This window comes from Marinilactibacillus sp. 15R (assembly GCF_001895285.1).
In the GTDB taxonomy this organism is placed as follows: domain Bacteria; phylum Bacillota; class Bacilli; order Lactobacillales; family Carnobacteriaceae_A; genus Marinilactibacillus; species Marinilactibacillus piezotolerans.
This window is the reverse complement of sequence record NZ_CP017761.1, coordinates 1,326,442-1,384,112: the sequence shown is the minus strand read 5'-3', so window position 1 is coordinate 1,384,112 and position 57,671 is coordinate 1,326,442. Positions and strand designations below refer to the sequence as shown.

Here is a 57,671-nt window from a genome sequence, read left to right as displayed (position 1 = left end):
TTCCTTTAACTGCTTGCCAGTTACTGTATATTTTAACACGCGCATAGGATGAGGCAAGGCTCTATGGAGATCATCATTTGTCACACTGCCTTCTATAATCGGTTGAAGGAATAAACCCGAATTTAAAATTGCAGCATCTGTTTCTGCATAATTGCATAATGCGTCAAGTCCGATATTCACAAAATTTGTACACTGTTTCCAATCTGCTTCAAGTGTATCGGGAATATCTGCAATTTTTTGTTCTTGTAATAGCTCATGTCCTAGCTGTGTGTATTGGTGTACAAGTATATTTTCATCTTTAACAGGCTTTATTGCTTTTTCTATATCGATCACTTCTGCAGAAGCCTTTACAATTTTTTGATTTTCAATTTCTATGTTGATCTGTCCAATATATTCTCCAAATTTTCCTGCCCCAGCTAAAAGTGAGCTATTTACGTATTCTCCTTCAGGCAACAAATGGTGAGTATGTGCTCCTATTATAACATTTAGTTCAGGGAATTTTTCTGCTATTTTTCTATCATAGTCAATTCCTAGATGGCTGAGTAATATCCAGTTATCTACGATCCCCTGATATTGTTCTAAAATTCTTTCGATTGTCTTAAAAGGGTCTTCTACATTCCAGCCCAAAGGATCATAACTTACAGTTAATGGAATTGTACAAGCAAATATGCCTAGTTTTGATCCAGAGCTCGTTTTATATATTTTAATAGGCACAGCCCAATTTGGTAATGCATTTGTATCTTTATCGGTTAAATTGGACAATATGATTTTAAAATCGGCATCATTATAGAGTTGATTTAACTGATATTTAGTACTACCAATTCCTTCATTATTTCCAATTGTAACAGCATCATAATGAGCATCGTTCAAAAGCCTGATAATGGCTTGACCATTAGTTGCTTCTGTGAGCGGATGAACTCTATCACAGGCATCTCCAATATCGAAAATCAATACTTCTTCTTTTTGATTTTCATGAAAAGAACGCACATCTCGTAAAAACTTTGCAGTTCGTGGCCAGTTCATCAAATGTGAATGTATATCATTTGTATGGTATATCGAAATTTTTTCCAAACCATAACCCTCCGCTTGTTTGCTTTGAACCATGTATTTACTAGATATTTCTTATTATAATATATCATTTATCTTAACATTACTCTATCATAGTACAGTATGCAATTCGAGAGTGTAAAATATCTTGTGTAAATAGAAAAAAGGAAGTCCCTTCTGTAGAATAGAGTTACCACACTACATTCACAGAAAAGAGGACTTCCCTATGAACAATCTTACTACAGATATCTTACAGACTCTAGCCACAAAAGGTGATTTAAACGAATGTTTTCGTTCTCATCTAGAATTAGCCGTTAACACCCTCTTAAAAACAGAATTGACTGCCTTTTTGGATTATGAAAAATATGATCGGATCGGTTTCCATTCAGGAAACTCTCGGAATGGCACCTATGATCGTAAGGTCAAAACCGAATACGGCGAACTTCAGCTTCAGATTCCACGTGATCGGAATGGTGAATTTAAACAACAGACTTTCCCAGCCTATAAGCGAACCAATGAGACCTTGGAAGAAACGATTATCCATCTTTTTCGAAAGGGGATCACGATGTCCGAAATTGCCGATCTAATTGAGAAAATGTATGGCCATCATTATACGCCACAGACGATGTCCAATATGACGAAAGTCTTTTCTGAAGAAGTCGCTGCTTTTAAAAAGCGTTCACTAAATAAGCACTATGCCGCTATTTATCTGGACGCAACCTATATTCCTTTAAAACGTAAAACCGTCGATAAAGAAGCCATTCATATTGCCGTAGGCATCCGTCCAGACGGCGCTAAAGAAGTACTGGGTTATGCCATCGCACCGAATGAATCAACCATAACTTGGAAAGAGCTACTAGAAGACTTAGTAAGTCGAGGCGTTCAGTCCGCTCTCCTCTTTGTGACTGATGGGCTTAAAGGGATTAAAGATACCATTCATCAAGTATTTCCCAGTGCAGCGTATCAACACTGTTGTGTGCATGTTTCTCGCAATCTTGCCAGTAAAGTACGCGTAGCAGATCGAAGAGACATATGCGAAGACTTTAAAGCGGTTTACCAAGCGGACTCACGAGAAAAAGCAATCGAAGCTCGACTAGATTTCACAGAGAAGTGGCACACCCGCTACCCTAGAGTAACCAAATCTATTTTAGAGAACGATAGCTTACTGACCTTTTATGACTTTCCCGCTTCAATCCGAAGAAGCTTGTACTCCACTAATTTGATTGAGTCTTTTAACAAACAAATTAAAAAATACAGTCGGCGTAAAGAGCAATTTCAAAATGAAGAATCTATGGATCGCTTTTTAGTCTCAAATTTTGATCTGTACAATCAGAAATTTTTAACTCGAAGCCACCGCGGTTTCCAACAAGCTGAAGCAGAACTTTGGGAAATGTTTGGAGAACTAGAAGAAAGATAAGTTTTTTACAGAAGGAACTTTTTATTTACACAAACTTCTTGACGCTCTCTGCAATTCTTCTTTTAAACATAAACTTTATTATTACTTTTCCTAATTTCTTATTATGCTTTTTATAGTCTATAGAGTTTTACAAGCAGCTGCTTTTGGTATATTTATCATTTTGTCATTTGTCAAATTAAACTAGAAAATATTTATACTCCTTCATGTTCCCTTTATGAATAAATGCAAGTATAAGGAAAGTCATTTCTGTCGGTCGGCGTAAACGTTAAAACACGGCGTGTCAGTGACGGAAAGAGTGCTCTTCTCTTGTAGTCGCTGACTCGCTGTGTTAGATTACACAGCTGACGGACAAAATGTTCTTTCCGCCCATTTCTGGAGGGAGGCAAGAGAAATAGCTTGTCCCAAATTATTGTGAATTTCTTCTACGAATACTTGCATGGGTGTCTTGAACCCGAGAGACCGTCTTGGAATTCGATTCCTCTCATCAGACATGGATTGAATAAATGTTTCACTTACCTTGTTAAAATCCATTTCTTTGGGCAGTCCGTTCCTTCGAAGAATACCATTTGAATTTTCATTCAATGGCCGTTGTGAAGGAGTTCCAGGGTCACAAAAATAGATATCAATATCGTTCGCGTTAGAAATATCTTTCCAGTTTGAAAACTCTTTTCCACAATCAAAGGTGAGTGATTTAAAGAAATGTGCCGGTAAATGATTGAGCCAGTCAGTGATGACCCTTCCTACATCTTTGGCTTTGCGACTCGCCGGTTTGAATGTGAAAATCATCTTAGACAAGGGCTCTGCAAAAGTAACGACTGCACTTTTGTGCTTCAATCCAACGATCGTGTCGCCTTCAAGATGACCGAATTCTTTCTCTACATTAGGGTGGTCAATTTTTCGTTGAGCAATATTCCGAGTGAAGGCTTGTTTTCCGCGTTTCTCCTTGTGCCCATTAGGTTTGCGTTTTCCTTTCATTGGAAGAAGGTGTTTATCAAACATCCCTTCTCTTGCCCGGCGATAAAGAGTAGTAGCCCCCATAGAAAAAGCAAGAAAGGTACTATCTGCTTTATGGTGATTGGCGATCATATCAAGTGACCACTTTTGACGAAGCAGATGTTCGACATGACCTTCTTCTTCAACAGAAAGTTTTAAACGTTTACGACCACAACGCGATTGTTTTGTCTTTCTCTGTTCCCAGAATTCTTTTGAATTTTTCCCAGTCTTAAAGAAATTGATCACATCATAAACCGGCTGTTTTTTGCCCATGATCTCAATAATTCTAGAAGTCGTTACATCTGCCAAATAATATTTTTCTATGAGGATGATATCATCCATGGTAAACTGTTTGTGAGCCATACGTGTTCCTTCTTCCTTGTAGATTTGGTGGTACAAACTACTTTAAGGGAACACGTGTGGTTTTTCAAATATCTTTTTCTAGTTTAATTATAAAATTCGCGTTTTAAATAAATCTATTTTTATAATTTACATTAGCGGAGCGAACAACCTTAGAATCCTTTTAGAGAATGTTACGATAAGTGACTGAGAGAGGTCTTCAATCTTAATTTTCTCACTTTCTAATATAGTTTGATCAAAATCTTCTATCATATCTTTAATTGCTGGAACGCCATATAGGACCACAGCATTTTCAAAGTGTAGATAAAGGCTTCTATAATCAAAATTAATAGTTCCGATCACGGCAACTGCTTCATCAACTATGATCGATTTTGCATGCATAAACCCATTAGTATATTCATAAACCTCTACGCCTGCGTTAATTAAATCTTTATAATAAGAACGACTTGTCATATGAACTAGATATTTATCCCAGATCTTAGGCAATATTATTTTCACACTTATTCCACTTTGAGCTGCTAGTACAAGAGCTATTTCTAAATTTTCATCCAGAATTAAATAAGGTGTATTGATCAATATCGATTTTCTAGCTTCATAAATCATTTTAACAAAGACTTGTTCTCCCACGTTTTGTGTATCAGTAGGACTATCTGCGAACGGTTGAACATATCCAATTTCTTTTGGTTGGCTGGTAACTTTAAAATTTGGGACAAGAAGATTCATTTCACTCTCTAACAGGGCTTCGTCCATAGTCTGCCATAGTTCCAAGAAAATCAATGTTTGCCTCCAAGCTGCCGGACCTTTCATTTTAATCCCTGTATCTTTCCAATGTCCAAATCGTTCAATTTCATTGATATATTCATCTGCAATGTTGATCCCCCCTGTGAAAGCTACTTTTCCATCGATCGATAGCACTTTTCTGTGATCTCGATTGTTTTGTGAGGAAGTCAGCACTGGATGAAAAGGATTGTAAATACGACAGTCAATCCCATTTTCAACCAACTGTTTCTTTGTATCCTTAGGAATGGTTACAAAACTACCTATATCATCGTACATTACTCTAACATCCAACCCTAAAGCGGCTTTTTCTATTAGAATTTCCTGAATTTCTGTCCACATCTTTCCTTCGGAGACAATAAAAAATTCAAAAAATATATAGTGCTCTGCTTTGACTAGTTCTTCAAGCATTGCCTGATAGTATTCTTCTCCGATTGGATAATAGTTAACTTCCGTCTGGTTATATACCGGAAACCCCATTGTTTCTTGAAGATAGTACATCTGAGCTCCATATTCTGGATAGCACTTATTGGCTTCTAAAAATACAGATTGTTCATTGTATAAATATGACTGGTGAAAATCATATACATCTTCTAATTTTTTTTGTAATTTTTTTGTTTTAGTTTGTCGATTAAACATTAGATAAAACAAGGCCCCATAAACCGGGAAAATCAACACTTGTAATATCCAAGTAATTTTATAAGCTTCCTTTCCTTTCTTCCAAACTACATGCAATGCAATTGCAATGGAAAGAAAAGTAAATAAAGTCTTCAAAAAAATGGAATAAGTAATTGACTGATTGATCAAAACTGCAAAAATCCCAAATTGTATCAATATAAGTATTGCTAGTAAGACTCGACGCCTAAAAATCTGAAGCATCCATTTATGTATCATATCTATCATTCCTTTGTATCAGATTCTCCTATAAGTATGCCTGTTTTACTATCTATTGTCACGAATGATTTTAAGCAAATCATTCGTACTCGCTAAAACTCTGTGATAAATTATTAACATAAAGAATATTAGAAAATGAAAGGAGAATAATGAATATGAATAAATCAACTCATAATTTTCTGTTTAGTGGACTTCTTGGTATATCCATCGTTTTATTATTAGTGGGGCTATTCTTCTCTATAGTACCTCAATACCCTGAACGAAGTAGTTCAATGATTGCTGGTACCATTGTTTATATTGGCTTAGCATTGCTTGCATTTTCAGCAAAAAAACATTCTACTCTATCTTCAAAATTTCTAATTTTATCTGGTTTAGGTTTAGCAGGAATTCACATTTATACAGAAATTCAGTTACTAACCTCTATTGGATTGTTCGCAATTACTAATATGTTAGGATACACGGCTCTTATTTCTATAGGGTTAGCAATAGGTGTTAAAGTACTCAATAAAATCTCTAAAACCTCCCTTGGTTCTCTATCCTTAAATGGCTTTCTAACTGCCGGAGTAGCTTTTACTTATTGGCATGTAGCTTCTATCAACATCGTTAGAGAATCATTTTTGTTTTTTATTCCCTTTTCAATACTTTTCTTTTTAACGGTTGGTCAGTTTATCTATAAAGTCCTCAAAGAACGTAATCGCACTTACCTTAGCGTAAATTCTTAATTTATTATTTATTAAACTAAAGAGCCGGATTATCTTTTAGATTGTCAAAAGATGATCCGGCTCTTTAGTTTTAAAATTCAATAATTTTAGTCCCATGAAACTGATTAGCTGCAATGATTTTGGCCACTTGCGGTAGATTTTTATACGTAACACCACCGCCAGGCAAAATCTCGATTCTTCCTGTAGCATGTTCAATCAGTTTATTTATTTTTTCACCATTATCTTGAAGAGATCCATTTATGCCTCCGTGAGTTAATATACGGGTAATATTTTGTGATATTAGCCATTCAAGTTCCTCTAATTGGTATTCTATAGGAATTTGATCAAATGCCATATGAAAAGTCACTTCACATCCCTTACAAAGAGGGAGTAACGCCTTAATCTGTTCACGATTAATACGGTTTTCATATGTTAAACATCCAAATACAACCCCATCTATTTTAACCTCTTTAGCCATCTTAATATCCTGCTTCATTATTTCTATTTCAGCCAACGTGTAGTTAAAGTTGCCTCCCCTAGGACGAATCATTGTCATCACAGGGATAGAATGCTTGCTACAATATTCTAAAGTATGCTTCATTACACCAAAGGAAGGCGTTGTTCCTCCTACAGCAAGATTATCACATAACTCTATCCTATCTGCACCGGCTTGAATCGCTTTTGGAATATCTATGAAGTTTTCAGCACAAAATTCTTTTAACATTCTAAATTCCCCTATTTATCTAATTTGTTGAATTTTATCCTGTCATCTTTTTCTAATCAGCAAATAGTGTATTTACATGATCAACTAAATGAGCCAGTTTTTCCCATTGTTCTTCTTCAGTTAAAATGTTTCCTTCTTCAGTAGAAGCAAAGCCACATTGCGGGCTGATGCAAATCTGACTCTTCGGTACATACTTTGCGGCTTCGTTTATACGGGCTTTAAGCACTTCAACATCCTCTAACTCTGGAAATTTCGAAGTCATTAATCCTAAAACAATTTTACCTTTCCCCGTAAAATAATTTAGAGGACCAAAGTCTCCAGAACGATCATCATCATATTCTAAAAAGTACCCATCATATGAAATTTCTTCAAATAATTCTTTTGCGACTGGATAATACGGTCCCGCTGCTGCATAGGAAGAACGATAATTCCCTCTACAAACATGAGTTGTTAACGTTAAGTCTTCTGGTTTATTATAGATTATATCTTGGATATTTTCTTTAGCCATTTTTTTTAACAGTTCCCATTCTTCTTCTGGAATGAGTTCATCCTTAATTCCGTCCGCAGCTAGAAAACCCCAAAACACATCATCAATTTGAAGATAGCGACAACCTAAATCATAAAAATCTTGTATTGCTTCGTTATAGACTTTTCTTAAATCCTTACAGAATAACTCTATGGTTGGATAGTGTTCATTCCTTCTAATTCCTTCATGTAAGAACTGGTTTGGACTAGGAATCGAAAATTTCGATACAGCATCTTCTCCCACAAAATTTTGCAGGAATTTAAAATGATCTAAGAACTCATGATTTTTATTCCAACTAATTTTATCTATAGTACGAACATCCAATGGCTCACTCTCTATATCTCCTGCAAATTTATATCCATGCTCTTTTCGATACTTTTCCATCCCATTGATTCCCCACATAAAATCAAGGTGCCACCATCCCCGTCGGAATTCTCCATCAGTAATCGCTTTTAATCCAATTTCTTTTTGTTTTTCTATAATTCTTTTAATTTCTTGATCTTCAATATTTTTCAACTGAGACTTTGAAATCTCTCCCTTTTCAAAAGCACTTCTTGATGATTTCAATATTTCAGGTCTTAAAAGACTTCCTACGTGGTCTACTCTATATGGGGCCGTCTGTATAACTTTTGTCATTTGAAACATCCTCTCAATTAACTTATGCTTGTGCTATAATAGAAAATCCTTGGATAAGAATAAATCTTTCATCCAAGGATTTAACAGATGCACCATTAATACAATATTATTATTTCACTGATTCATTCATTAAGCTCATATGCTTTATTGATTTTTTATAGAAAGCTGTTCTTCATACCGAATCACTATACTAGTAACTCTTTAATTCAGTTTTGAGTAAAATTTTCTACCCGAACATCATTTCCAATGTTCTTTTATTACTTTTAAAAAAAAAGCTTTCAAAATCTTAAACTCTATGGATTCTCTCTTAAAGTAATGCCTCATTATAAGCTATCTCTAATGTACTTAATCATAAGTTCTTTGTCAATATATTCTAATGGCTTTTAAATTATATCCATATTAAGTATATTGACATTTACTTTATAGTTCCATAAAGTAATAAGTGCACAATCAACCGGAGGTAAGTATGGCTAAAAAATATTATGCAATCAAAAAAGGTAAAAATCCAGGTATTTATACTTCCTGGGCAGAAGCTCAACAACAAGTTTCTGGTTTTTCAGGAGCAGAATTTAAATCATTCTCATCAAAAAATGAAGCAGAAAACTACCTATCTCCTTCCAAACAGGCTATAGAGGTTTCTGATGAAGACACTGTAACTGCTTATGTAGATGGCTCATTTGATAAGTTGAATAATCGTTACAGCTATGGAGTGGTAATGTTGAAAAATAATACTGTACTTGCCACATTAAACAATGCAGATAATGATCCTAAATATGTAGAAAGCTTTCAAATTGCAGGAGAATGTTTTGGGAGCCTTAATGCAGTTAAATGGGCTAAAAATAATGGATATAAAAAAGTTGTCATTCATTATGATTACTTGGGTATTGAAATGTGGGCTACCGAAAAGTGGCGTACGAACAAGGCTGTATCAAAAGATTATGTTGCTTATTTCAAACAATTATCTCAAAATATTGAGGTAGAATTTAAGAAAGTGAAAGCTCATTCTGGAGTAGAATTCAATGAATTGGCTGATCAGCTTGCAAAGGATGCTTTAAAAGTTCGATAAAAATAAAATTTCCACTGTTTTAATACTTATCTATTAGATACTGTTGATCATTGGAAGTCAGTTATTTAATTATTGGTTAAGTAAAATCTGCCTTAGGTAGGTATTCAGTACATCCACCAGACCAAGTCACTGTATGGATAGTATGGAATTAACGATGAGATCAAACGTAATAAGTCTGAGTAAAAAATTCTTAGTATCCAAACGCACAACCTTTAGACAACCTTCATTACTTCTGCTCTCTTCGCTATATTCAAACAGCTCAATTACTCATTGAGCCAAATAAAGATAAGTTTATTTAGAAAAATTATAAATAGCAAGGCGATTCTCACTCTAAAAAGCGCTATGACCCTATTTATCAACAAAAAATACAAGAATACTTGGATTTTTACTAACTCAAGTATTCTTTTCATTTATCACTCTATTATCCTTCCGATTACTTCAATTACATTTATCCAGAATATCAAAAACTGATTGAATAATGATATCTGGTCTATCCATATGTATAGAGTGACTTGAGCTTTGTGCAAACACAATATTGCTATTGCTTGTAAGTTTTCCTTGTCTTATAATGAGTTCTTGCCATTTTTCTTCAAAGATTCTCAATTCTTCTTCTGGTAAGCCACTTTGAGCTTCCAACTTAATACAAAACTCATTATCTCGCCCTATGACAATAAGCGGTACATTGAGAGTTTTCCCTAAAGACTTAATTATTTTAGCATCTTGTTTCCAATTACTGATTTCAGAGTACATTGCTTTGTATAAAGAAGGGCTTACTTGAAAATCTAATAATCGTTTTTTAATTTCTTTAGGAACTAAATTCAGCTTTTTAGGAAGAATAGGATTTAGATTTTTTCTTAATTGTTCTGATCTCATTGAAGCATATGTTTTACATTTCTCTAACCAAATCCTATCCTCTTCATCCAATACAGGTAAATTTAACGTATCTAATTCCTCTAAATCTACAGAAGTTGAATCCACTAATACTATTCCCGCAACTTTTTTAGGATAAACTTTAATAAAATGTTGTACACACAATCCGCCATATGAATGCCCAACCAATATAATTGGCTCGGTTATTTCAAGAACTGATAATAAATCATTCAATTCTTTAACAACTGCCTCCGTATTACGGACTTCATTTCCAATTTCACTTTTACCGAGTCCAGGTCGATGAAACATAACTATTCTATTCGTTTCACCTAAAGTCTGTGTAATGTTGTACCACTCATCAAAGGAGCAGCCCATCCCTGTCAAAAAAACAATTGCTTTTCCTTTGTTACCTTTCCTAAATATCTCTAGCTTATTTTGATTTATCTGTAAAATTGAAATAATGCGTATTCCTCCTAAGCATCTTTCGTTCACTCTTCTGCCCATTAATTTAAGTACGTTTGTTCATATAACCTCTACTCCTATTTTACCATAAACTAACAAGTATCCTCTTAGTTTAAGTAGTCAGCATTCTAAATAACCTTCAAAGTCATATAGGCAATCATACCTATCCATTCCCTTATTAGAATTCTGATTTTGTATATTAAATTAATTATTAGGATCCAGTTATATTCATATAAAAAGAATCTAGGAGAAATGTCTCTATTGAGCAATAATTTGAAGTGTATAACATCAAAAAAACCGTCATATCAAAGATTGAGTTTCCTAGATTTGACGGGATTTTACATTCTATCTAGCTTGGTCGCAGTCTCGATATGCGATTTCTTATGCTCCTATACCGAAATAAAAACACCTCCTCTAAAATGAGGAAGTGCTCTAGTTATTATTTTAATTACTTACCGAATACTTTGAAACGATCTTCGTCATTCATATATTCTTTATCGCCCGCTGGAGCTTCTGGTGAACCAAATACCAATTGCCCTCTAAGTTTCCAGTTTGAAGGAGTTCCCCATTCTTGTGCAACTCTCTCATCGATTACTGGATTATAATGTTGTAAGTTAGCACCAATGTTTAGTTGCGCCAGTGCAGTCCAAACATTTACTTGAGCAATTCCACTAGCTTGGTCAGACCAGATAGGGAAGTTGTCAGCATATAACGCAAACTGTTTTTGAAGATTTTTCACTACATCTTGATCTTCAAAGAAAAGGATTGTTCCTTTACCATTAGCAAAACTTTGTAATTTAGCTTGAGTGTTTGGAAAAGCTTGTTCTGGAGTTAATGGTTTAAGTAACTCTTCAGTAAAATTCCATAATTTTTTGTGTTCGTCGTTGAACAAAATAACTGCTCTTGATGTTTGAGAGTTAAATGAAGTTGGTGATTCTCTCACTACTTCTTTTATTAAACTAACTAATTCTTCTTCTGATACTGCAACGTCACTTCCTAATGAATAAATAGAACGACGTGCTTTTAGTTCATCAACAAATTGCATATTTAAAAACTTCCCTTCTATATTAACCTTACTTTTCGTAACTAATTCCATTATAACTATTCTAAAAATAATTTCAATAATAAACTTCAGATTCGTAATAATTATTATCGTATGATTCCCCTCAACTTAGCTTGCTGATAGTTAGTTCAATTAAAAATGAGGAGAAGGAAATTGTTATAAATCTAGTTTGTTAAGCAAGTCTTTTAAGGAAGACAAGTCGTTTGCAGAAAAAGTCATCCCTTTTCCCATTTTAGAATGATCAGGGCTCCAATCTCTTATGTCAAACTTCGGTTCATTATTATTCCATCTTACAATATTCAGCTCTTTTTTCCAGCCACTTTTACTTTCGCTTATCACGCCGATTTCTTCCATAATTTCATATTCAATTCCAGCCATTTATTATTCCTCCCTTTCAATAAAGTGTCGCCCTACCTCTTCTGGTTTATGAGCATCTGAACCAGTCTCTAATTTCAGATCCAAATCAAGAGCTTCCGATATAATCTCTTCATTTGGATAAGTTTTCCCGTAGAAACTTTTATCCAAACCTGCAAAATTATAATCAAGCGTATAACTATTATTTTTTGTCATTTTTAACAACTTAGTCCAATTGATCGTATCTTGATGTTCATATGCTTTCTGAAATTTATGAATTAAATTGATATGTCCGATTTTTTTTGGTGTCATGGTTCCAAAAGGTACTGATAAAGCTTTTTCCATTGTTTTTTCATAAATCGAATATAGTGTTTGATATCCTAATTCTTCTCCTTTTTGTATAAAACTATCTTTACTATAGTCAATGCAAAAATATGTTTCATCCGGTAATTTTAAAAAGTGTACACTCAGGATAGAGTTTTTAATCGTCTCAGGATATTTTTCTAGAAATAAGCGTGTCTCCTGTTCAAAACCTTCAATATAATCTACTTCAAATCCTGCATTTATTTCGATTTTGCGACTATATTTCGCTTGCAATCCTTTTACTTCTTTTAAGTACTCATAGACATCTTTTTCGTCCATTGCACTATCTTTAGTGGGTACAGTATCTACGATTGGCAATGGCGCGTGCTCAGTAAATGTCATTTTTTTTATACCTAATTCTATCGCTCTTCTTACATAGTTCTCCATTTTATCATTTGATCCATGAGGGCAATAATTTGTATGAACATGTGTATCTATTTTCATCTTATACCTACTTTCAATTTCCTATATTTTATATATTATCTTATTATTTCAGTTCTGACTAATTTAATTATTAGCTACTTATTCTCTTTATTGCAGTATACATGACAAATTTCATTGAATCTATTCATATAAACCGAGCTTTATGTTACTATTTTTGTTATTAGTAAAACTTACTAATAACAAGTTTTGCTAACAATAATTATTAAACTACTATGAAAAGAGGAAGCTATATTATGCATTCAACAAGCCTGAACAAATCCATACTCCATCAAAAACGTCAAGAATTGGACTTCCTCCATCATTTCTATGGATTAGGCTATGACTTGATCGATCTCTCTGCAATTGAACAATTTGATTGGACAAAGTTATCTGAAGATGATCTTGGTCTAATGAACGAACGCCATAAATGGCAGCATGAAGGCTCTTTATTCGCACTTAGAAGTGACTGGACGAACGCGATTGTTCGATACAGACAAAAGTATCAGTTAGACTCTGAAAAAATTGCTTATTCCGGTCCAGTATATACTTTAACCAATGAAAAACATCAATATGGTCTTGAAACCTTTACTAACGATATTTCTAAACAAACTGCTGTAATGAAGCAAATGGTAGATTACATCAAAAATAAATTAAACATATCTTTATCTGTTGCAGTTATTAGTCATAACACATTACTAAAAAATTTACTCTCTAAAGAGGAATTAGCCGATGAATTAACATGCAAGTTTATAAAAGAACGCAATCGTGATGCTTTAAAAGTACAGCTTGGCAGTGAACATCCTATTTTGGAATTGATGTCTCACCCCGCTGCAGAGCAAGCCAGTTATGTAAAAGAACATATGCCTCATCTGAAACGTCATATCGAAGAAATGAATCTTTGGGAAAGTGTTTTGATTGAAGCAAACGTCTCTTACGTTTATGGAGATATGTTGGCTTTACCTTCTCAAACATATTATAAAGGTATTTCTATTCAATTATACTCAGAAGATAAAGTAGAACCGATTGCTTCTGGCGGACAGTACTCTAGTCCTACTAATGCCTTTGGAATTGGGCTGAACATTTAAAATTTTAAGATAACTGATGGAGGAATATCACTTATGATCACGATGGCTTTATCTAAAGGAAGACAGCTTAAAGACTTTATAAAATACCTTGATGAAAAAAACTTAACAACTTGGAGTACTGCATTAAAATCAGTATCACGTGAACTCGTTATAGAAACAGATTCTATTCGATTCATATTAGTGAAGGGTGAAGATGTCCCTGTTTATGTAGAAGAAGGCGTAGCGGATTTAGGCATTACAGGTAGCGATGTTCTCTTCGAACAAAATCGTCAAATTAATAATCTAATGGATTTACCTTTTGGTTATTGCCATTTTGCAATAGCGGCCAAGAAGCCTAAAGAGGTATATCCCGTAGTAGCAACTAAATATATCAATTTTACTCAAAACTATTTTGATTCAATCAAACAGCCTGTCAAGATTATTCAATTAAAAGGTTCTGTGGAACTAGCAGCAACAATTGATATGGCAGATGCTATTATGGATATTGTACAGACTGGAACAACTTTAAAAGAAAACGGATTGAGTGAACAAGTTCAATTAGATGAAATTAATGCTCGTTTGATCTCTAACAAACACGCTTATTTTGCAAAAAATGATGAGATTCAAACAGTTATCAATCAATTAAGGATGGGCTGATATGTATACAACTAATACCTTCAAAGAAATTTATGCAACTAAAAATGATATTGACTGGACTTTGTTAGATAGCGTTCAGTCTATTATCAAAGAAGTCCAGCAAAATGGAGACCAAGCTTTATTCGATTATTCTAAAAAGTTTGATTCGATTGAATTAGCTGAATTAGAAATTCCATCTTCTTCTTTAAAACACGCTTATCAATCAATCAATAATGACCTGAGAACCTCTCTGGTAACTGCTAAAACAAACATCGAAAAATATCAGAAATCTATTAAATGGAAACAAAGTGAAGCTTCTGAATTATATCAGAAAATCCATCCTTTGAATCGAGTTGGTATCTACGTACCTGGTGGAACTGCTCCACTGGTTTCAACTGTCTTGATGACTACTGTGCTCGCTAACGTAGCAGGCGTAAATGAAACTATTGTTGTAACCCCTCCACAAACTGATGGGGTCCAGCAGGCAATACTAGCTGCTTGTCATATTGTGAATGTTGATCATGTATATCAAATAGGTGGAGCTCAAGCCATTGCTGCCTTAGCTTACGGAACTGAGACAATACCTAAAGTTGATAAAATCGTTGGACCTGGAAATCAGTATGTTGCTTTAGCTAAAAAACTAGTCTATGGAGATGTCGGAATCGATTCTATCGCTGGTCCTAGTGAAATCGTTGTTGTCGTAGATGATGCTTCTAGAGCAGATTGGGTTGCTTACGATCTCCTGGCACAAGCAGAACATGATGTGCAAGCCAGAACATTTTTAATTAGCGAAAACAAAGATAAATTACATGAGATCATGGCTGAAGTAGATAAAAAAGTTGGATCACAGCCTAGATCTGCTATTATTTCAAAAAGTCTGAAAAGCCATCACTACTCTGTTCATACTGCTTCAAAAAAAGAAACCGTCGAAGTAGTTAATTTGATTGCCGGAGAACACATTTCTATTCAGACAAAAGATGCAGAGTCTTATGTTGATCTGATTACTACTGGCGGAGCATTGTTTATCGGTCCATACTCTCCAGAAGCAATCGGAGACTATGTTGCAGGACCAAGTCATGTTCTTCCCACTGGTGGAAATGCTCGTTTTTCAAATGGCTTATCTGTAAATGATTTTTTAAGAACAAATTCAGTAATTAATCTGAAACCTTCAACTTTCACTGAAATGGCCCCTTCCGGAATTCGTTTGGCAAAAGAAGAAGCGTTACAGGCGCATCACGACTCACTTTATTTCCGACTGGAGGATACTAAATAATGATTAGAATTGATAAAAATGAAAGTCCTTATAGAGCACTAACAGAAAAGGAAATTGCAAAAATCGCAATTGACACACAATTTAATCAATATGCAGAAAACGAATATCAAGACTTACAAGAAAGTTATGCGATTTTCAACCAGCTTGACCCAACCCTTGTTTCTTTTGCTAACGGCTCAGATGAATGGATCCAAAAATCTATTATTGTCTTAGGTAATGGTCCCATCCTTACATTCGATCCAGATTTCGTGATGTACGATGTCTATGCAAAACAATTTGGCAAAGACATCATCAAATTGTCATCGAACGAAGATTTTACGTTTGATTATGAAGAAGCCTATAAACAAATCAAAGCATTGCGCCCTTCTGTTTTTATATTCTCACAGCCTAATAATCCTTTTGGTATCTTACATCCTTCAGAGTTCATCTTCAAAGCAGCAGAACTGATGAAAGAAGTTAATGGATACTTTATCCTAGATGAAGCTTATGGTGAATTTGTTGATGAACTAACTGATTATCCTAAAGGCGATCATGTTATTCGCCTTCGCACTCTTTCTAAAGTATATGGACTAGCTGGACTTCGTATAGGAGTGGCGACCTCCACTCGCAAAACCATGGATTTACTGGACTCGATTGCTCATCCTTATCCACTAAATACTTTTTCATTAAATGTAGCTGTTCACTTACTGAACCAACCTGAAAGATTAAATAAATTTATTGAACTCAATCGTTCTCTTTCTAGACAATTGCATAGTATTTTTAAAGAAGAGGTCGGCGATATCATTCCTATGCTGGAAAGTCATACAAATTTCTTGTTTACCTATGGCGACGATGCTATTGATTTAGGAAATTATATTATTGAGAACGGATTTTTACCGAGAATGTATCCGGAAGAAGATTCTGCTGCCCTAAAAAAAGCTGTTCGATACTCTATCGCAAAAGAAGATGAGTTAGAAGAAATCAGAAAAATTATTCAAAGATGGAGAGATGAAAAATGGTCATCAAGAAAGAACGCATAACAAAGGAGACTTCGATTCGCCTATCTGTGGAGCGAGGACTTACAGCTTCAACAATCGATACTGGTGTTGGTTTTTTAAATCATATGTTGGATTTACTGGCTTTTCATGGTCACTTTATTTTTGACATTCAAGTTAATGGTGATACAGATGTTGATGATCACCACACAACTGAAGATGTAGGAATATTACTTGGTCAAGCCATTGCTGAACTCAATGTAGATAAGACAAAAATCCAGCGCTACGGAACTGCTTACGTTCCTATGGATGAAACACTTGCACGTTCAGTTATCGATATCAGCGGACGTCCTTTCTTGCATTTTGAAGCTAGATTTACTGCTCAAAAAGTTGGTACATTTGATGTAGAACTGGTAAAAGAGTTTTTCTACGCTATTGCAATCAATGCACGTATCACTGCTCACTTAGACTTAATCCGTGGTGGAAATACACATCATGAGATTGAAGCTTTGTTTAAAGCTTTTGCTCAAAGTCTTAGAATTGCTTTAAGCGATTCAGATATTGATAGAATTCCCTCTTCGAAAGGAGTCATTCAAGAATGATTGCAATTGTAGATTATGGATTAGGTAATATCGCTAATTTAACAAACGCTCTTGAATTTTTAGGATATGAAGTCATGGTTACAAATGATCAGAAGGAACTAGAAAAAGCCGATAAAATTATTTTACCCGGTGTGGGTCACTATAAAGATGCCATGAATAGAATTGAAGAACTAAAACTATTTCCTGTGCTAGAAGATCTTAAAGAAACAAAACCCTTTATTGGAATATGTTTAGGTATGCAACTGTTATTCGAACACAGTGAAGAAGGCAACGTTGATGGATTAGGTTATCTTCCTGGAACAGTCAAAAAAATCACTGGTAACGTAGCTGTACCCCATTTAGGATGGAACAAGCTACATTCTAGTTTTCCTTCTCTTGATGATGATGTGTACTTCATCCACTCTTTCAAAGTACACACTGATCAAAATGTTATAGCCACTGCCGAATACGAAGAAGATGTGGTTGCAATTGTTCAGAAAGGATCAATCGTAGGTATTCAGTTCCATCCAGAAAAAAGTGGAGAAAAAGGACTACAGATATTAGACCAGGCTCTTAAAGGCGGTTTTAAAGTATGATCGAATTATGGCCAGCAATCGATTTGATTGACCAGCAAAGTGTACGATTAACTGAAGGTAAGTACGAATCAAAAGAGGTAATGAGTAGAACAGCTGAAGAAGCTATTGCCTACTATAATCAGTTTAATCAAGTGACTCGAATCCACATTGTTGATTTGATGGGTGCTCTTCACCAAAAACCGGCAGAAAAAGAATTTATCACTAATCTTCTTCAACATAGTAAGGTTCCAATTGAAATCGGTGGAGGAATTCGCTCACGAGAAACCATCGACTATTATCTATCTAACGGTGCTTCATATGTAATTGTAGGAACTCGTGGTCTCCAAGACTTACCCTGGTTGAAAAAGATGACTGAACTTTATCCAAATAAGATTTACTTGGGTCTGGATGCTGTCAAAGAACACATAGCAGTCAATGGCTGGACGGAAACTGAAGAACGCACCATTTATGATATTGCTAAAGAAACAGCTTCATTTGATTTAGGTGGTATTATCTATACTGATATTTCAAAAGATGGAAAGATGTCAGGTCCGAATGTAGAATTAACTGGAAAGCTAGTTGCACTCTCTCCTCATCCCATTACAGCTTCGGGTGGCATCAGAAGCTTAAAAGATATGCATGAACTTGAAAAAGTCGGTGTTACAGCTGCAATCGTGGGTAAAGCTGCAAATAAGCCTGAATTCTGGGAGGGTATCAATTGATCAAAAAGAGAATTATTCCTTGTTTAGATGTTAAAGATGGTGTGGTTGTTAAAGGTATTCAATTTAAAGGTCTAAGAGAAATCGGAAAACCTGTTGATTTAGCAAAACGCTACAATGCTTTAGGTGCAGACGAATTGGTTTTTTTGGATATTTCAGCAACCGAAACTGGTCATGCTTTAATGATAGATGTAATCAGACAAACTGCCAAAGAACTATTTATTCCTATGACTATCGGTGGAGGAATCCAATCTGTTGAAGATATTTCTAAACTGCTTAAAGCAGGTGCCGATAAAGTAAGTTTGAATTCAGCTGCGCTAAGAAACCCAGAACTGATTAAAGAAGCAAGCGAAAAGTTCGGTTCCCAATGTATCTGTATTGCTTTAGATGCTAAATGGGATGCAAAACAGCAAGATTGGTTCTGTTATACTCACGGGGGGAAAAAGGCTACGACTATCAGAGCCTTGGACTGGGTCAAAAAAGCAGAAGCACTTGGAGCTGGTGAACTATTGGTTACCAGCATGGATTATGACGGCATGCAACAAGGCTTTGATCATAAATTGCTCAAGTTAATCCAAGAAACAGTGACTATTCCAGTCATTGCTTCAGGTGGCGCTGGTAACGCAGAACATTTTGTTAACCTTTTCCTTGAAACAGATGTATCAGCTGGATTGGCTGCTTCCATTTTCCACGATGAAGACGTATCAATCCAAGAAGTAAAAGATCTTTCCATACAAAAAGGAGTGCCAATGCGAATTGTCTAACTATGCAGACTTAAACCCTGATTTTTCAAAAGGATTATTAACAGTTATCTTACAACATTATACAAACAAAGAAGTACGTATGGTGGGATACATGAACGAAGAAGCATTCGAATTAACTAAGCAAGAAGAAGTCGCCTGGTTCTACTCTAGATCTAAAGAACGGCTTTGGAAAAAAGGCGAATCCAGCGGTAATGTTCAGTACGTTAAAGATATGTACTTGGATTGCGATCAAGATGCGCTTCTTATCCTAGTAGATCCAGCTGGTCCTACTTGTCACACGGGAACAAATAGTTGTTTTAATTTAGAATCTTCATTTACTTTAAAAGATATTGAAGCTACCATACGCGAGCGTGCAGAGTCTTCTGACGATAAATCATATACTAACTATCTTTTATCCAAAGGAACAGACAAAATTGCTAAAAAATTTGGAGAAGAAGCATTTGAAGTAGTTATAGGCGCTAAAAACAAAAATAAAGAAGAAGTTGCAAATGAAGCAGCAGATGTTTTGTACCATTTAGGGGTTCTCTTGCATGATTCCGGAGTATCTGTATCCGATGTCGAATCAGTCCTGTCTGCCCGTCATAACAAACAAAATAACTTTAAAGGCGAGCGCAAAGATATTCAAGAATGGTAAAGTATTTTAAATAATATTTCTAACACGTCAATTGGGATAACCTTATTGACGTGTTTTTTACTATCATTTTTCTCTTTTCGCTTTAGATTATAAAGTTTAAATGAGGTTTATCGCTTTCAACTGGACATCCTTTTTTATTATTTTACAGATTTTTAGATACCTTAATTTATTCCTTCCAGCGAGGTACAAAATCTAACAATCATCCGTAGTCTAATAATTAACTAAGTAATAATTAGGAGGGATTTTCCCTTAGAATATAATTTTTTACTCTTCCTAAAAAGATTTTCTTTTTTTGCAACAATCTAAAATAATCTTAAATTTATTCTCTTTATCATTGAAATCAAACAATTTAAACAGTACGATTGACACTATAATGTATAATTAAATAAATTGATGAAACACATAATAAAACCTATCTTTTAAAGATAGGTTTTATTATGTGTTTGACTTAGGAAATAAATGAGGGTTATATATGGAAAATCGCTATGAACGAATTCAATCTGCAGAACGAGGTGCAAGAATCAGCATCGTTGTGTACGTTCTATTGGCACTTATGAAATTAATTGTTGGATATGGATTTAATTCTACTTCATTAAGTGCAGATGGATTAAATAATTTAACAGATGTTATCTCTTCTGTAACCATATTGATTGGGTTGCGAGCTGCAAGAAAACCTGCAGATTCCAATCATCCATACGGACACTGGAAGGCTGAACCGATAGCAAGTCTGATTACTTCGTTCGCTATGCTGTTTGTCGGGTTTCAAGTTTTACAGTCCACTATTAATCGATTAATATCTGGAGATGTTGTCCCTCCTAACCGTTTAGCAGCTATTGCAGCGATAATTGGGGCTATCGTCATGCTATGTGTTTATCGCTACAATTTAAATTTATCAAAACGAGTTCAATCTAATGGACTTGCAGCTGTTGCAAAAGACAATCTTGCTGATGCTTTGACCAGTTTAGCAACTGCCATAGCGATATTTGCTTCTGCTCTTGGATGGGGTTGGATTGATGGTGTGATGGCCATAATCGTTTCACTAATCATACTAAAAACCGGAGTAGAAGTATTCAGAGAAAGCACTTTTTCATTATCAGATGGATTTCATGAAACTGAGCTGGAGGAATATCATGCCGCAGTAATTGAACTACCACAAGTCAGAGAAATCGCTTCGCTGAAAGCTAGAATGTATGGAACAAATATTTATGCTGATATTACTATATTAGTAGATTCCGAGATGACTGTGCAAGAAGGGCATGATATAACTGAAAAGATTGAAGAATTACTTTATGAGAATTTTGATGTCATGCATACCGATGTTCATGTAGAACCTTATCACCTTAAAAAAAACATATTTAAAAAGCTGAACAACTAGAAATACTGTACTTCTAGTTACTCAGCTTTTTATTGATTCATTTATACTTTACAGTTTATTTCACTACTTTAAAATTATGATTAACAGTTGCTTTTACTGTTCCAAATTCTTTAAAGTAATTTCCAATCAATTCGTTCATTGGAATCGTTACTTCACGTATGATTTTAGAAGCATCAAACATCGTGTAATCTCCTCCACCAACCGCTCGGTATTGGTTAATAACCACTTCTAAGATATCATCTGCTTGAACAGGCTTACCTTTATAATTAAATTCAATTACTCGCTCACCAAATGGTTTAGAGACATTTATTGTATACTCTACTCCTTCATACATATCATAATTATACATTTGTGGTTTTGGTTCAATGAAATCTGGATTGACATCAATTTCTCCCTGATCATTTAACACAAAATATTCTGCAGATTGTTCAATGGCTGCTTTCAGTTCTGCACCCGTTACTTTAAGAACAGCTAACGTATTCGGAAAAATATAATTAGTTACTACATCCCGCATTGTAACCTGAGGATTGAACCCGCTGCTTTCATTATTGAATAAAGCCGTTCCGGAAATATCACAGTCTGTGTAATACATCTGTACTTTTTGAATGAATTCAATATAAGGATGTTCAATGATTCTCGCTTGTTCAACATTCTTAATCGTCATATCTCCAGTTACTTTACCAATCGGTTGATCTAACCAGTCTTCAACTTCCTGATTCAATTCTTCGTATTTATCAGCAAGATTAATTTCCACAGGAGTTTTCTCAGATATCTGAATTAATGCCGGCTGTGCAGCTTTTATTATCCAGTTTTTGTTTTCCTGTTCAAGGTCCAAAGTAACTTTGCCTAAGTAAGATCCTTTATGACCAGGCATAACTGTGGGTATTCCGTTTTTCATCTGAGCGAGCTCTCTATGCTGATGGCCAGTAAGCAGAACATCTATCCCCTCTACTTCAGTTAGTAGTTTGTATCCTTCATTTTCTCCTGTCTGGATCTCTGTTTCTTCTCCAGTATCAATATCTTTCTCAAATCCGCCATGATAACTTACGATTACCACATCTGCTAATTCTTTGAGTTTTGGAACGTACACTTTTGCAGTTTCTAAAGCAGATTGGAAAAATAATCCAGCATAATTTTCCGGATGTTCCCAATGAGGAATATATTGTGTTGTTAATCCTAGAATGGCTATTTTGACTCCTTCTTTTTCAAGAAGAATATAAGGCTCACCGAATGCTGGTTTACCTTGTTCATTCAAAACGTTTGCAGAAAGAACAGGATATCTTGCTGAATTTACTGCAGAATTCAAATAATCTAATCCATAGTTAAATTCATGATTCCCAATAACACCTGCATCATAAGGTAAGTCATTTAATGCGTCAATCAAAGAGTTTGCTTGGCCTTTTTCTTTCAACACAAAAAAGCTTAAAGGAGATCCTTGGATGAAGTCGCCATTTTCGATTAAAATTGTCGGTCCCTTTATAGATTCCATTTCTTTTTTCAATGCATAAGCTAATTTAAATAGCCCGAATCCTAAGTTTAGACCTCGTTCTTGATAGTTCGTCGGAAAAAGGTATCCGTGAACATCGCTTGTTTCAAAAATAGTTAATTTCATTATCAGTATCCCCAATCTATGTAAAGACAAGCTAGAATCAGCTTGTCCTGTAAAATTTATACTTCATAGTCTTTATTATATTCTGGAATAAATGATCCTAAATCATTTGCTTTAATAGATTCATAAAATATTTCTGGGTTTAAAGTATGCCAAGGAATAGTATAGTCTGCATCTACTAACTTGGCTACTTTCAACAAGCTTTCCTGAGTTGCATGACCACTAGCTCCTAAAGAGATAAATTCAATATGCTGTTGCTCTAAATAATTTTTTAGCTCAGCATATCTAAAATCATACTCTCCTAAAGGCTCTCCATTGCTGTGCAAGTATACCCCTTGAGTAAATTCATTTAGATACTGAATATTCTTGAAACTATTCTGTAAGACAAATGCTCCAGGATCTTGTTTTAGCTGGTCAAGTGAAATTGTTTTTTCAACAAATTCTGGCAGGTTTTTCATATCGATCGTTTCTTCTAATACTGTCCAAGTCATTTCTGGATAAAAAGCATGCAGCATTTGTGCATAGTTTGCTTCCCACACCATGATTCTATTCTGATGTTTAACAACTTTGTCTACATCAAACATTCTATTAACATTACGGATATAAGGATTAAAGAAAAACAGTTTTTCCATATTCACCTTAATCAAGTCTGCTAATTCATCCAATAATGTGATTTCAGTCAACTGTTTTCGTTCTGCAAACTGACTTTCTTTTTTTTCATGATCTTCATTAAAGCTGAATGATGTCCCTTCAGTAAGAAAGACATCTATCTCCCATTCTCTAGCTTCATGGGCCCATTTCCACACATTCTCAGGATATTTGCCTGATAATCTAAAATCTCCTGAATGAATAATCTTAAGTGTTGGTGTTTCAATAAAGAATGCACTACATCCAACAGAATCATGATCACTAGGTTTGGGAGAGACTACTATATCCCTTATTGTGATCGATTCTGTATAGTCAAATAGTATCAATTGGCAATCAACAGCTTTATCTTCATTTATCGCTACCAGTTCATTATATAATTTATATGCTTCTTCTGAAAGATAAACTTTTACATTTTCTGAAAGATAACGAAGTCCGCCCATGTGATCCAGATGAAGATGAGAAATAAAAATTACCGTTTCCAATTCTGGTAATTGAGCTGAAAATGTTTTATCCAACTCTTTGAATGATTCAATTGGATATAATTCTTTGATTGCCGGCAGATTACCTGTCTGTATCAAATACTCAATTTCTGATAAACCTTCTGTATCTTCTGGGAGTTGTCCGGCAACAGATAAGCCAAAGTCACATAGGACTCTGGCTTTTTCTGTGCGAATTTCGACAATGTTTCCTCCAATGGTTTTTAAACCACTCCAAAAACGGTATGTTGTCATATATGAAATCCTCTCTATTATTCTTGCCTAATAGTATAGACAAGAATTGTTTACTGCTAATTAAGTCTTATTTATTAGATTCTATAATAGATTCTGTTTCAGTCTGTAAATTTTCCAAGACTGTCTGCGGTTCAGCATCGTTAACAGATACTTCTTCCATTGCACCTGTAAAAGCATTTCTGAATTCTCCGTATCCAGCAAAAACTGGACTAGATATTCCGTACTCTAACATTTGAGTCGGTGCTTCGTAACGAGGATTTTCTTCTAGGAAAGTCATATATTCTGGATCTTCCAAGGCAGATTTAACGATTGGCACATACCCAGTTGCCATTGCCCATTGCGAAGTATTTTCCGGTTGTAATAAGAAGTTGATATATTCAACGAATCCTGCTTGCTCTTCTTCAGAAGCTGAAGAGAATAATCCTAAATCATTACCTGCAAATAAAGTCAATTCATTATCATTGAATGTTGGTACGGGTGCAGTCCCCCAGTCTAATGCGTTTTCTTCTGCAACTGGTTCAACATGCGCTAATCCTGCTGAAGATCCAATATACATAGCTGATTCACCGCGGCCGAATGGTCCTGAGAAGTACCCATCTTCTCCAGCCGTACGAGCATACCCTTCTTCAAACATCATACTTAAGAATTCAAGAGCTTCGACACTTTCTTCAGAATCAATATCTGTTTCAAGTGTGTCTCCATTAATAAATTCAGCTCCGTTTTGACGTGCCATTGTTTCATATTCCATTTCAAAGCCGTTTTCAAGCCCCATTGCTACACGGTCATCTCCGGCTTCTACCATCATTTCTCCTAAAGATTGGATATCTTCCCAAGAAGTAGGCACTTCAACACCATATTCATCCAGGATTCCCTGATTAAAGAACGTCAAACGAGTTGATTTAGAAAACGGCATTGCATATCTTTCTCCAGCAAATTCTGAGCTTCCCTGGAAACCTTCATATATATCTGTCAATGTTTCTTCAGGAAATCCATTACTTGTTAAAAAGTCATCTGTTAGTGGGATTAACAATTCGTTCATCGCTAATTCAGGCACATCTGTTGTTGTCAGCTGAGACATTGTCGGTAATTCATTAGAAACGCCAGCTGCGGTAATGGCCTGGCTCAATTCTTCATATCCGCCTTGGTTTTGTTCTACAACTTCGTATTCATCTTGAGACTCATTGAATTCTGTCGTCAATTCCGTAATTGCTTCTTGGTGAGGGCCGTTCATTGCATGCCAGAATGTGATTTCAACTGGTCCTGAACTTGTAGTTTCTTCAGATGATGTATCAGTTGTCTCTCCACTTGCACTGTCATCAGTTGTTTCACCGTCTCCACAAGCTGCCAATAATAAAGATCCCGCTAGTATTCCTGTACTTAACTTCAACCATTTCATTCTGCTTTGCATGTTTAATCAAAACTCCCTTTTTTATGTTTTGGTTTTTACATTTTAAACCCTTTTATCATTTACCTATTGATTACTCAAGTTTTTCGCTTCACGGTAATCAATAAGTTGTCTAACCTTTCAAACCGCTTTTTGCCACACCCATAATGATATAGCGCTGCAAGAATAGATAGATAATAATCATTGGTGCAATTACAATTGTAGAAGCAGCCATTAGTAATTCATACTGGGTTCCAGCTTCTGTCGTAAATGCTTGTAATCCTACTGGCAGTGGACGTAATAGCCGTTCATTCGTTACAATCAGCGGCCACATAAAAGAATTCCAGCTGCCGATAATTTTGAGTATTGCTACGGCTACAATCGCTGACTTAGAAAGTGGGACCATAATCATCCATAAAAATTTAAAATCACTCGTTCCATCCACTTTTGCAGCATAATATAGCTCATTAGGCACTGACTCAAAATTTTGTTTCAGCATGAATACGGAAAAGACACTTGCTAGATAGGGAAGAATCATAGCTGAATACGTATTGATCAGATTTAATTTTGAGATCGTCAGATAATTTGGAATAATCAGCAATTCTCCAGGCACCATCATCGTTGCGATTAGAATCGTAAACAATAGATTTTTTCCATAAAACTTCATCTTTGCAAAGGCAAATGCGGCTAGGATCGTAGTTAGTAATTCTCCTAAAGTAGATATAGAAGTAATCAGTACACTATTCAGAAAGTATCTGCCAAAAGGGGCTACTTCGAACGCTCTTGCAAAGTTCTCTATACGAAAGATCTGAGGGATCCAGACCGGCGGCATTGCGACTGCTTCGGCCGGAGATTTCAGTGCTGTTGAAATCATCCATAAAAATGGAATCAACATAGTAAATGAGCCAATGGTTAAAAGGATGTAGACGGCGATTTTTGAAGCAGGATTGCTGTCTTTTACAGTTTCTGTTTCACTTTTTCTACGTGCTTTGAATAACTTAGTCATCAGCGGGGTTTCTTTGTGATTGACTTCTTCCATTTTCAATCTCTCCCTTCTTAGTAATGAACAAATTTCTTGTTGAACGCCATTTGAACCAGCGTAAAGACTAGAATAATCAAGAATAGAACAATCCCAGCTGCAGCAGCAATTCCATACTGGCTTTCCTGATAAAATTTCTGGAAAATATAATAAACGACTGTCATTGCTGAACCAGCCGGACCAGGTCTACTTTGGAATAAAGCAAAAACTTCATCAAAGACTTTAAAACTATTGATAACGCCCATTACAGAGACTAAAAACATGGTTGGCCCTAACAACGGCAACGTAATATTCGTGAACCTCTGCCATCCTTTAGCGCCGTCTATCTTGGCTGCAGAATAATAGTTTCCGTCAATATTATTTAATCCGACAAGGAATAAGATAATATTGAAGCCCAGCCCTTTCCAGATGGCCATAATGATCAGTGCCAGCATAGAGTAACTAGGATCAGTCAGAAATTCGATAGGGCTAAATCCTAACAGTCCCAATGCATAATTCAGTAGTCCAAATCGGCTATGATAAATCCAACCCCATACGATCGAGATAGCTACTGTACTGGTTACGAATGGCAGAAAATAGATCGATCTGAAAAATCCCGACAATACTTGTACTCGATTTAAAAGAATCGCAATACCAAGTGAAATGGCAATAGAAGCTGGTACGACGCCCAAAACAAATATGAATGTATTTCTAATCGCCAGTATAAATTCCGGATCTTTAAAAATATCGATAAAATTATTAATACCATAACTACTGACCTCTCCTGTGAAAATGTTATAGTCAGCGTAAAAACTCATCAAAAACGAGCGTACAATTGGATATAAATTAAATGTCCCGACAATCAACATCATCGGAGCAATGTAGAGTAAGGATTTAAGTGAACTCTTTAAAGTCGGCTTCTGTATCATTTCACAGCCTCCAGTTCAATGACCTTTCCATTAAAATTGAACAGATGAATTTCTTCTATGTCTGCAGTAATATGGATCATCGTTCCTTCTTCTGGAATAACACCTAGATTTGTTGCAACTAAGGAGTGTCCATTCACTTCTATATAAACCGTTGTATCTTTACCGACTCGGGATACATGATTGACGATTCCACTAAGTAAAGCTTCTGACTCAATCGTCGTTACTTTGATATTTTCAGCTCGAATTCCGATAGACTGTACTTCTGGTTTCATAATTTCAGATAAGCGAAGCCGATTTAACAATTCTGGATGGTCTGCCACTTTAATAGTATTGATTACAGGCGTACCCAGGAACTGAGCTACAAATCGATTTTTCGGTTTATGATATAGCGTAATCGGATCACTGTTCTGTTGAATCGCCCCTTCATTCAGTACCATCACTTCATCAGATATGCTTAGTGCTTCTTCTTGATCATGTGTAACAAATACCGTTGTTACGCCTGTTTCTTGTTGAATACGTCTGATTTCTTCTCTCATCTCTATACGTAGCCTTGCATCAAGGTTTGAGAGAGGTTCATCCATCAACAAAATGGAAGGTTCTTTAGCCAACGCTCGAGCAATCGCCACACGTTGTTGTTGCCCACCAGAAAGTTGTTTGGGCTTTTTATCTACTTGTTCTTCGATTTGAACAAGTCTCGCTAGTTCTAATGCCCGTTCTTTTCTTTTATTTTTTGGTATTTTTTCCATTTTCAGCGGAAACATGATATTTTCCAAAATAGTCAAATGCGGATACAATGCATAATTCTGAAAAACCATCCCTACTTTACGTTTAACTGCATCTTGTTTCGTTACCTCTTTATCTCCAAAATAGATCTGTCCATTAGAAGGATAGGTTAATCCTGAAATCAGCATAAGTGTTGTCGATTTTCCGCAACCACTTGGACCTAATATAGAAACCAGTTTCCCCTCAGGAATCGTGAAGTTGATTTTCTCTAGTACTTCTTTGTCTCCATAAGACATCGTGACATCTTTGAAATGAACTTGCACAGTATTCACTCCTTTAATATTGAACCAATCTGCTTAATAGGCAGTAGTAAAGCGTATCATTTTTATCTTCTTGCAGTCTATCATACCTATGTTAACAGCCTGTAAATAGAACGTATCTATAATGTCAACATTAAATCCTTATGTAAAACAAACGAAAATAACGTAAATTATCCAAACGTACATTGATTAAATCTAAGAAAGATTTCTTAGATTTAAAGAACTATCAAAAAAACGATGGAGTTTATATCGAGTCCGTAGAAATTAAAGTTGTTTCCTATAATCATAAACTAGTAAAAACCACTTCTAATGTATCCTGATTTAGATTAGCTAAAATCTGGAGCTGCAGTATTAGTGGAGAGCTTTTCGGGTACACACGGCTTCGATGTCTGATAAGAAATATCCCGTCAAGTATATGTGTTCACCACAAAGCGTAAACAAACTTTAATTTCAGGTAAGGATGAGTAGTTCACAATTTTGTATTTATCTTTTCTATTCACTATTGAATTCGAAGATAAAGACATTACTAAATATTTTGATAAACTTGCTTTTGGGATACTTTTATAAGACAATACAGGGTAAGTTTATAAGTATAAGGGGAGAAAAGAATGAATTTTTCTATTAAAAATAAAATCAGTACAATAGAAAAAGAAATGATTGCGTTTAGAAGAGATCTACATAAGCATCCCGAAATCGCCTTTGAAGAAATAGAAACAACAAATCGTATAGCTGCGGAATTGAATAAATTGGCTATTCCCTATAAAAGAATGCAACCAACTGGTATTCAAGCTGAAATAAAGGGTGAGCGTCCGGGAAAGACTATTCTGTTGAGAGCTGACATGGATGCTTTACCTGTAACTGAATTAAACAAAGAACTGTCGTATCAGTCAATGATTGCAGGTAAGATGCATGCATGTGGCCATGATGCGCATACTGCTATGCTTTTAAGTGCTGCTGCTGCTTTACTAGAAGTGAAAGAGAGTATTCAAGGAACTGTTCGCCTCTTATTCCAACCTGCTGAAGAAATCGCTGAAGGTGCACGTAAGATGATTGAACAAGGTGTAACCATGGATGTGGACAATGTCTTTGGAATTCATATCTGGTCAGAATTAGAATCCGGAAAAGTTTCTTGTCCCCCTGGTCCCTCGTTTGCGGCAGCAGATATGCTGACTGTTCGTTTCAAAGGAAAAGGTGGACACGCTGCAATGCCACATCAAACAGTAGATGCTGCAATTATGGCTTCTCAATTTGTATCAACTCTTCAAACAATCGTTTCAAGAGAAATCGATCCTTTACATCCTGCAGTTGTAACTATTGGAAAAATGGAAGTTGGCAGCCGGTTTAACGTAATCGCAGAGAATGCCTTACTAGAAGGAACAATTCGTACCTTCGATAATAAAACTAGAAACAAAATCGAAGAATCAATAAATAATTATGCAATTCACTTGGCAAAACTATATGGCGGAACAGTTGAAGTGGAATATGATAGAAAAACAGAACCTGTTGTCAATGAATCTAAGTCTGCTCAGTTAGTTCAAGCAGTCGCTGCTAAAGCATTTGGTAAAGATGTTCTAAGAGCAGAACCGCCAACAATGGGCGCTGAAGATTTTGGTTATTACATGGCAGAAGCAACCGGTGCATTTGCTTTAGTTGGTGCTGGTAATGCTGAAAAAGATACACTTTGGGCACACCATCACGGTCGTTTCAATGTAGATGAAGATGCTTTAATAATTGGTGCTGAATTATATGCTCAATACGCTCTTGCATATTTATCTCAATCAGAATTTTAAATACAAAAAAGCGTAGAGCAAGCTCTACGCTTTTATACATATTAATTAATATTACTAGTATTAATTTTCAAAAAAGTATAACAGTAATTGTTTTTATTTTACTTTTAATATTTGTTCTTTTGCATGAATAAATTTGGTGATTAGTTCATTAGTCGGTGCTTCAATTCCATACTCTACAGCTAATCGAGCGACAGCACCATTTATATAGTCGATTTCAGTCAAACGATGGTGTTGCACTAGATCCTGGTGCATTGAAGGATAATGATGACCCAATTCTTTAGCGCTTTTCACTATATACTCTACAGTATCATTAAAATCCAGCTGCACATCTTGTTTTGCAGCTACGTCAACAAATTCTTTAACGATTTTTTCTGTAATAGATATTGCCTGGTCTGTTTCGAACATTTCTCCTAACGTAGCATCCAATAAAGAGCAAGTTGCATTTAGTGCTCCATTCACACATGCTTTTCTCCAAATTGAGAATTTAACATTTTCACTATAAACCCCGTTCAACCCAGCTTCTTCAAGTACTTTAACAATCTCTTTGGCTTTTTCTTCTCCACCTGGAACAAAGTTTTGGATTTCAGTAGATCCCGTTCCTTCTAAGTCTATTTTCCCTGGACCAATTAATCCAGCTGTCCAGATCGTTACACCGATTAAAATGTTTTCTAATGAAACATATTTTTTCATTACCGTTTCATGACCAATTCCATTTAATAGACAGACCACCTGTGTGTCTTCTTTGATGATTGGTTGGATATCTTCCAGCATTTCCCCTAAAAACATTGCTTTTGTAAACATGAAAATTACATCAACTTTTCCTTTAACTTCATTAGGGCGATAAATTGGAATTTTTACTACTTTCTCTGTTCCATTATAGTTTACAGTTAATCCATTCTGACGGATCTCTTGAATGTGTGCATCCCATTTATCAATTAAAATTACATCGTTTCCTGCTTGATGCAACATAAATCCAAAACGACTACCCATTGCTCCGCTTCCAGCAATTGCAAATTTCATATTTCTCCACTCCTATTGTTTTCCTTAAAATCTCCTTATCTATTGTACCATATCTTAAGACACTATTAGAGATAGCTTAAGAATGTTAAGTTATTTCAGTTAACAACTTATCAATTACACTTATAAATTTTAAAATAACTTATTTTAATCGAGTAGGAGACAAGCCATTAATTGACTTGTCGACCTCTCACACCACCGTACGTACGGTTCCGTATACGGCGGTTCAATATCTTTTGTAAGCAGACTCCCCTAGGTGGCTTAGTGAAACTAAGCCCCACTGGTAGAGTCTTTCGTTTGTAAGTGCCCAATGAACTTCAGGCGTTTTGGATAGTCGCCAGTATTTCTTTCTTGAAAATCCAATCCGTTTTGCGCTATCCTCATCTAAACCGTACTCTAATAACTTCGTTATCTTTGTTTTCGGTCGTTTCCATCTTTTTAAGATAAGCTGTCTGAGTCTGTGATGTAACCATGGTTCTATCTCGTTTGATATGAATCTTTTGATAAATCCTAATCCAAAGTAGCCAATCCAACCTCTTGTGACTTGGTTGATTTCCTTTATAACAGTAATGAAGTTTCCTGGACGTTTACGACTCGTTAGCCGTTTTAATGTACGCTTAAACTTCTTCTTGGCTTCTTTTGTAGGAATAAAACGATAGGTTCCATTCACTTTCATCATCAGACAGCTCAAGAACTTTAAACGAGTGGGAGACCCCACTTTACTCTTTTCGTCATTAACGATAAGTTTGAGGTCTTTTTCAATAAAACGAGTCACACTTTTCATGACTCGTTCCCCTGCTCGTTTCGATTTCACATAAATGACAAAGTCATCTGCGTATCGAACGAATCGGTGTCCTCGTTTTTCAAGCTCTTTATCCAGTTCATGTAAGTATACATTGCTGAGAAGGGGTGACAATACACCACCTTGCGGTGCGCCTGTATGAGTTTCTACGAATTCGCCAGACAGGTCTGTTACACCACTCATCAAGAACTTACGGATAATCTTGAGTATCATCTTATCTTTGATGAACTGCTCAAGATGGTACATGAGTTTGTCGTGATTCAACGTGTCAAAGCATTGCTTTAAATCACAATCCACAACCACTTTATATCCTTCTTCATAGAACTTGGCACATTGTTTCAGCGCTGTATGTGTTCCTTTATTTGGTCGGAACCCATGACTTTGCGGAAGGAAATAGGGGTCGATATAGGGTTCAATGATTTGTTTGATTGCTTGTTGTACCACACGATCGCGTGCACACGGTATGCCAAGCTTGCGCTTCGCACCGTTTGCTTTCGGGATTTCAACCCGTTTAACAGGTTGAGGTTTGTATGTCCCATCAAGCAGCTTCTGCCTTAAGGGCAGATAATACTTCTCAATATGGCCTTCAACCTCAAAAACTGTCATGCCATCTACTCCAGCAGCGCCCTTATTTCGTCTAACGACTTGGGCTGCTTCGAGTAAATTTTCTTTTCTTACAACGAGCTCCATCAGTGATGGAGACTTACCATACATTTCTTTCATTTAACCTAGAAGAAAGCTCTACACATCTACATACTCTTTCGGTTCCACCTTATCCCTCCGCAGATTGCCATTGTTTTCTGTAGTCTTCGCTTCCTCTAACCTCCAGTCTTTACTTTGTATTTGATATTGTTCGGTCCTTCGGTACGTTTTCCCTACTATGACCTCTGTTCCTGCGATTACTCGTCACAAATAAATTGGCTGACTTCTGTCTATTCGTTGTTACTACGATACATCTGTATCGCTAGACAGATCTCCCCAGGCAAGGTGCGATAACCTTCCACTCATGTCACCGCCTCATTTACTGTAAGGGATTCGTGCAGTATTGGACTTTGTCTTGTTAGGCAGACTCATCCGTCCCTCTTCAGCCTTCATATAAGGTTTCTGTTCGTCAGTGCGAGTGTTTGCCTCCAGCTTCCTTTAGATTCCACCTCACGATGGACACCCTTGCTTTCAGCTAACAGTTCCTACTGCAAAGTCTGTAGTGGACTTTCACCAACAAGTTATCGCCCATGCCGGGCGCACCCAAAAAATAACGATAGGAACTGAAGGCACTATCGTTATTCATTGAACTATTTAATTTATTTGTTTAAACTGCAAAGTAATATTCTGTCCTTATCAAAGCAATAGAAATGCTGCCTGTTTAATGAGATTATTTTTATAAGACCAAACATAACAAAACAATATGTTGCTCTTCTTTATCAAAAGCGTGGTTAACAAAAATCTATTTTATTCAAACTGTAACTGGAAATAATCTGGTACAATCTCCGGAACTTTTCGGTCTAATAGATGTAAAACCAATTTTGAAACAAGAACTCCAGGTCCTAATGCTTGTCCTACACTTATTGTTGGTATACTACGATTTTCTATCCAGTTAGCTATCTTTTCATCTGTCGCGTAACTAGGAAGGTTTTTACTATACCCTGAGGGCGGAAAAGTTTGACCTCGTAATTCCTCAATCGCTATATCTTCTGGTATACCGGTATATTCTTCTAATTTTAATCCCGATGGAGAAAAGGTCAATACAGATGCTCCAAACCCAAGCGCCACTGCAGTAGTGATAAATAATTCTTTCTTTCGCGCAGCCCGATGAAGCGCAACTGATTCCGGAAAAGCAAAATAATCAATAGCATCAATTACGTAATCTACTCCATCTACAAATGAACTAGCATTTCTTTCATTAATGCCATCAAAGTAGCATACGATTTCAATTTGTGGATTGATCGTTAGCAAATGATTTTTAAGTGCTTCTGCTTTTTTCTGCCCTACGGTGAGATAAGTGGCTGCACATTGTCGATTGATATTAGAAACATCAAAAGTATCTGGATCTGCTAAAATTAATTTTCCGACACCCATTCGAGCAAGTAATTCTGCAGAAAAGCCTCCAATACAGCCACAACCTGCAATAGCAATCGTTGTCTCATGTAGCTTTTGCACTTCTTCTTCCGTCATAATTCCTAAGTTTCTTATAAATTGTTCTTCAACCATGATTATAATACCTCCATTTCTTTTTCTTCATCACTCATAAAATAATCATATAAAGCTCTTCGTTTTTCTTTTAACGTTTCAAGACATTCTGCTAGATTCAATACACAGGGAATAGTTTTTGATCCCAAGTAAACATTTGGCTCTCCTATTATTTCAAATGGAAATTTAAAAATACGATGCATATATCTATAAACTCTTTCATCAATACAACAGACCCAATGCGTTAGACCATTATTCAATGAATAACTCAATACTGTTTTTATCAATCCTAATCCTACATCATGTTTTGGCATTTTAGTAAATGCACTGATTTCTGCATACTTACTTCGTTCAATTCCAGCCAATTTTAATTTTTCAATTTCAAAAATATTGAAATGTTTCACCGTTGGCAATTCTTCCAAGGACATGAATATAAGCCTAGTTACACCTACAACTTTACTTCGATCAGGTGTTTGTACAATAAAATATGTTGAACTTTCTATGTACGGATCTTTCATATTTTGTTTAAAAAAACCTACTTCTTGGTAACGCTGGTGATGTAATGCAACTGCCTCTTCACACAACGTACCCTCTGCTATCCCGAAATAATATTCCTCTTCGTTATCCATTTTGACACACTCCTTGTTATTTTTTAATTACTTATGTCTATTAAAGGGTAAAATTTGACAAATTGGAAGCCTTATTTGATACTAATTTAAAATTCTATAGTCATTGAATCAAAAAAATGATAAACTTTTACGGAATAACTTTACTTCAAATAAAAGAAATAGGATGATAAACTGCATGAACAAAACCCTAAATAAAAAGGAACAATTACTGCAAAAACTAATTCACAATTATGATATGAATCTGAACAATCAAATTCTAAATGTCTGTATGATTTATATTGTGCTGAGTATTAGCTGGAACTTTATTTTTCAATGGTTTAATATTCCTTTTTCACGTGCAAATATTAGTGTGCTTTTACTTTGTTTCACTGTGTTATTGACATTATTCTTATTTTTTAGATTTACAAAGATCTCTTCAGAAATAAAGACTCATCTTGTTTTGTTATTTATTGTATTTGTAACAATCAGCTTATACTTTGGTTCAGGGTATTCAGAATCCTGGAGCTATTTTTTACTGGTTCCCATTATTTCTAGTCTTTATGGTAAACGCAGTTTGTCTATTTGTTATTCAATAATCGGATTGCTAAGCTTGTTTATTGTCAGTATTCATTATCCGATTAATCCTCAGTATGTTGCAGATGGTATTGATATTTCCAATCGCATACTACTATATTTAATCATTGCAACTTTCAGCTACCTATTATTGTCCAAACTTAATATGCTTTACAATAAACAGGTCAATACAGTTATTAATTCAATGGAAACAACACTTGAGCAAGTCGCTCAAAGCTTTATTATAGCAATGGAAGCAAAAGATCATTATACATTTGGACATAGTGAAAGAGTCAGTCAGTACGCTGTAGCATTAGGTAAACAAATCCCTGAATATCAAGATGAGCAGCAGCTGAAGCACTTGAGATTGAGTGGGCTTCTTCACGATATTGGGAAAATCAATATTTCTGAAGATATCTTGACAAAATCTACAACGCTAACTGATATAGAATATGAAATTATAAAAACCCATACCTCTTCTGGAACACAAATGATTGAGAAAATAGAAGGATTAGAAGAATTAAAAAGTGGCGTTTTATATCATCATGAAAGATGGGATGGAAAAGGATATCCAGCAGAATTAAAGGGAGCAGAAATCCCTCTAGATGCCAGAATACTGGCCATAGCTGATGCCTTTGATGCAATGACCTCTACAAGATCCTATCAGAATAAACACTTTATCGATGAAGCTTTTCAAGAATTAGAAAAAGGACTAAGAACACAGTTTGATCCCACTCTTTCTCCTGCCCTTGAAAAAGCAAAATCAGAGTTTTTAAAAATTTACTCTAAATATCATAATCCTTTAAATGAATTTGAAAAATTGACAGATTTTTTGTGAAAATTTAATCCTTTTCTTGTTCTATACATTTCTAAAAAACAGTTCATACTCTAGCACAACATCTGAATGCATATGTAACTCTATTAGTATTACTGATCTTTACATTAGCATCATTGGTTATATCGGACAAACATTGTTCAAAAGTTTCAATGAATTATATGTTCTGAGTGAACTCTTTCTATATTGGTCTGTTTATTGGTTTAGGAAGAGTTCTCTAAGTTAAAATCACCAAACTGTTTACAATTATAGTCAATGGTAATTCAAATAGGTAATTGTAATATGAGTTATCCCGAAAATAACTGTCATCACAACAGCAAGTAGATTATGAAGCCATATTTCAGCTATGATAAAATAAATAACTGGAATAACAGCCATTAACATAAGAATTGTAAAATTTGCATCAACTGTAAAATATATTAACCAGAGCACAAAGTAACTTAGTAAAAATAAAGATATGAAAATCATATATCCAGATAATATTGGAGCCTCTTTTTTACTTATAATAAATATCAGGAGTACTGCAAACAGTCCCTGACTGCCATGTTCAATAATATCAACCATAAGATGATTATTATTTATTACCATTTCGTTATTTGGATCCTTTAACGTAAAAAAAAGAAAATTAGGGAACATAGGTAATCCTGAATAATTCATAACTCTGTATTTTAAGTAAATCTCTTAAAAAAATCATTCTCGCTTTATTTATTTTGATAACTTTTGCCCAAAACAATCTTTTTAAAGACTCTTTTCATTTTTGTAAGTGCCCAAAAATTACTTTTGTATAATTTTGGGCACACTTATCCCTTGGAACTTTTCTCTTAAAAAAATAGTATCCGCTTAGTTTATACCCATGAATGGGACCGCCTCAGGCGGTCGAAGACAGCATAGAATTCTTTATGATAAACGTGATAACTAGACAGTTTAAGATAGACTTGCCTACCTGTTTGGACAAGTTTCCCGGCTACTTTAAGTAATTTCAGTCGTATGGATTGAACAGTCAGACCTTTATCTCGTTCATCAAACCCAATCGTCTTTAAAAAGTTGATGAGGTTATAAGCGAGTAAACTCATTAACATCCTTACATGATTTTCTAAGAAGCGTGGACTATCGGTTTTATCAAAATAAAATCCTGCTTTCGCTTCTTTGATAAAGTTTTCCATCGTTCCACGTTTGGCATAAAGAGAGAATATGACTTCAGGGGATACATTTTTTGATAGGTTTGTCACAATAAATGTATGCTGAAAAAGGAGTTCTCCTCCTTCTCGAACAGAACGAATGCAGAGACGACGAGGTTTTGACCATGACTTAGCTTGATAAGGTACTGAAAAGTACTGCACTTCTCTCTCTTCCCATTTCTGATTTTCACCATATAGAACTGATTTTTCAGCTAGTTGACTCACTTTTTTATTGTTCTTTAAGCGAATAACATAGTGGCTATTGTTGGCTTCACAAGCTTCATACACCTCTGGTGTTGCAAATCCACTATCTCCACGAACGAGTATGTCGGTATTCGGTAAGGAGTGATTATAATGCTGCAGTAAAGGTTCTATGAAAGCTTTTACACCTTTAGATGTGTATTGATTTCCTGAACGTAGTTCAGCTTTTAAGAAATCTCCAGTCAGTCCATCAAAGGCAACTAGAGGATGATATCCATAAGTTTGATAGTGGGCATTATAATCGGTTTGTTCTTGATTTCCAAAGGTATCTGAGTGTGTTGAATCAATATCAATGATCAACTCGGTATCATTACGAATCAGACGCGCTTTATCAATTAATGATTGATTTAATGACTGTAACTGATCTAAGTTCTCTTCTGAAAAACGGTCTAGAAATCGCGAAAGCGACGATTGCGAGGCTAACTGATTTCTACCTAGAATAACTTGAAATACTGGATCATGTCTTAATATATTAGCCGAAGAGTCTGTCGAATAACCAGCCGTTAGCTGCATAATAAGCTGCTCAAAAATTGCTAGATTATCATGTATGAAGTAAGCACGATTTTCTTTTAAGTGAAGTAGTCGTTTAGCTAAATCAGAGAAACCAAAGGTATTCATTAGTTCTTTAACTAAGACCAAACCGGAATCACTAGATAAGCGTCCACCTGTATGCGAAATGGTAATGTTAGAATTGAATTTAATCTGTTTTTTGTGTAAGCTAGTCATTAGAAGAACTCCTTTTCTTATGGTTGGTTTCGACACCTTTACCATATCAGAATGGAGTTCTTTTTTCATCACTTAACAGGTGAAACAATAAAAGTATCATAGTGCCTGCCATTAGGCAGTGTTTCCACGATTCAAGCAAAAGTATGAATTATCTAGGGTAATAAAAAAATTATTAAGCCCTTCCATGAAAACCCTATGCTGATCTGAAAAAAATTTAATATTTTATCCATAGTATATTTCTCTGCCAAAATATTCTCTGTAAGACAAATCCAGATAACCGATTGCTAGCTTAATTAAAGCAATTACGGCAATCCATACCCAAAGCCACATCGACATCTTCATCATTAGAAACAGTTTTATCAGACAGACGATAAAAAATACAAAAGCAGCTGCTTTATCCAATTTTGAACCAGATTCACTAACGGTATTTGTCCTCCTTGCAATTACTCCATCGATCATATCAGTTAATCCAGCCAACAAATAAAGAATATAAATGACTGGAGAAAGCGATAGACAGAGCAAGAGCCCTATGCAGTACATAATGCGACAAACTGTTATGATATTACCCATGCACTCACTTCCTTCTTTTGTTACTCCATTTTTTCAAATGCCACAGTCTGTTCCTTCATAGAAATTTTTCCAACCTTATAGCCATACTCCAGCAATTCCTTCTTATAGGTTAGAAAAGAGTGATCGATTGGCAAGCCTGCGATTTTCTCAATTTCAGCATAAGTCAGCTTAAAACTATTCGTACCATTTTCTTTTATGTAATTCCACAACGGATCGTACTTACTCATAATGGATGTTCCTTTCATTTTTATAAAAATTATATCACCAAAATGATATATGTCTATATCATTTCTATAGTATTTTCTTTTTATAATCAGCCACTTATTTTTGTCTGATTGAAGATATATGATATCCATAATTTGAAATTTCTTTACTGAAATCAATCAGGCACATTTTTCTTCCAGTGAAATTTTTAACGTCAATTGTAAACGCAACCAAAACATAACCAAAAAATTGCCAATCTATCTTATAAAATACTGCATATCATCAAATGCCGTTTCACAACCTACGACATCCAAACTACTGTCTATACATTAATTCAGGGTTTTTCATGGGAATATTTCAATATAAAAAAACGAGCTTTTCTAAGTATTGCCTATACCTGGAAAAGCTCGGAAGCATAATGCTTTCTTACATTTTTTATTTAACTAAAGATAACAGCACTACCGTCTCAACATGCGTTACCACATAACCTTTATATAAAATAGCAAATCGTACTGTAACCGGGGTAAATACTCATTTCCTATCCCCCCAAATTTACTTCTGAAAGTCTCAATGTGGGTGTTAGATTTAGTAATATTCTTTCGAATCTTGATCTGGTTCTTGTGCTTCTTTACCAGCCATCAAGTCCTTAATCCATATTGGTACATTTTGAAGTGGCCTTCTCTCTTTAAGGTGCTTGATCACATCTTCAATATCTTCATCTCGCCAGAACCTATCTCGAATGTAGCATCTGCGGCAACAGTAATTGCCACTCTTTGATTTGTGGTTCTATAATAAAGAAGCCCCTGAAAATACTGAAAATACGGCATTTCCAAGGGCTTATAAATTTATTTTCTTGTCAGCAGACAGACGGTCTCCACGTGTGTTTTGATAGAATGTTGATACTGCAACGCGTATATTTGATTTCACGTAAAGGTGTACCCCCTAAATTATTCAAGAATTATTCTACTTTAAATTGTCCCATCATACCTGCATCTTCATGTTCTAAAATATGACAGTGGTACATAAATATGCCGGAATATTTAAAGGTAGCAATAAGCCTAACTTTTTCATCAGGATAAACAAGGAGCGTATCTTTCCAACCAGATTCATTAGCGGGAGGACGTTTACCATTTCGATCAAGAACTTGAAATTGAACACCATGTGCATGAAATGGATGAGGCATACCTCCCATCATTCCTGTTGCTTTATTTGAAACTTCCCATATTTCCGTATCATTCAGCCTTAAATATTCATCTATTCGCTTCATATCCATTTGTTTACCATTAATATTCCAATTACTACCCATTCCTTGTAAAACAAATTCTCTAGTGTTGATCGCTTTAGAAGGATCAATTCTTTCAATACTCACTAGCTTATTTGGAATATTATAGGACTTGTTGATTTCATCATTTACAATAAACTTCATGAGTTCTGTACCTTGATCGGTTAGTTCGATTGTATCACCAGTTTTATAATTTGAAAAATCAACTATAATTTCAGCTCTTTCTCCAGGGCTAATTATAAGTTTTGTCATTTCTACAGGTGCTTCAAGTAAGCCACCATCACTTCCAATTTGATAAAAACTTTGCTTGTTACTTAAAAATAATTCATAAAATCTTGCATTTGAACCATTCAATATACGTAAACGTACCTTACCTTTTGGAATCCTTAAATACGGATTAATGGCACCATTGACTAATAACGTCCCACCTTGCATTCCCATCATGACGTCGTGCATGCCTAACTTATATTCAAACCTTCCATTTGCATCTAGTTTCTTATCTTGCAGTACTAGTGGAATATCATTAATGCCATATTCACTTGGAATATTAAGCCGGTCTGACTCATGATCATCAATGTAAAATAAACCCGCAAGTCCCTTATATACCTGCTCTCCGGTTTTATGAAGTAAATGAGGATGATACCAAAGTGTCGCTGCTGGTTGGTCAATTGTAAACTTTGGATTCCAGGTTTTTTTAGGACTAATAATAGAATGGGGACCACCATCATTTTCTCCATCTACTTCAAGTCCATGCCAATGGACAGTTGTGTCTTCATTGAGTTCATTTTTTACATTAATAGATACTTCTTGACCCTTCCTGACTCTTATTACTGGTCCTAGGTAGTCTCCGTTATATCCAAAAGTATTTGTCTACTTCCCCTTGATAAATTCTTTCTTAGACATTTTTGCCGTTAAATAAAATTCTGCTTTATTGGGGTCAGTACTCTTATTTTCTAATAGCGGGGTAATTGGTAATGCTATCCCCTCACTATTTTGGATATTAATTCCATCTATCTCATTATTGCTAAAAAATTTACTAAACCCTATTGGTATCATAGAGATAGCTATTAGTCCAGCTGTACCTTTTAAAGACTTAGAAAGAAAATCTCTTCTACTAAATTGGGTCATTTTAAGCATCCTCCATTAAAATCATTAAACTATCTGAAGGGTAGGGATTGATTCCTCTGAAAATAGTTGATAGGGTATAATATTGTAAAATAAAAATGTGCAAAATGTATCAAGAAATTAATATGGGTTGAAGTAACAAGTAATAACGATAAACTTAAAACAATGCAAACTACAAAATAATCCCCTTGTCAAAAATTTTTAACCTTTTAACAAAAGGATTAAACTATTTATCGATTACTGTCATGATACCTGAACGTACTTAGTTTATAAATTCTTTAAAATCTGCTCATATTCCGCTTTATCAATTTCTCCTTGTACATATCGGAGCTTTAACACTTCTATGGGATTGTTGTTACCTTTTGTCTCTTGCTTCTCTTTTTTAAAGCTAATAAGAAAGTCATTGAATAATTTTTTTCCACTTCTTATTAATTTTAATAGGTCTCCAGTCCTTACTAGATAATACATTATTATTGTTGATAGTATTAAGTTTAACACGACTTTTCCACCTCATTAAAACTTAATTGTCTTTAAAATTGATTGAAATTCTTCATGTGTTATTTCACCACGAGCGTAGCGTAATTTTGCAACTTCTTCAGCTTCAATAACTGTTGAATTTCCCATATTTGATGAAACTGAATTTTGTTGTTTCTTGTTTTTAAAAATGAGATATAGCGTAAAAGCAATAAGCCCAAATACAAGCATCGTCATCAAAGACCCATCTGCCATCATATCAAACGAATTAAATCCTTGCTGCATTCCATTGTATCCATAAAATCCACCATTTTCAAAGGAACCCATATGTCCTCCATTCATCATGTTGATTTCTCCCTTCTATAATCGAATTTTGTATTATAATAATGCTTTTAATTTGTTATATTCATCTGCAGAAATTTGACCGGATGCATATCTATAATCAATCACTTCTTTAAGTTCATTTGGATTATTATTTACTTTTGCTTGATTATTCCCAAACCACTTTTGCAATTCACCTGTTTTATACAGATAAAAACCAATAGCTAAAATAAGTAATAAAAACATAACTTCACTCCTCTATTCATACTATTTTCGAATTTTTATAGTAGCAGGCCAAAGTTAATTGACCTGCTCATCATTTTTTAATACATGCTTCCCATCCCTCTAAAATTACTACTTTGAGATGCACCACCTGTTCCATGCATACTTTTATACAGTTCTTCTAATTCTTGGTTATCTAAATTGGGATGCATTTCACTCATATATGGTTTCATTTGTCCAAAGTTCACATTACCTTCTTCCATAAACTTTTGCATCTCATCAAAGTTCACGTTGCCTTCTTCCATGAACTTTTGCATACTTTCAAAATCGCCTGTACCCATCACATCTACCATTTGATCATATCTAACATCTTGCTTTTGGATCACTGTATTTTGATTCGGAGCATCCTCTTCAGAAAATAGAGTAGTTAATCCTGCCCCGCCTGTAAACGCTAAAGTTGCTGCTAAAATTCCATTAAGTATATTCATATCTAATCAATCTCCTTTTAATAGTTTTTTGTATTAATTATTTATTATCTTTATAAAATGTTTTTCTTGATTTGCTCAAACTCTTCAAAAGATATTTCACCTTTTGCAAGTCTAGATTTGGCAATTTCTATTGCACTTGAACTTGCTACAGGTTGATTTCTATCTACAGCGCCCCGATTTTGACTATTAATTCCTAAATAGATAAGGTAGCCGATGAGTATAAATACCAAGATCATCATGAATGATCCACCTCCAAATCCAAACATTCCAAAACCATGTCCTAATCCCATCATTGCTTTATCTCTCCTTTCTTAATTCCATAATACTTTTTACTAATGGAGATTTTATGAGTAACTTATGTGAAAGTTATGGAGAATTAACTTATATAACTTTTACTTTTCAATCTCCACACTATAACACTGGTAATTTCCATCCATATCCATTTTTATCAATGTTATATCCCCACTTTCATATCTAAACAATCCTTCACCTAACTCCCAAGAATGACAATATCCTGTAAGAAAAGGATTTCTATTGAGAATGCTTTGATATTGTTTAGTTATATCTTGATCCATTTTTTTAACATAGGATAATCCCCCCTTGTTTTCTTATTTTGTTTTGTCGATACACGTTATAAGGCGCTGTTCAATTTCGGCTGCTTTACTATCTAGGTTGGTATCACCCAAGATACTTATTAATGCAGTTGGTTTGACCATTCCAACTTTGGTAGTGCCATCCTCTTCATACACGACAATTTTACAAGGTAAGAAATAACCTACTTGACTTGTAATCGATAGTACTTCCTTCGCTTCAAAAGGATTGCAAACTTCTAACACATAATAATCTTGATTGTAAGTTAACCCTTTTTCATTTAATTTATCTTTAATATTAAAGCTCCACAAAACACCGAACTTTTCTTTTGATAAATTCTCCTCCAAATCATTAAGAATTTGACTAATTGACTTTTCAGTTACAACTGTATAATGAAACATTTTATCTCCTCCTTAAACTTTTACTTGTAAAGTTTCATTTGTTTTCTTTACTTGTTCTTATCATAAGCAAAACTTATATAGATCTTATGGGCAAGTTATGTGGAAGTTATGTGGATTCAAGCACTTCCCGAATTTCATGCAAAAAAAAAAGGATTAAGTCCGTCTAGTGGCTTAATCCCTTACTTTTAATATTATTTTTGTTCAACTTTAATTGGCCTTTTTATTAGGTTTAACTACCAACTTTCTTACAATGCTATAAAATAAATCCTCTTTCTGTTCAATTAGTAAACCTGCCTTATTAATATTATTTAATGTTCTTCGGTTAATATTCGCTCCCCACATGCTAACCGTAACAGGATTTAATAGATCCATCATTTTCCCTACTACTTCATTGTCACTTCTCATATGTTCTAACAAAATAATTTTCCCATCCGGTTTACAGACTCTGCCCATTTCTTTTAGTCCTTTTACAGGGTCAGGAACAGAGCAATAAACACAAGTGGCTACAACATAATCAAAAGTATTGTCTGGAAATTCCATTTTCTGTGCATCCATTTCTAGAAGAGTTATTTGATAGGGTAGAGTTAGAGTCTGTGCCTTTTTCCTTGCATGCTTTAACATACCTGGACTAAAATCTATACCTGTCAAATATATATCGTTAGGATAAAACGGAAGATTCGCACCGGTACCTACCCCTACTTCTAAAACGTTTCCTTTTACATTTTTGAGCACATCTTTTCTCCAGCTCTCCTTTATCATTTTATCCATGGAATCGTATATCCTTGATACCCGATTGTAACGATTCTTGATCTTTTCAGTTAATCTCTTTTCCACGTTAAATCTCTCCCACAAATATATTGGATTAAATTAGCTTATCAAATATAAAACACTGAAAATAGTGAGTGAACATACAATAGTATTAAATCTAACGGCATTTGGCCTTACCTTACTTCTTTGGTAATTGTACTTCTACAGTTGTACCAACATTTGATTGACTCTCTATCTTTATTTTTCCTTGATGCGCTTCTACAAGTGCCTTTACAATCGACAAACCAATTCCAACTCCACCTGTTTTTCGATCGCGTGATTTATCACCTCGATAGAATCTTTCAAATAGAAACGGTAAATCATCTTCACTAATTCCTTCCCCTTCATCTTTGACTATGAAAGAAATTTGATCATTTTTTTCTTTTATATAAATAGAAACTCTTTCCCCTTTCGGTGTATATTGCAGGGCATTATTAACGATATTGGTTAAAATTTGAATAATTTTATCACGATCACCATTAAACCAATGCTGTTCTTCGGTATTTTGTACTTCTAAATACACTCCTTTTTTCATAAATAATGGGTTGAATTGCTCTTTTATGAAGGACAATAACTTGCTGGTTTCGAGCCTCGTTTTATCCAATCTAATTTGGGGATTTTCAGCTGCAATTAATTTTTCTAGTTCATTTACTAGCCTAACCAGGCGCATTAGTTCTTCATGACATTGCTCTAATCTCTTTGAATCTGGTTCCCATATCCCATCTTGAAAAGCTTCAATATGACTCCTTAGTGTTGCAAGTGGTGTCCTAAGTTCATGAGCAAAATTAGCTGTAAACTCTTTTCGTAGCGTTTCTTCTTTTGCTAAGGATTCTGCAAGCTGATTAAACGACTCTCCTAAAGGTCTCATTTCATCTGTCAATTCTTTAACCGGGATTCTTGTTCGCCATTGATGATTACGTAACTCTGCAATCGCATTTATTAAATTTTTAAAACCTGACGTTAAACGATTTGAAAATAATAAACTAAATAAAATCGATAAAATAACAGTAACCACTACAGCAATGAGAATATTTCGTTTTATTGATTTCAAAAAGATAAAATCCTCACCCATTAATTGTTCTTGGTAAAACACGGTCAAGTTCCCGATGACTTCATTATTATTTTTTAATTGGTATGAAGTGGACTGATAGTCATTAGGGTCTATTGAGGATTGCGTGCCATTCATCATTCCCATCATTGAGCGCAAAGATGTTGAATCAATTAATAATTCACCGTTACTATCATAAAGTTTAAAGTATAAGTTCTCTGTCATTGCCTGCTGATGCAGCATATTATTTAATTGTTCGTTTGTTAACTCACCCGTCTCATCATATTGTTGAAGTACTTCCTTTTTAATTGTCTCGATACGTTCTTCTCTATTTTTTTTGAGATAATCAGTAAATTGATTTTCCACGCCAAAAAAGATAGTGAAACTAGTGATAAAAACGCCACTTAAAGAGACCACTAAAAGATATAACAATATCCTTGTCCTAAGTGTTAGATTCATCCTTTTCTCCTCCAAACTTATACCCCATTCCAAATACAGTAATGATAAACTCAGGATGACGAGTATCAGTTTCCATTTTTTTGCGCAAGTTTTTTATATGTGTATCAATATTTCTTTCGTATCCCTCGAAATAAGCGCCGTCTTCTTGTAACTTTTCTAATAAATCAGCCCTACTGTACACTCTCCCTGGGTAGCTTGCCATCGTAATTAAAATTCTATATTCATTTGGAGTCAGAGCAAGAATCGCATCATCCAGCCTTACTTCCTTTTTAACATGATTAATCATAAGTTTATGATGGTTAAAACTCATTTGGTTATCGTTTGCCATCTGCTGTGTTCTTCTTAATAAAGCTTTTACTCTCACAACCACTTCTCTTGGACTAAATGGTTTTGTTACATAGTCATCTGCACCAATGACAATCCCATTAATTAAATCATCTTCGGCAGACTTAGCGGTTAGCATGATAATCGGTACATTACTATCCTTTCTTACCAACCTACATATCTCCTCACCAGAAATATCCGGTAACATCAAATCTAATATGATAAGATCAGGACTTTGTTCTTTTACATTTTTTAAAGCGTCAATTCCATTTGAAGCGAAAAGAACTTGCCATCCTTCTTTTTCAAAATAAGCTTCCAATACTTCAAGTATTACTTTTTCATCATCAACCACAAGAATTTTAGTCATAAAAATCACCTCTTATATGCATAATATCATCTTCTTTATCAAAAAAAATAATCTCCATAACTTCCACATAACTTTATCATATAAATTGATTACTAAGTTTTTATAAGAGAGTGTAAAATATCTTGTGTAAATAGAAAAAAGGAAGTCCCTTCTGTAGAATAGAGTTACCACACTACATTCACAGAAAAGAGGACTTCCCTATGAACAATCTTACTACAGATATCTTACAGACTCTAGCCACAAAAGGTGATTTAAACGAATGTTTTCGTTCTCATCTAGAATTAGCCGTTAACATCCTCTTAAAAACAGAATTGACTGCCTTTTTGGATTATGAAAAATATGATCGGATCGGGTTCCATTCAGGGAACTCTCGGAATGGCACTTATGATCGCAAGGTCAAAACAGAATACGGCGAGCTTCAAATTCAGATTCCACGTGATCGGAATGGTGAATTTAAACAACAGACTTTCCCTGCCTATAAGCGAACCAATGAGACCTTGGAAGAAACGATTATCCATCTTTTTCGAAAGGGGATCACGATGTCCGAAATTGCCGATCTAATTGAGAAAATGTATGGTCATCATTATACGCCACAGACGATGTCCAATAGGACGAAAGTCTTTTCTGAAGAAGTCGCTGCTTTTAAAAAGCGTTCACTAAATAAGCACTATGCCGCTATTTATCTGGACGCAACCTATATTCCTTTAAAACGTAAAACCGTCGATAAAGAAGCCATTCATATTGCCGTAGGCATCCGTCCAGACGGCGCTAAAGAAGTACTGGGTTATGCCATCGCACCGAATGAATCGACCATAACTTGGAAAGAGCTACTAGAAGACTTAGTAAGTCGAGGCGTTCAGTCCGCTCTCCTCTTTGTGACTGATGGGCTTAAAGGGATTAAAGATACCATTCATCAAGTGTTTCCCAGTGCAGCGTATCAACACTGTTGTGTGCATGTTTCTCGCAATCTTGCCAGTAAAGTACGCGTAGCAGATCGAAGAGACATATGCGAAGACTTTAAAGCTGTTTACCAAGCGGACTCACGAGAAAAAGCGATTGAAGCTCGACTAAATTTCACAGAGAAGTGGCACACCCGCTACCCTAGAGTAACCAAATCTGTTTTAGAGAACGATAGCTTACTGACCTTTTATGACTTTCCCGCTTCAATCCGAAGAAGCTTGTACTCCACTAATTTGATTGAGTCTTTTAACAAACAAATCAAAAAATACAGTCGGCGTAAAGAGCAATTTCAAAATGAAGCATCTATGGATCGCTTTTTAGTCTCAAATTTTGATCTGTACAATCAGAAATTTTTAACTCGAAGCCACCGCGGTTTCCAACAAGCTGAAGCAGAACTTTGGGAAATGTTTGGAGAACTAGAAGAAAGATAAGTTTTTTACAGAAGGAACTTTTTATTTACACAAACTTCTTGACGCTCTCTATTTATCTTCTGATGGTTTAATTCCATCAGTCCAATCCTTATCTGAGAATGGTGGATTCATAACAATAAAGTCAAACTTCTTAAGTCCACCAAAATCATCCGTATATACTGGGTTTGCTAATGTATTACCACTCTTAATTTCACCTGTTCCTTTATTGTGAAGGATAAAGTTCATCTTTGCCAAACCTGCGGTATCTGGGTATTTTTCTTGGCCGAATATTGTAACGATAGAGTCACCATTTTCATCTGTAGGAGCTTCATCTGCTGCACGAATTAGTAAAGAACCACTTCCCGCTGCAGGGTCATGAAGTGTCCACTTTTTGCCCGTTTCTTGTTTAATATCACCAATACCAATAAGCCTAGCAATAATACGTGATACCTCACTAGGCGTATAGAATTGCCCCTTGCTCTTTCCAGACTCTTGGGCAAATTTCATCATGAAATACTCATAAGCATCTCCAATGATATCATCGCCACTAGCTCTGTTACTTTTGAAATCAATAGCAGGGTTTTGGAATATAGCAATAAGTCCAGAAACTTTATCAACTAGTTCCTTACCAGAACCAAGTTCATCTGGGTTATTAAAACTAACATCTGGTAGAGAACCTTGAAGACGGTTTTCTTCTAGGAACTTCTGAATAATCTTATCTACTCGTTCACCGACACCGCTTTTACCCTTTGCAGCAATCAAATCATCAAAAGATGCACCTTCGCTTACTGTAAACTCTGCAAATCGTTGTCCCTTGTATCTATCTGACACATATTTAAAAAACAATAAAATAAGTACATAATCTTTGTATCTTGATGGCTCTACTCCACCTCTTAACTTATTACATGCTTCCCATAAAAGGGAATACAATTCTGATTTTTTCACTGCCATTCTCTTAACCTCGCTCATCTTAATATTTTTCTTAGTATTCTGTTATGTCAATTCCTGTTTTTAATAATCTTTCATATCTCTCGTGGGAGATAAGAACAGCTACGGGTTTTCCGTTCTTTAGTACAAAAGCAGTTTTATCTTCGTCAGATAATCCAGTAATTAACTTCGATGATTGTCCTCTGAGAAAATCTGACATATTATAAAATTCCATTGGCTTTTTTTGTATTTTACCTTCTTTTCCCATGTCTCAACCCACCTTTTCTGTTTATTATAACACTTATAGATGTTTACTTGAATTGTTATTTGCACCCAAAAGGTAATTACTATTTCCCCTTAGTCTTTCTTTCTGGGTAATCACAACACTTAAATCGATAGTCTAGAGGATTGATAAAACCAACTCTATCTTGTCAACTAATTCCGCGTAAAAGTTAGACCCCGGGGGTCAAAAAATCCCCCGAACCATTAGTCCGAGGGAACATAAAACACACTTCAATATTCATCTAAAATCTGCTAAACCTATTGCTACCAAACTATTTTAACTCTATCAACGCCACGCACTCCACGTGGTGAGTCTGAGGGAACATGTCGACTGGTTGTGCTTTAACCACGTCATATCCACCTTCATGAAGCAATTTCAAGTCGCGAGCTAGTGTTGCTGGATTACAGCTTACATATACCATTTTCTCTGGTTTCATTGTTAATACTGCATCAACGAATGCTTTTGCTAACCCTTTTCTTGGTGGATCAACTACTAATACGTCTACTTTCTCATTACGATCTGTCCATTCCACCATCAAATCTTCTGCTGCTCCAACCTTAAAAGATACATTGGATACATCATTTACTTGAACATTTCTATTGGCATTCTTGATTGCAGTATTTACAATTTCAAGTCCATAAACATGTTTCGCTTTTTTAGCTAGTCCAAGTGTCAACGTTCCAATACCACAGTATGCATCAATGACTGTTTCTTTACCAGTCAATTCAGCATAATCAATTGCTGTTTGATAAAGTTGCTGTGTTTGTACAGGATTGATTTGATAAAATGATTCATGTGAGATAAAGTACGTATCTCCTAATAGTGTATCATGATACCCATCTTCTCCGAAAAGTACTTTGTGGTCTGATCCTAGTATTACATTGGTTTTTTCCGGATTAATATTTTGAATCAGACTGACTAGTTCTGGTAATTTATCTTTGATGCTCGAAATGATCTCGTTTTCTCTTGGTAGATCACTTGTTCTTGTAACTAAAACGACCATCAATTCTCCAGTATAATATCCTCGTCTAATAAGAATATGACGGATATCTCCTTTATGACTAACTTCATCATATGGTTTGATATGATAACGTTTCAGAATATCTCTTACAATCACAACTGCTTCATCTATTTTAGGATCCTGAATCGCAAAATCTTCCAGAGGAATCAAGTCATGACTGTTTTTTCTAAAAAATCCAGTTTCCATTTTTCCATTTATTTTACGCACTGGTATCTGAGCTTTATTTCTATAGCCATAAGGATCTTCCATACCTATAACATCTGCAATGGGTACTTCTGGCAACTTAGCAATTCGTTCAAAAACTCTTACAACATGATCTTTTTTAAATCGCAATTGAGCATCGTAAGACAAATGCTGTAATGGCATTGTTCCAGTTTGTGCATATACTTTATCTATTATTTCAACTCGATCCGGACTTTTTGTAATCACTTCAAGCAGTTTACCAAATGCAAATTTTTTGCCAATTTTAACAACTTTAAATGTAACTTCTTCTTGGGGCAATGCACCTTCTACAAAAATTGGAAAGTTATCGATTTTAACGACACCAAGTCCTTCATGAGTTAAATCTTCGATCGTACCTGTATAATCTTTATTTTTTAATACTGGTGCTGTAAATTTTTGCTTATTTTTTCCCAATATAATGCTCCCTTTAAGTTTTCCTTTAGTTAGGTTATCAATGTCTACACGTGCATCAATTTAGTCAGTAATTTGGTATGTTTTAAACGAATACATTTTATTCACTTTGTTCTTCTTCTAGTTCTGATACTTTCTTGATAAAATCTGTTTCCTTTTCTTCCATCGATGGATCTCTAGTATCAATATCTAATTTCATGGCATCAAGATCACCAACCATTTCAATATGCTGACGGTAATTAATAAAGGTTGCGGGTGCATCTCCACCATACTCACCGTCAATATTGATCATCAATTTTTTTTCACCTAATGTTTCTGTGACAACTTTACTAGTCTTAGTATAAACAATTTTTGAGCTGTTAACATGTTTGCCCTCATTCATCAATAATGTAATTAAGCGCATAATTTCTACAAGATTTGTAGCTTTTACTATAATTAAAGTGAATTTTCCATCTCCCAGCGTTTTATCTGGTGCAATATCTTCAAAGCCTCCAACAGAATTAGTCAAGGCAACAAAAACCATGGAAGCTTGGCCTTCGTAAACACCATCATCATACTCCACTCGAATCGGCACTTTTCCGATACGAGGAAGTAATTCTGCTCCTTTGACAAAATAAGCTAGCGAACCAAACAAAGATTTCATATTAGCAGGAACTTCATACGATACTTCTGAAAGAAATCCAGCTGCTCCGATATTCATAAAATATCTTTCTTCTTTATCTGTACTCACTTTTCCAATGTCCATAAAAACAGTCTGATCTTTTTCGATGACTTTTGCAGCATCTACCATATTTCCTCTAGGTATATGTAATGCTCTAGCATAATCATTGGTGGTGCCTGCTGGAATTATAGCAATTTTAGGTCGCGTCTGCGATCCAGCGATTCCATTTATGACTTCATTAATTGTACCATCGCCACCAGCGGCAATTACTAAGTCAAACTGTTCTTCAGCACATCTCAGTGCTTCTTTTCGAGCACTTAAAGGATCAGTTGTTGTACAAAAAGCGCTGGTATCATATCCAAAGTCTTCATAAACTTTTAAAATATCAGGTAAAGCTCTCTTGATTCGCTCTCTACCAGATGTTGGATTATAGATGATTCTTGCTCTCTTTCTCATATCTTAGTGTTCCTCCTATAAACATTTAATCCTTACTCAATGCTTATCGCTTTTCAATTTCTTCTTTCAACAATTTATTAACAATACCAGGATTTGCTTGGCCACGTGTTTTTTTCATGATCTGCCCTACTAAAAATCCAATAGCACGGTCTCTACCATTTTTATAATCTTCAATAGATTGTTCATTCTGGTCAAGCGTTTCATTGATTACAGGAAGTAGTTTACTTGGATCACTTAATTGCGCCCAACCTTTTGCTTCAACCAATGCTTTAACATCATCACTTCCATTAGATATTAATTCTCGGAAGACTTTCTTAGCAATTTTAGATGAAATCGTTCCATCCGCAATCAAATTAATCATTTCAGCAAGTGATTTGGGAGTCAATGCTGTTTCGCTGAACGATAGTTTTTCACTATTCAAATATGCGGAAACTTCTCCCATCAACCAGTTAGAAACTTGCTTGGGATCTGCATTGTTTGCAACTGTTTCTTCAAAGAAATCAGACATTTCTCTAGAAGAAGTCAATACTTCCGCATCATATTCCGGAATATTCAATTTATTAACATAACGAGTTCTTCTTTCCTTTGGCATTTCCGGTAATGATTGCCGTACTTTTTCTATCCATTCATCTTCAATCAAAAGATTTGGAATATCTGGTTCGGGGAAATAACGGTAATCACTTGAACCTTCTTTAACACGCATTAAAATAGTTTTACCTGTGGTTTCATCATAACGTCTAGTTTCCTGCATCAACTCTCGACCGGCTATTAATTCACGCTCTTGACGTTCAATTTCATGTGCTAAACCTTTTCGAACAAAATTGAAAGAGTTTAAGTTTTTTAATTCTGATTTTGTTCCAAATTCTTCTTGTCCAAATGGACGTAAAGAAATATTGGCATCACACCGCATAGATCCTTCTTCCATCTTCACATCCGAAACTCCAGTAAACTGGATAATCTGTTTAACAGCTTCTAAATATGCGTAGGCTTCTTCTGGTGACCTCATATCTGCTTCAGAAACGATCTCAATCAAAGGTGTTCCTTGACGATTTAAATCTACATAAGAATAACCGTCACTTCCGTGAGTGTTTTTCCCGGCATCTTCTTCAAGGTGAACTCGTTCAATTCTGATTTTTTTCTTTTCGCCATTTACTTCTATCTCAATCCAGCCATCATGCCCTATTGGACGATCAAACTGAGAGATTTGATAAGCTTTTGGATTATCCGGATAGAAATAATTTTTTCTATCAAATTTTGTATCCTGAGTTATCGTACAGTTTAATGCCAATGCAGCTTTCATTCCGAACTCAACAGCACGTTCATTAACTACTGGTAAAACACCTGGATAACCCCAATCAATCACATTTGTATTGGTATTTGGTTCAGCGCCAAAATGAGCAGGCGAGGGTGAAAACATTTTAGAGTTAGTTTTTAATTCTACGTGAATCTCTAAACCTATAATTGTTTCAAAATTCATCTTTATTTCCCTCCTTTGAAGGTTGGTTTTTGTTTATGAAAGTCTGTAGCCTGCTCAAAAGCATATGCAGCACGATAAAGTGTTTGTTCATCAAAGTGCTTACCAATCAATTGCATTCCAACTGGCATATCATCAGAAAATCCGCATGGAATAGAGACAGAGGGAACTCCTGCCAAGTTTACAGGAACAGTCAAAATATCTGCCATATACATTGCAAGCGGGTCATCAATTCTGCCGCCGATTTCAAAAGCTGTCGAAGTTGTTGTCGGTGCAACTAAGAAATCTACGTCCTCAAATACTTTTTCAAAGTCTTGACGAATCAATGTTCTTGCCTGAGCAGCTTTCTTGAAATGCGCATCATAAAATCCGGCACTTAATGAGAATGTCCCAAGCATAATACGTCTTTTCACTTCTAATCCAAATCCTTCTGAACGTGATTTAACATATAATTCTTCTAAGTTTTTAACGCCTTCAGCGCGATATCCATAACGAATACCATCAAATCTTTGCAAATTACTTGAAGCTTCAGAAGATGCAATAATGTAATACGCTGGAATACCATATTTAGAATGCGGTAAGCTAACTTCTACAATTTCTGCACCTAGTTCTTCATATTTTTTCAATGCAGCTCTTACTGATTCAACGACACCTTTTTCTTTTGCATCTTCATGGAAGTATTCTTTAGGTACGCCAATACGCATGCCTTTCACACCTGCTTCAATGTTTTCTGTAAAGTCAGGCGTTTCCCCATTGTATGAAGTCGAGTCACGGTCATCATATCCACTAATTGCATTCAATACTAGTGCATTATCTTTAACGGTACGTGTAAATGGTCCGATTTGATCTAAACTAGACCCAAATGCGATCAATCCGTAACGAGAGACACGACCATATGTTGGTTTCATCCCTACAATTCCAGTAAAAGATGCAGGTTGTCTAATTGATCCACCCGTATCAGAACCTAAGGAAGCAGGCAATTGCCCTGCTGCAACGGCTGCTGCTGATCCGCCAGAAGACCCACCAGGTACTTTTGACAAGTTCCAAGGATTACGAGTTACTTTAAATGCAGAATTTTCTGTTGATCCGCCCATTGCAAACTCATCCATATTCAGTTTACCTATAGAAATCATACCTGCTTCAGCAAGTTTTTCTACTACAGTTGCGTTGTATACTGGGACAAAATCTTCCAACATTTTTGATGCTGCTGTTGTTGTCAAGTCTTTTGTTACAATGTTATCTTTGATTCCAATTGGAAGTCCACTTAAAATATTATTCGGATCTATTCCATTTTTGTCGACTTCACGAGCTTGTTTTAAAGCTTCTTCTTTATTTAAAGCTAAAAATGCACCGACATTTGGTTCAGTTTCATTTATTTTTTCGTAAACTGCTTCGATTACTTGAACAGAGGTGAGTTCACTATTGACCAGTCGTTCATGCAGTTCTTCCAATGTATAATCTAAAATGGTCATTATGCTCCACTCTCCCCATTATCCATAATCGCAGGTACCTTGATAAATCCATCCTGTTTTGTCTTAACATTTTTAAATAGATCTTCTCTATCTATATCTAGCTTAGCTTCATCTTTTCTAACAACACTATGGTGTGTAATACCGTGGTAAGTTCCTTCCACTCCTTGTGTATCCAAGTCTTCAAGTTGTTCAACCATTTGGATAATTTTATCAATTTCTTCTGTGAAATCATGAATATCTTCTTCTTTAAATTCTAACTTCGCTAACTTTGCTACATGTTTTACTGTCTTTTCATTAATCGCCATTGTCTGCTTCCTTTCGTCTTCTGATTATTTAACTAGTTATTTATGCTTAATCAAATACGTGAATATCGAATTCTGTTTCACCTGATTCACGATTTAAAAAGGCTTCAACGCCATTTAAGGATTCAACTTTTATTTCAATCGGGAGGCTTTCCGCTAAGTATGAATTAGCTGCCTGATTCAAATATTGAGTAAAGGCAATAATTTCTCCCTTTCCATAAAACTGCGTCACGATTTCTATCTGCAGCGTAGCCAAGTTGTCATCCATATAGTGCGCAATACCAGTTACCCCACTTAGATTAGGGAAAAACTTTTCTACTTCTGACTTAAAGTTAGCAAACTGATTCCCTTCTGCACTTTGCATTCCCTCGATCGGAAAGACCAATCTATCTTCATTGATCGCTTCCCATTCAGATACGGACGTTGCTCCTTCTTCACTAATACCTTGTGAAATATAGACTCCACCAGCAAAATCGTCACGAGTAGACTGTTCATAAAGACCTACCGTAATTGGTACCGTTTCTAATCCTTCTATCTCACGCATACGAGAAATAACTTCGTCCGCAATTCTTTTGCCTTCCTCTAACAATTCTTCTCTTGGAATTTCCTGAATATCTTGTCCTTGGTCCCCATAATAATCAACAGAATTAAGGGCTAGTCCAACACTTAAACCCGCTAATTCCATACCATCTTCCGATTGAGTATAGTAATCCTGCTCCAGTACCGAACTTAAATAATTGGGATTTCTTGTTTCTGGATCTGTACTTCCATTGTCTTCAGGATTCAATCCTAAATTTTCTTCTCCGTCATCAATTTCTTCTTCAGTCAATTCTCTAGACCTTTGCAGCCAGCTGTCAACTGTTCCAGCAGGAAGGAATTGTCCTTCTTGAAAAAAATGATCTTCCGTAGAGAAATATCGCTGTGATAGTCTCATAAGATCTTCTTCGAATGTCTTGATATTAACGTTTGAATTCAATTCTCTTGTAATCCCACGATTCAAACTCGGTGCATATGTTCCTTCTTCAGTGATGACTGGACGATAATAGTCAGAATCAATTCTTGATTCAATAATAACAGTATCCCCATCTTCAGTTGTCTGTGCAGTATTTTCATCGTTTTCTTCAGTCGTCTCTTCATCAGGACCAACCGGATCCGGCAATACATCGCAAGAAGCCAGCAGCAAAGTCACACTAGCTAAACCAGATAGTATCATTTTTTTACGCATATTCTTTACCTCACTTTCAAGATTACTTAGAAAGTTCTTTTAATAATTTTTTTTCATTCCAGACGGAGACTTCCAGTTCTTGAGCTTTGTCCAATTTACTACCGGCATCTGTTCCAGCTATGAGCAAATCTGTTTTTTTAGAAATACTTCCCGTTACATTTGCCCCTAATGAAGTTAACTCTTCTTTTAAATCATCGCGTTTAAAATGTTCTAACTTTCCAGTTATAACAACTGTTTTCCCATTGAAATATGAATCAGCATTGACAGCTTCTTGTTTTTTCACTCCAGTATAATTCATATTTACACCAAATGATTTTAACTTATCAATAAGATCAACTGCATCTTCCAATTCAAAGAACGCAACGATACTTTCAGCTATGATTTCTCCGATTCCATCAATAGACTGAATGTCTTCAATAGATGCTTGCCTTATATTTTCAATTGTTTCATACTCTTCCGCCAAAAGCCTTGCAGCTTTTGCACCTACGTGTTTAATCCCAAGACCAAACAGCAATCGTTCCAGTGAGTTGCTTTTTGAGCTTTCAATAGCGTTT

The 57,671-nt window shown here is 35.3% G+C and carries 59 protein-coding genes and 1 pseudogene (2 of these 60 only partly in view); 16 read left to right on the top strand and 44 right to left on the bottom strand.

The genetic code is table 11. The features are described from left to right. Positions 1–1,071, bottom strand: partial view of a bifunctional metallophosphatase/5'-nucleotidase gene (locus BKP56_RS06675; RefSeq protein WP_072694366.1) — the 5' portion only. 309 nt of this gene lie to the left of the window's left edge; the window shows 1,071 of its 1,380 coding nt (coding positions 1–1,071); its start codon is at positions 1,069–1,071; the stop codon falls past the left edge of the window. Positions 1,072–1,273: 202 nt separating this feature from the next. On the opposite strand from BKP56_RS06675, the gene BKP56_RS06670 reads away from it, so the two are divergent. Beyond that, positions 1,274–2,464 (top strand): IS256 family transposase, encoded by a 1,191-nt coding sequence (locus BKP56_RS06670; RefSeq protein WP_072693692.1) that lies wholly within the window; start codon positions 1,274–1,276, stop codon positions 2,462–2,464. 333 nt (positions 2,465–2,797) lie between these two features. On the opposite strand, the gene BKP56_RS06665 is transcribed toward BKP56_RS06670, so the two are convergent. Next, entirely contained in the window at positions 2,798–3,820 is a 1,023-nt protein-coding gene (locus BKP56_RS06665) for an IS30 family transposase (protein WP_072693812.1), read from the bottom strand. Between the two features lie 126 nt (positions 3,821–3,946). Continuing rightward, the gene (gene cls, locus BKP56_RS06660) at positions 3,947–5,488 is read right to left on the bottom strand and encodes a cardiolipin synthase (RefSeq protein WP_072696043.1); all 1,542 of its coding nucleotides are present in this window, start codon (positions 5,486–5,488) and stop codon (positions 3,947–3,949) included. A 155-nt stretch (positions 5,489–5,643) separates the two neighbouring features. Here cls and BKP56_RS06655 point away from each other — a divergent pair, with 155 nt between their 5' ends. Continuing rightward, positions 5,644–6,210, top strand: a complete 567-nt coding sequence (locus BKP56_RS06655; RefSeq protein ID WP_072694365.1) for a hypothetical protein — start codon at positions 5,644–5,646, stop codon at positions 6,208–6,210. 70 nt (positions 6,211–6,280) lie between these two features. Here the strand turns inward: BKP56_RS06655 and BKP56_RS06650 are convergent, their stop codons facing one another. Further along, positions 6,281–6,913, bottom strand: a complete 633-nt coding sequence (locus BKP56_RS06650) for a copper homeostasis protein CutC (protein WP_072694364.1) — start codon at positions 6,911–6,913, stop codon at positions 6,281–6,283. A 52-nt stretch (positions 6,914–6,965) separates the two neighbouring features. Beyond that, complete coding sequence (locus BKP56_RS06645) at positions 6,966–8,075, bottom strand: 5-methyltetrahydropteroyltriglutamate--homocysteine S-methyltransferase (protein ID WP_072694363.1); 1,110 nt, start codon at positions 8,073–8,075, stop codon at positions 6,966–6,968. A 466-nt stretch (positions 8,076–8,541) separates the two neighbouring features. Between BKP56_RS06645 and BKP56_RS06640 the strand changes: the two genes are divergently transcribed. Continuing rightward, a complete protein-coding gene (locus BKP56_RS06640; protein ID WP_072694362.1) occupies positions 8,542–9,141 on the top strand; it encodes a ribonuclease H1 domain-containing protein in 600 nt (199 codons plus the stop codon). Positions 9,142–9,579: 438 nt separating this feature from the next. On the opposite strand, the gene BKP56_RS06635 is transcribed toward BKP56_RS06640, so the two are convergent. The 4 genes from BKP56_RS06635 to hisJ form a co-directional block, all read right to left on the bottom strand. Further along, positions 9,580–10,515 (bottom strand): alpha/beta fold hydrolase, encoded by a 936-nt coding sequence (locus tag BKP56_RS06635; protein WP_072694361.1) that lies wholly within the window; start codon positions 10,513–10,515, stop codon positions 9,580–9,582. Between the two features lie 406 nt (positions 10,516–10,921). Next, positions 10,922–11,518: a nitroreductase family protein gene (locus BKP56_RS06630; RefSeq protein ID WP_072694360.1), complete on the bottom strand. Its 597-nt coding sequence runs from the start codon at positions 11,516–11,518 to the stop codon at positions 10,922–10,924. Between the two features lie 174 nt (positions 11,519–11,692). After that, positions 11,693–11,914 (bottom strand): YdbC family protein, encoded by a 222-nt coding sequence (locus tag BKP56_RS06625; protein ID WP_072694359.1) that lies wholly within the window; start codon positions 11,912–11,914, stop codon positions 11,693–11,695. A 3-nt stretch (positions 11,915–11,917) separates the two neighbouring features. Then, positions 11,918–12,697 carry a histidinol-phosphatase HisJ gene (gene hisJ, locus BKP56_RS06620; protein WP_072694358.1) on the bottom strand — a complete coding sequence of 260 codons (780 nt, stop codon included), beginning with the start codon at positions 12,695–12,697 and terminating at the stop codon, positions 11,918–11,920. Positions 12,698–12,930: 233 nt separating this feature from the next. Between hisJ and BKP56_RS06615 the strand changes: the two genes are divergently transcribed. The 10 genes from BKP56_RS06615 to BKP56_RS06570 all read left to right on the top strand — a co-directional run bounded on the left by BKP56_RS06615 (position 12,931) and on the right by BKP56_RS06570 (position 21,271). Continuing rightward, entirely contained in the window at positions 12,931–13,761 is an 831-nt protein-coding gene (locus BKP56_RS06615) for an ATP phosphoribosyltransferase regulatory subunit (RefSeq protein ID WP_072694357.1), read from the top strand. A 33-nt stretch (positions 13,762–13,794) separates the two neighbouring features. Next, positions 13,795–14,397: an ATP phosphoribosyltransferase gene (gene hisG / locus BKP56_RS06610; protein WP_072694356.1), complete on the top strand. Its 603-nt coding sequence runs from the start codon at positions 13,795–13,797 to the stop codon at positions 14,395–14,397. A 1-nt stretch (position 14,398) separates the two neighbouring features. Further along, positions 14,399–15,649, top strand: coding sequence for a histidinol dehydrogenase (gene hisD / locus BKP56_RS06605; protein ID WP_072694355.1), 1,251 nt, complete (start codon positions 14,399–14,401; stop codon positions 15,647–15,649). Beyond that, positions 15,649–16,668 (top strand): aminotransferase class I/II-fold pyridoxal phosphate-dependent enzyme, encoded by a 1,020-nt coding sequence (locus BKP56_RS06600; protein WP_072694354.1) that lies wholly within the window; start codon positions 15,649–15,651, stop codon positions 16,666–16,668. Before hisD ends, BKP56_RS06600 begins: the two co-directional genes overlap by 1 nt. After that, positions 16,644–17,225 (top strand): imidazoleglycerol-phosphate dehydratase HisB, encoded by a 582-nt coding sequence (hisB, locus tag BKP56_RS06595; protein ID WP_072694353.1) that lies wholly within the window; start codon positions 16,644–16,646, stop codon positions 17,223–17,225. Before BKP56_RS06600 ends, hisB begins: the two co-directional genes overlap by 25 nt. After that, complete coding sequence (gene hisH, locus BKP56_RS06590; protein ID WP_072694352.1) at positions 17,222–17,800, top strand: imidazole glycerol phosphate synthase subunit HisH; 579 nt, start codon at positions 17,222–17,224, stop codon at positions 17,798–17,800. The genes hisB and hisH overlap by 4 nt, the downstream gene beginning before the upstream one ends. Then, positions 17,797–18,501, top strand: coding sequence for a 1-(5-phosphoribosyl)-5-((5-phosphoribosylamino)methylideneamino)imidazole-4-carboxamide isomerase (hisA, locus tag BKP56_RS06585; protein ID WP_072694351.1), 705 nt, complete (start codon positions 17,797–17,799; stop codon positions 18,499–18,501). The genes hisH and hisA overlap by 4 nt, the downstream gene beginning before the upstream one ends. Next, positions 18,498–19,262 (top strand): imidazole glycerol phosphate synthase subunit HisF, encoded by a 765-nt coding sequence (gene hisF / locus BKP56_RS06580; protein ID WP_072694350.1) that lies wholly within the window; start codon positions 18,498–18,500, stop codon positions 19,260–19,262. Before hisA ends, hisF begins: the two co-directional genes overlap by 4 nt. Beyond that, positions 19,255–19,896, top strand: a complete 642-nt coding sequence (gene hisIE / locus BKP56_RS06575; protein WP_072694349.1) for a bifunctional phosphoribosyl-AMP cyclohydrolase/phosphoribosyl-ATP diphosphatase HisIE — start codon at positions 19,255–19,257, stop codon at positions 19,894–19,896. The genes hisF and hisIE overlap by 8 nt, the downstream gene beginning before the upstream one ends. 472 nt (positions 19,897–20,368) lie before the next feature. Next, positions 20,369–21,271 (top strand): cation diffusion facilitator family transporter, encoded by a 903-nt coding sequence (locus BKP56_RS06570; RefSeq protein ID WP_072694348.1) that lies wholly within the window; start codon positions 20,369–20,371, stop codon positions 21,269–21,271. 55 nt (positions 21,272–21,326) lie between these two features. On the opposite strand, the gene BKP56_RS06565 is transcribed toward BKP56_RS06570, so the two are convergent. The 6 genes from BKP56_RS06565 to BKP56_RS06540 all read right to left on the bottom strand — a co-directional run bounded on the left by BKP56_RS06565 (position 21,327) and on the right by BKP56_RS06540 (position 28,636). Beyond that, positions 21,327–22,883: a bifunctional metallophosphatase/5'-nucleotidase gene (locus BKP56_RS06565; protein ID WP_072694347.1), complete on the bottom strand. Its 1,557-nt coding sequence runs from the start codon at positions 22,881–22,883 to the stop codon at positions 21,327–21,329. 56 nt (positions 22,884–22,939) lie between these two features. Continuing rightward, on the bottom strand, positions 22,940–24,259 hold the full coding sequence (locus BKP56_RS06560; RefSeq protein ID WP_072694346.1) for an MBL fold metallo-hydrolase: 1,320 nt from the start codon (positions 24,257–24,259) through the stop codon (positions 22,940–22,942). A gap of 67 nt (positions 24,260–24,326) precedes the next feature. Then, the gene (locus tag BKP56_RS06555) at positions 24,327–25,655 is read right to left on the bottom strand and encodes an ABC transporter substrate-binding protein (protein ID WP_232226939.1); all 1,329 of its coding nucleotides are present in this window, start codon (positions 25,653–25,655) and stop codon (positions 24,327–24,329) included. 121 nt (positions 25,656–25,776) lie between these two features. Further along, entirely contained in the window at positions 25,777–26,538 is a 762-nt protein-coding gene (locus BKP56_RS06550) for a carbohydrate ABC transporter permease (protein ID WP_072696041.1), read from the bottom strand. Between the two features lie 161 nt (positions 26,539–26,699). Further along, positions 26,700–27,590, bottom strand: coding sequence for a carbohydrate ABC transporter permease (locus BKP56_RS06545; RefSeq protein ID WP_072694344.1), 891 nt, complete (start codon positions 27,588–27,590; stop codon positions 26,700–26,702). Beyond that, on the bottom strand, positions 27,587–28,636 hold the full coding sequence (locus BKP56_RS06540) for an ABC transporter ATP-binding protein (protein WP_072694343.1): 1,050 nt from the start codon (positions 28,634–28,636) through the stop codon (positions 27,587–27,589). Before BKP56_RS06540 ends, BKP56_RS06545 begins: the two co-directional genes overlap by 4 nt. A gap of 605 nt (positions 28,637–29,241) precedes the next feature. Between BKP56_RS06540 and BKP56_RS06535 the strand changes: the two genes are divergently transcribed. Continuing rightward, positions 29,242–30,423, top strand: a complete 1,182-nt coding sequence (locus BKP56_RS06535; protein WP_072694342.1) for an amidohydrolase — start codon at positions 29,242–29,244, stop codon at positions 30,421–30,423. Positions 30,424–30,516: 93 nt separating this feature from the next. Here the strand turns inward: BKP56_RS06535 and BKP56_RS06530 are convergent, their stop codons facing one another. The 4 genes from BKP56_RS06530 to BKP56_RS06515 all read right to left on the bottom strand — a co-directional run bounded on the left by BKP56_RS06530 (position 30,517) and on the right by BKP56_RS06515 (position 35,058). Continuing rightward, positions 30,517–31,443 carry a 2-dehydropantoate 2-reductase gene (locus BKP56_RS06530; protein WP_072694341.1) on the bottom strand — a complete coding sequence of 309 codons (927 nt, stop codon included), beginning with the start codon at positions 31,441–31,443 and terminating at the stop codon, positions 30,517–30,519. A gap of 223 nt (positions 31,444–31,666) precedes the next feature. After that, a complete protein-coding gene (gene ltrA, locus BKP56_RS06525) occupies positions 31,667–32,965 on the bottom strand; it encodes a group II intron reverse transcriptase/maturase (protein ID WP_232226938.1) in 1,299 nt (432 codons plus the stop codon). Between the two features lie 726 nt (positions 32,966–33,691). After that, the gene (locus BKP56_RS06520) at positions 33,692–34,450 is read right to left on the bottom strand and encodes a ThiF family adenylyltransferase (RefSeq protein ID WP_072694340.1); all 759 of its coding nucleotides are present in this window, start codon (positions 34,448–34,450) and stop codon (positions 33,692–33,694) included. A 2-nt stretch (positions 34,451–34,452) separates the two neighbouring features. Further along, on the bottom strand, positions 34,453–35,058 hold the full coding sequence (locus BKP56_RS06515) for an N-acyl amino acid synthase FeeM domain-containing protein (RefSeq protein WP_072694339.1): 606 nt from the start codon (positions 35,056–35,058) through the stop codon (positions 34,453–34,455). A gap of 175 nt (positions 35,059–35,233) precedes the next feature. Here BKP56_RS06515 and BKP56_RS06510 point away from each other — a divergent pair, with 175 nt between their 5' ends. Then, positions 35,234–36,448: an HD-GYP domain-containing protein gene (locus tag BKP56_RS06510; protein ID WP_072694338.1), complete on the top strand. Its 1,215-nt coding sequence runs from the start codon at positions 35,234–35,236 to the stop codon at positions 36,446–36,448. A 249-nt stretch (positions 36,449–36,697) separates the two neighbouring features. Here BKP56_RS06510 and BKP56_RS06505 read toward each other — a convergent pair whose 3' ends face one another. The 16 genes and pseudogenes from BKP56_RS06505 to BKP56_RS06435 all read right to left on the bottom strand — a co-directional run bounded on the left by BKP56_RS06505 (position 36,698) and on the right by BKP56_RS06435 (position 47,293). After that, on the bottom strand, positions 36,698–37,102 hold the full coding sequence (locus tag BKP56_RS06505) for a hypothetical protein (protein WP_072694337.1): 405 nt from the start codon (positions 37,100–37,102) through the stop codon (positions 36,698–36,700). 188 nt (positions 37,103–37,290) lie between these two features. Further along, complete coding sequence (locus tag BKP56_RS06500; RefSeq protein ID WP_072693356.1) at positions 37,291–38,610, bottom strand: IS1380 family transposase; 1,320 nt, start codon at positions 38,608–38,610, stop codon at positions 37,291–37,293. 222 nt (positions 38,611–38,832) lie between these two features. Beyond that, on the bottom strand, positions 38,833–39,180 hold the full coding sequence (locus tag BKP56_RS06495) for a CDP-alcohol phosphatidyltransferase family protein (RefSeq protein WP_072694336.1): 348 nt from the start codon (positions 39,178–39,180) through the stop codon (positions 38,833–38,835). A 20-nt stretch (positions 39,181–39,200) separates the two neighbouring features. Then, entirely contained in the window at positions 39,201–39,407 is a 207-nt protein-coding gene (locus BKP56_RS06490; RefSeq protein ID WP_072696037.1) for a hypothetical protein, read from the bottom strand. 935 nt (positions 39,408–40,342) lie between these two features. After that, positions 40,343–41,122, bottom strand: coding sequence for a multicopper oxidase family protein (locus BKP56_RS13895; protein WP_198034005.1), 780 nt, complete (start codon positions 41,120–41,122; stop codon positions 40,343–40,345). A gap of 165 nt (positions 41,123–41,287) precedes the next feature. Beyond that, positions 41,288–41,494, bottom strand: a pseudogene (locus BKP56_RS14235) (multicopper oxidase domain-containing protein); the annotation flags it as partial. Between the two features lie 42 nt (positions 41,495–41,536). Beyond that, positions 41,537–41,794: a hypothetical protein gene (locus BKP56_RS13885; protein WP_198034004.1), complete on the bottom strand. Its 258-nt coding sequence runs from the start codon at positions 41,792–41,794 to the stop codon at positions 41,537–41,539. Between the two features lie 264 nt (positions 41,795–42,058). Then, a complete protein-coding gene (locus tag BKP56_RS06480; RefSeq protein WP_072694335.1) occupies positions 42,059–42,289 on the bottom strand; it encodes a hypothetical protein in 231 nt (76 codons plus the stop codon). 15 nt (positions 42,290–42,304) lie between these two features. After that, positions 42,305–42,610 (bottom strand): SHOCT domain-containing protein, encoded by a 306-nt coding sequence (locus tag BKP56_RS06475; protein ID WP_072694334.1) that lies wholly within the window; start codon positions 42,608–42,610, stop codon positions 42,305–42,307. Positions 42,611–42,643: 33 nt separating this feature from the next. Further along, positions 42,644–42,832, bottom strand: a complete 189-nt coding sequence (locus BKP56_RS06470; protein ID WP_072694333.1) for a hypothetical protein — start codon at positions 42,830–42,832, stop codon at positions 42,644–42,646. A gap of 77 nt (positions 42,833–42,909) precedes the next feature. After that, a complete protein-coding gene (locus tag BKP56_RS06465; RefSeq protein WP_072694332.1) occupies positions 42,910–43,296 on the bottom strand; it encodes a hypothetical protein in 387 nt (128 codons plus the stop codon). Positions 43,297–43,346: 50 nt separating this feature from the next. After that, positions 43,347–43,589 carry an SHOCT domain-containing protein gene (locus tag BKP56_RS06460; protein WP_198034003.1) on the bottom strand — a complete coding sequence of 81 codons (243 nt, stop codon included), beginning with the start codon at positions 43,587–43,589 and terminating at the stop codon, positions 43,347–43,349. Between the two features lie 315 nt (positions 43,590–43,904). After that, positions 43,905–44,288 (bottom strand): DUF302 domain-containing protein, encoded by a 384-nt coding sequence (locus BKP56_RS06450; protein ID WP_072694330.1) that lies wholly within the window; start codon positions 44,286–44,288, stop codon positions 43,905–43,907. Positions 44,289–44,495: 207 nt separating this feature from the next. After that, positions 44,496–45,122, bottom strand: coding sequence for a class I SAM-dependent methyltransferase (locus BKP56_RS06445; protein WP_083540498.1), 627 nt, complete (start codon positions 45,120–45,122; stop codon positions 44,496–44,498). Positions 45,123–45,234: 112 nt separating this feature from the next. Continuing rightward, positions 45,235–46,602, bottom strand: a complete 1,368-nt coding sequence (locus BKP56_RS06440; RefSeq protein ID WP_072694328.1) for a sensor histidine kinase — start codon at positions 46,600–46,602, stop codon at positions 45,235–45,237. After that, positions 46,586–47,293 carry a response regulator transcription factor gene (locus BKP56_RS06435; protein ID WP_072694327.1) on the bottom strand — a complete coding sequence of 236 codons (708 nt, stop codon included), beginning with the start codon at positions 47,291–47,293 and terminating at the stop codon, positions 46,586–46,588. Before BKP56_RS06435 ends, BKP56_RS06440 begins: the two co-directional genes overlap by 17 nt. A gap of 200 nt (positions 47,294–47,493) precedes the next feature. On the opposite strand from BKP56_RS06435, the gene BKP56_RS06430 reads away from it, so the two are divergent. Beyond that, positions 47,494–48,684, top strand: a complete 1,191-nt coding sequence (locus BKP56_RS06430) for an IS256 family transposase (RefSeq protein WP_072694326.1) — start codon at positions 47,494–47,496, stop codon at positions 48,682–48,684. Between the two features lie 48 nt (positions 48,685–48,732). Here the strand turns inward: BKP56_RS06430 and BKP56_RS06425 are convergent, their stop codons facing one another. The 9 genes from BKP56_RS06425 to ligA all read right to left on the bottom strand — a co-directional run. Continuing rightward, on the bottom strand, positions 48,733–49,614 hold the full coding sequence (locus tag BKP56_RS06425; RefSeq protein WP_232226937.1) for a type I restriction-modification system subunit M: 882 nt from the start codon (positions 49,612–49,614) through the stop codon (positions 48,733–48,735). A gap of 31 nt (positions 49,615–49,645) precedes the next feature. Beyond that, the gene (locus BKP56_RS06420; RefSeq protein WP_072694325.1) at positions 49,646–49,858 is read right to left on the bottom strand and encodes a type II toxin-antitoxin system Phd/YefM family antitoxin; all 213 of its coding nucleotides are present in this window, start codon (positions 49,856–49,858) and stop codon (positions 49,646–49,648) included. 286 nt (positions 49,859–50,144) lie between these two features. Beyond that, the gene (gene rlmD / locus BKP56_RS06415) at positions 50,145–51,530 is read right to left on the bottom strand and encodes a 23S rRNA (uracil(1939)-C(5))-methyltransferase RlmD (protein WP_072694324.1); all 1,386 of its coding nucleotides are present in this window, start codon (positions 51,528–51,530) and stop codon (positions 50,145–50,147) included. Between the two features lie 97 nt (positions 51,531–51,627). After that, positions 51,628–52,644: a diacylglycerol kinase family lipid kinase gene (locus BKP56_RS06410; protein WP_072694323.1), complete on the bottom strand. Its 1,017-nt coding sequence runs from the start codon at positions 52,642–52,644 to the stop codon at positions 51,628–51,630. Between the two features lie 43 nt (positions 52,645–52,687). Continuing rightward, positions 52,688–54,121: an Asp-tRNA(Asn)/Glu-tRNA(Gln) amidotransferase subunit GatB gene (gatB, locus tag BKP56_RS06405; RefSeq protein WP_072694322.1), complete on the bottom strand. Its 1,434-nt coding sequence runs from the start codon at positions 54,119–54,121 to the stop codon at positions 52,688–52,690. A gap of 2 nt (positions 54,122–54,123) precedes the next feature. Continuing rightward, positions 54,124–55,590 (bottom strand): Asp-tRNA(Asn)/Glu-tRNA(Gln) amidotransferase subunit GatA, encoded by a 1,467-nt coding sequence (gene gatA, locus BKP56_RS06400; RefSeq protein WP_072694321.1) that lies wholly within the window; start codon positions 55,588–55,590, stop codon positions 54,124–54,126. Then, positions 55,590–55,895 carry an Asp-tRNA(Asn)/Glu-tRNA(Gln) amidotransferase subunit GatC gene (gene gatC, locus BKP56_RS06395; RefSeq protein WP_072694320.1) on the bottom strand — a complete coding sequence of 102 codons (306 nt, stop codon included), beginning with the start codon at positions 55,893–55,895 and terminating at the stop codon, positions 55,590–55,592. Before gatC ends, gatA begins: the two co-directional genes overlap by 1 nt. A 46-nt stretch (positions 55,896–55,941) precedes the next feature. Continuing rightward, positions 55,942–57,117, bottom strand: a complete 1,176-nt coding sequence (locus BKP56_RS06390) for a CamS family sex pheromone protein (protein ID WP_072694319.1) — start codon at positions 57,115–57,117, stop codon at positions 55,942–55,944. A 22-nt stretch (positions 57,118–57,139) separates the two neighbouring features. Next, on the bottom strand, positions 57,140–57,671 hold the final stretch of the coding sequence (ligA, locus tag BKP56_RS06385) for an NAD-dependent DNA ligase LigA (protein WP_072694318.1). Its footprint extends 1,490 nt past the window's final position; only the last 532 of its 2,022 coding nucleotides appear in the window; the start codon falls outside the window, past its right edge — the gene reads right to left on this strand; the stop codon is at positions 57,140–57,142.

What these genes read in the sequence shown, in the direction of transcription:
- BKP56_RS06670 (WP_072693692.1), top strand. Translation starts at nt 1,274, where the DNA reads ATGAACAATCTTACTACAGATATCTTACAGACTCTAGCCACAAAAGGT.
- BKP56_RS06665 (WP_072693812.1), bottom strand. Translation starts at nt 3,820, where the DNA reads ATGGCTCACAAACAGTTTACCATGGATGATATCATCCTCATAGAAAAA.
- cls (WP_072696043.1), bottom strand. Translation starts at nt 5,488, where the DNA reads ATGATACATAAATGGATGCTTCAGATTTTTAGGCGTCGAGTCTTACTA.
- BKP56_RS06655 (WP_072694365.1), top strand. Translation starts at nt 5,644, where the DNA reads ATGAATAAATCAACTCATAATTTTCTGTTTAGTGGACTTCTTGGTATA.
- BKP56_RS06650 (WP_072694364.1), bottom strand. Translation starts at nt 6,913, where the DNA reads ATGTTAAAAGAATTTTGTGCTGAAAACTTCATAGATATTCCAAAAGCG.
- BKP56_RS06645 (WP_072694363.1), bottom strand. Translation starts at nt 8,075, where the DNA reads ATGACAAAAGTTATACAGACGGCCCCATATAGAGTAGACCACGTAGGA.
- BKP56_RS06640 (WP_072694362.1), top strand. Translation starts at nt 8,542, where the DNA reads ATGGCTAAAAAATATTATGCAATCAAAAAAGGTAAAAATCCAGGTATT.
- BKP56_RS06635 (WP_072694361.1), bottom strand. Translation starts at nt 10,515, where the DNA reads ATGGGCAGAAGAGTGAACGAAAGATGCTTAGGAGGAATACGCATTATT.
- BKP56_RS06630 (WP_072694360.1), bottom strand. Translation starts at nt 11,518, where the DNA reads ATGCAATTTGTTGATGAACTAAAAGCACGTCGTTCTATTTATTCATTA.
- BKP56_RS06625 (WP_072694359.1), bottom strand. Translation starts at nt 11,914, where the DNA reads ATGGCTGGAATTGAATATGAAATTATGGAAGAAATCGGCGTGATAAGC.
- hisJ (WP_072694358.1), bottom strand. Translation starts at nt 12,697, where the DNA reads ATGAAAATAGATACACATGTTCATACAAATTATTGCCCTCATGGATCA.
- BKP56_RS06615 (WP_072694357.1), top strand. Translation starts at nt 12,931, where the DNA reads ATGCATTCAACAAGCCTGAACAAATCCATACTCCATCAAAAACGTCAA.
- hisG (WP_072694356.1), top strand. Translation starts at nt 13,795, where the DNA reads ATGATCACGATGGCTTTATCTAAAGGAAGACAGCTTAAAGACTTTATA.
- hisD (WP_072694355.1), top strand. Translation starts at nt 14,399, where the DNA reads ATGTATACAACTAATACCTTCAAAGAAATTTATGCAACTAAAAATGAT.
- BKP56_RS06600 (WP_072694354.1), top strand. Translation starts at nt 15,649, where the DNA reads ATGATTAGAATTGATAAAAATGAAAGTCCTTATAGAGCACTAACAGAA.
- hisB (WP_072694353.1), top strand. Translation starts at nt 16,644, where the DNA reads ATGGTCATCAAGAAAGAACGCATAACAAAGGAGACTTCGATTCGCCTA.
- hisH (WP_072694352.1), top strand. Translation starts at nt 17,222, where the DNA reads ATGATTGCAATTGTAGATTATGGATTAGGTAATATCGCTAATTTAACA.
- hisA (WP_072694351.1), top strand. Translation starts at nt 17,797, where the DNA reads ATGATCGAATTATGGCCAGCAATCGATTTGATTGACCAGCAAAGTGTA.
- BKP56_RS06570 (WP_072694348.1), top strand. Translation starts at nt 20,369, where the DNA reads ATGGAAAATCGCTATGAACGAATTCAATCTGCAGAACGAGGTGCAAGA.
- BKP56_RS06565 (WP_072694347.1), bottom strand. Translation starts at nt 22,883, where the DNA reads ATGAAATTAACTATTTTTGAAACAAGCGATGTTCACGGATACCTTTTT.
- BKP56_RS06560 (WP_072694346.1), bottom strand. Translation starts at nt 24,259, where the DNA reads ATGACAACATACCGTTTTTGGAGTGGTTTAAAAACCATTGGAGGAAAC.
- BKP56_RS06555 (WP_232226939.1), bottom strand. Translation starts at nt 25,655, where the DNA reads ATGAAATGGTTGAAGTTAAGTACAGGAATACTAGCGGGATCTTTATTA.
- BKP56_RS06550 (WP_072696041.1), bottom strand. Translation starts at nt 26,538, where the DNA reads ATGTTGATTCCATTTTTATGGATGATTTCAACAGCACTGAAATCTCCG.
- BKP56_RS06545 (WP_072694344.1), bottom strand. Translation starts at nt 27,590, where the DNA reads ATGATACAGAAGCCGACTTTAAAGAGTTCACTTAAATCCTTACTCTAC.
- BKP56_RS06535 (WP_072694342.1), top strand. Translation starts at nt 29,242, where the DNA reads ATGAATTTTTCTATTAAAAATAAAATCAGTACAATAGAAAAAGAAATG.
- BKP56_RS06530 (WP_072694341.1), bottom strand. Translation starts at nt 31,443, where the DNA reads ATGAAATTTGCAATTGCTGGAAGCGGAGCAATGGGTAGTCGTTTTGGA.
- ltrA (WP_232226938.1), bottom strand. Translation starts at nt 32,965, where the DNA reads ATGAAAGAAATGTATGGTAAGTCTCCATCACTGATGGAGCTCGTTGTA.
- BKP56_RS06520 (WP_072694340.1), bottom strand. Translation starts at nt 34,450, where the DNA reads ATGGTTGAAGAACAATTTATAAGAAACTTAGGAATTATGACGGAAGAA.
- BKP56_RS06515 (WP_072694339.1), bottom strand. Translation starts at nt 35,058, where the DNA reads ATGGATAACGAAGAGGAATATTATTTCGGGATAGCAGAGGGTACGTTG.
- BKP56_RS06510 (WP_072694338.1), top strand. Translation starts at nt 35,234, where the DNA reads ATGAACAAAACCCTAAATAAAAAGGAACAATTACTGCAAAAACTAATT.
- BKP56_RS06505 (WP_072694337.1), bottom strand. Translation starts at nt 37,102, where the DNA reads ATGAATTATTCAGGATTACCTATGTTCCCTAATTTTCTTTTTTTTACG.
- BKP56_RS06500 (WP_072693356.1), bottom strand. Translation starts at nt 38,610, where the DNA reads ATGACTAGCTTACACAAAAAACAGATTAAATTCAATTCTAACATTACC.
- BKP56_RS06495 (WP_072694336.1), bottom strand. Translation starts at nt 39,180, where the DNA reads ATGGGTAATATCATAACAGTTTGTCGCATTATGTACTGCATAGGGCTC.
- BKP56_RS06490 (WP_072696037.1), bottom strand. Translation starts at nt 39,407, where the DNA reads ATGAGTAAGTACGATCCGTTGTGGAATTACATAAAAGAAAATGGTACG.
- BKP56_RS13895 (WP_198034005.1), bottom strand. Translation starts at nt 41,122, where the DNA reads ATGCACGACGTCATGATGGGAATGCAAGGTGGGACGTTATTAGTCAAT.
- BKP56_RS13885 (WP_198034004.1), bottom strand. Translation starts at nt 41,794, where the DNA reads ATGACCCAATTTAGTAGAAGAGATTTTCTTTCTAAGTCTTTAAAAGGT.
- BKP56_RS06475 (WP_072694334.1), bottom strand. Translation starts at nt 42,610, where the DNA reads ATGATGAATGGAGGACATATGGGTTCCTTTGAAAATGGTGGATTTTAT.
- BKP56_RS06470 (WP_072694333.1), bottom strand. Translation starts at nt 42,832, where the DNA reads ATGTTTTTATTACTTATTTTAGCTATTGGTTTTTATCTGTATAAAACA.
- BKP56_RS06465 (WP_072694332.1), bottom strand. Translation starts at nt 43,296, where the DNA reads ATGAATATACTTAATGGAATTTTAGCAGCAACTTTAGCGTTTACAGGC.
- BKP56_RS06460 (WP_198034003.1), bottom strand. Translation starts at nt 43,589, where the DNA reads ATGATGGGATTAGGACATGGTTTTGGAATGTTTGGATTTGGAGGTGGA.
- BKP56_RS06450 (WP_072694330.1), bottom strand. Translation starts at nt 44,288, where the DNA reads ATGTTTCATTATACAGTTGTAACTGAAAAGTCAATTAGTCAAATTCTT.
- BKP56_RS06440 (WP_072694328.1), bottom strand. Translation starts at nt 46,602, where the DNA reads ATGAATCTAACACTTAGGACAAGGATATTGTTATATCTTTTAGTGGTC.
- BKP56_RS06435 (WP_072694327.1), bottom strand. Translation starts at nt 47,293, where the DNA reads ATGACTAAAATTCTTGTGGTTGATGATGAAAAAGTAATACTTGAAGTA.
- BKP56_RS06430 (WP_072694326.1), top strand. Translation starts at nt 47,494, where the DNA reads ATGAACAATCTTACTACAGATATCTTACAGACTCTAGCCACAAAAGGT.
- BKP56_RS06425 (WP_232226937.1), bottom strand. Translation starts at nt 49,614, where the DNA reads ATGGCAGTGAAAAAATCAGAATTGTATTCCCTTTTATGGGAAGCATGT.
- BKP56_RS06420 (WP_072694325.1), bottom strand. Translation starts at nt 49,858, where the DNA reads ATGGGAAAAGAAGGTAAAATACAAAAAAAGCCAATGGAATTTTATAAT.
- BKP56_RS06410 (WP_072694323.1), bottom strand. Translation starts at nt 52,644, where the DNA reads ATGAGAAAGAGAGCAAGAATCATCTATAATCCAACATCTGGTAGAGAG.
- gatB (WP_072694322.1), bottom strand. Translation starts at nt 54,121, where the DNA reads ATGAATTTTGAAACAATTATAGGTTTAGAGATTCACGTAGAATTAAAA.
- gatA (WP_072694321.1), bottom strand. Translation starts at nt 55,590, where the DNA reads ATGACCATTTTAGATTATACATTGGAAGAACTGCATGAACGACTGGTC.
- gatC (WP_072694320.1), bottom strand. Translation starts at nt 55,895, where the DNA reads ATGGCGATTAATGAAAAGACAGTAAAACATGTAGCAAAGTTAGCGAAG.
- BKP56_RS06390 (WP_072694319.1), bottom strand. Translation starts at nt 57,117, where the DNA reads ATGCGTAAAAAAATGATACTATCTGGTTTAGCTAGTGTGACTTTGCTG.